The 56,821-nt window shown below is 69.6% G+C and carries 46 protein-coding genes and 2 pseudogenes (1 of these 48 cut by a window edge); 21 read left to right on the top strand and 27 right to left on the bottom strand.

The features are described from left to right. Positions 1–1,065, bottom strand: the 5' portion of a protein-coding gene (locus ACFQPS_RS14990; RefSeq protein ID WP_377360031.1) for a dynamin family protein. Its footprint begins 438 nt before the window's first position; only the first 1,065 of its 1,503 coding nucleotides appear in the window; the start codon lies at positions 1,063–1,065; its stop codon lies off the left edge, out of view. A 212-nt stretch (positions 1,066–1,277) separates the two neighbouring features. Here ACFQPS_RS14990 and ACFQPS_RS14985 point away from each other — a divergent pair, with 212 nt between their 5' ends. Further along, on the top strand, positions 1,278–1,538 hold the full coding sequence (locus tag ACFQPS_RS14985) for a GlsB/YeaQ/YmgE family stress response membrane protein (RefSeq protein WP_377360030.1): 261 nt from the start codon (positions 1,278–1,280) through the stop codon (positions 1,536–1,538). A 45-nt stretch (positions 1,539–1,583) separates the two neighbouring features. Here ACFQPS_RS14985 and ACFQPS_RS14980 read toward each other — a convergent pair whose 3' ends face one another. Both ACFQPS_RS14980 and ACFQPS_RS14975 read right to left on the bottom strand, forming a co-directional pair. Further along, a complete protein-coding gene (locus tag ACFQPS_RS14980) occupies positions 1,584–2,111 on the bottom strand; it encodes a thermonuclease family protein (protein ID WP_377360029.1) in 528 nt (175 codons plus the stop codon). Continuing rightward, on the bottom strand, positions 2,108–2,947 hold the full coding sequence (locus tag ACFQPS_RS14975; protein WP_377360028.1) for an SOS response-associated peptidase: 840 nt from the start codon (positions 2,945–2,947) through the stop codon (positions 2,108–2,110). Before ACFQPS_RS14975 ends, ACFQPS_RS14980 begins: the two co-directional genes overlap by 4 nt. A 159-nt stretch (positions 2,948–3,106) precedes the next feature. Between ACFQPS_RS14975 and cysQ the strand changes: the two genes are divergently transcribed. The 4 genes from cysQ (at position 3,107) to ACFQPS_RS14955 (ending at position 7,188) form a co-directional block, all read left to right on the top strand. Next, the gene (gene cysQ / locus ACFQPS_RS14970; protein ID WP_377360027.1) at positions 3,107–3,928 is read left to right on the top strand and encodes a 3'(2'),5'-bisphosphate nucleotidase CysQ; all 822 of its coding nucleotides are present in this window, start codon (positions 3,107–3,109) and stop codon (positions 3,926–3,928) included. Between the two features lie 150 nt (positions 3,929–4,078). Further along, positions 4,079–4,288 carry a hypothetical protein gene (locus ACFQPS_RS14965; protein ID WP_377360026.1) on the top strand — a complete coding sequence of 70 codons (210 nt, stop codon included), beginning with the start codon at positions 4,079–4,081 and terminating at the stop codon, positions 4,286–4,288. Between the two features lie 80 nt (positions 4,289–4,368). Next, positions 4,369–5,193, top strand: coding sequence for a ferritin-like domain-containing protein (locus tag ACFQPS_RS14960; protein ID WP_377360025.1), 825 nt, complete (start codon positions 4,369–4,371; stop codon positions 5,191–5,193). Between the two features lie 132 nt (positions 5,194–5,325). Continuing rightward, positions 5,326–7,188: a DUF885 domain-containing protein gene (locus tag ACFQPS_RS14955; RefSeq protein WP_377360024.1), complete on the top strand. Its 1,863-nt coding sequence runs from the start codon at positions 5,326–5,328 to the stop codon at positions 7,186–7,188. 111 nt (positions 7,189–7,299) lie between these two features. Here ACFQPS_RS14955 and prfB read toward each other — a convergent pair. From prfB to ACFQPS_RS14935, 4 genes are all read right to left on the bottom strand, one after another. Further along, positions 7,300–8,422 (bottom strand): peptide chain release factor 2 gene (gene prfB / locus ACFQPS_RS14950; RefSeq protein ID WP_377360023.1). Its coding sequence is split into 2 segments (ribosomal slippage): positions 7,300–8,352 and positions 8,354–8,422, totalling 1,122 coding nucleotides; the frame shifts between segments, so codons are not numbered across the junction. A 167-nt stretch (positions 8,423–8,589) separates the two neighbouring features. Then, on the bottom strand, positions 8,590–9,243 hold the full coding sequence (locus ACFQPS_RS14945; protein WP_377360022.1) for an OmpW/AlkL family protein: 654 nt from the start codon (positions 9,241–9,243) through the stop codon (positions 8,590–8,592). Positions 9,244–9,462: 219 nt separating this feature from the next. Then, positions 9,463–12,012, bottom strand: coding sequence for a penicillin-binding protein 1A (locus ACFQPS_RS14940; RefSeq protein WP_377360021.1), 2,550 nt, complete (start codon positions 12,010–12,012; stop codon positions 9,463–9,465). 150 nt (positions 12,013–12,162) lie between these two features. Beyond that, a complete protein-coding gene (locus ACFQPS_RS14935) occupies positions 12,163–13,497 on the bottom strand; it encodes an N-acetylmuramoyl-L-alanine amidase (protein ID WP_377360020.1) in 1,335 nt (444 codons plus the stop codon). 626 nt (positions 13,498–14,123) lie between these two features. Here ACFQPS_RS14935 and ACFQPS_RS14930 point away from each other — a divergent pair. After that, entirely contained in the window at positions 14,124–17,246 is a 3,123-nt protein-coding gene (locus tag ACFQPS_RS14930; protein WP_377360019.1) for a ribonuclease E/G, read from the top strand. 129 nt (positions 17,247–17,375) lie between these two features. On the opposite strand, the gene tenA is transcribed toward ACFQPS_RS14930, so the two are convergent. The 6 genes from tenA to cysE all read right to left on the bottom strand — a co-directional run bounded on the left by tenA (position 17,376) and on the right by cysE (position 21,745). Next, positions 17,376–18,086, bottom strand: a complete 711-nt coding sequence (gene tenA / locus ACFQPS_RS14925) for a thiaminase II (RefSeq protein ID WP_377360018.1) — start codon at positions 18,084–18,086, stop codon at positions 17,376–17,378. 6 nt (positions 18,087–18,092) lie between these two features. After that, positions 18,093–18,413: a ferredoxin family 2Fe-2S iron-sulfur cluster binding protein gene (locus ACFQPS_RS14920; RefSeq protein WP_377360017.1), complete on the bottom strand. Its 321-nt coding sequence runs from the start codon at positions 18,411–18,413 to the stop codon at positions 18,093–18,095. 157 nt (positions 18,414–18,570) lie between these two features. Next, positions 18,571–19,203 carry a molecular chaperone DnaJ gene (locus ACFQPS_RS14915; RefSeq protein WP_377360016.1) on the bottom strand — a complete coding sequence of 211 codons (633 nt, stop codon included), beginning with the start codon at positions 19,201–19,203 and terminating at the stop codon, positions 18,571–18,573. Between the two features lie 147 nt (positions 19,204–19,350). Beyond that, entirely contained in the window at positions 19,351–20,472 is a 1,122-nt protein-coding gene (locus ACFQPS_RS14910) for a cysteine desulfurase family protein (RefSeq protein WP_377360015.1), read from the bottom strand. A gap of 25 nt (positions 20,473–20,497) precedes the next feature. Next, on the bottom strand, positions 20,498–20,968 hold the full coding sequence (locus ACFQPS_RS14905) for an Rrf2 family transcriptional regulator (RefSeq protein ID WP_377360014.1): 471 nt from the start codon (positions 20,966–20,968) through the stop codon (positions 20,498–20,500). 33 nt (positions 20,969–21,001) lie between these two features. Then, entirely contained in the window at positions 21,002–21,745 is a 744-nt protein-coding gene (cysE, locus tag ACFQPS_RS14900) for a serine O-acetyltransferase (RefSeq protein WP_377360013.1), read from the bottom strand. A gap of 229 nt (positions 21,746–21,974) precedes the next feature. On the opposite strand from cysE, the gene ACFQPS_RS14895 reads away from it, so the two are divergent. Then, positions 21,975–22,637, top strand: coding sequence for an alpha/beta hydrolase (locus ACFQPS_RS14895; RefSeq protein ID WP_377360012.1), 663 nt, complete (start codon positions 21,975–21,977; stop codon positions 22,635–22,637). Between the two features lie 33 nt (positions 22,638–22,670). Here ACFQPS_RS14895 and ACFQPS_RS14890 read toward each other — a convergent pair whose 3' ends face one another. Next, positions 22,671–23,759, bottom strand: coding sequence for an anhydro-N-acetylmuramic acid kinase (locus tag ACFQPS_RS14890; RefSeq protein ID WP_377360011.1), 1,089 nt, complete (start codon positions 23,757–23,759; stop codon positions 22,671–22,673). Positions 23,760–23,863: 104 nt separating this feature from the next. On the opposite strand from ACFQPS_RS14890, the gene tyrS reads away from it, so the two are divergent. Continuing rightward, positions 23,864–25,126 (top strand): tyrosine--tRNA ligase, encoded by a 1,263-nt coding sequence (tyrS, locus tag ACFQPS_RS14885; protein ID WP_377360010.1) that lies wholly within the window; start codon positions 23,864–23,866, stop codon positions 25,124–25,126. 13 nt (positions 25,127–25,139) lie between these two features. Here the strand turns inward: tyrS and ACFQPS_RS14880 are convergent, their stop codons facing one another. Continuing rightward, on the bottom strand, positions 25,140–28,340 hold the full coding sequence (locus ACFQPS_RS14880) for a YhdP family protein (RefSeq protein WP_377360009.1): 3,201 nt from the start codon (positions 28,338–28,340) through the stop codon (positions 25,140–25,142). A gap of 105 nt (positions 28,341–28,445) precedes the next feature. Here ACFQPS_RS14880 and ACFQPS_RS14875 point away from each other — a divergent pair, with 105 nt between their 5' ends. Both ACFQPS_RS14875 and ACFQPS_RS14870 read left to right on the top strand, forming a co-directional pair. Then, on the top strand, positions 28,446–31,505 hold the full coding sequence (locus tag ACFQPS_RS14875; protein ID WP_377360008.1) for a bifunctional [glutamine synthetase] adenylyltransferase/[glutamine synthetase]-adenylyl-L-tyrosine phosphorylase: 3,060 nt from the start codon (positions 28,446–28,448) through the stop codon (positions 31,503–31,505). Then, the gene (locus tag ACFQPS_RS14870) at positions 31,502–31,981 is read left to right on the top strand and encodes a peroxiredoxin (RefSeq protein ID WP_377360007.1); all 480 of its coding nucleotides are present in this window, start codon (positions 31,502–31,504) and stop codon (positions 31,979–31,981) included. The genes ACFQPS_RS14875 and ACFQPS_RS14870 overlap by 4 nt, the downstream gene beginning before the upstream one ends. 56 nt (positions 31,982–32,037) lie before the next feature. On the opposite strand, the gene ACFQPS_RS14865 is transcribed toward ACFQPS_RS14870, so the two are convergent. The 3 genes from ACFQPS_RS14865 to parA form a co-directional block, all read right to left on the bottom strand. Continuing rightward, positions 32,038–33,360, bottom strand: coding sequence for a hypothetical protein (locus ACFQPS_RS14865; RefSeq protein WP_377360006.1), 1,323 nt, complete (start codon positions 33,358–33,360; stop codon positions 32,038–32,040). Positions 33,361–33,478: 118 nt separating this feature from the next. Then, a complete protein-coding gene (locus ACFQPS_RS14860; RefSeq protein ID WP_012566814.1) occupies positions 33,479–33,778 on the bottom strand; it encodes a hypothetical protein in 300 nt (99 codons plus the stop codon). 153 nt (positions 33,779–33,931) lie between these two features. After that, on the bottom strand, positions 33,932–34,570 hold the full coding sequence (gene parA / locus ACFQPS_RS14855; RefSeq protein ID WP_377360005.1) for a ParA family partition ATPase: 639 nt from the start codon (positions 34,568–34,570) through the stop codon (positions 33,932–33,934). A gap of 200 nt (positions 34,571–34,770) precedes the next feature. Between parA and ACFQPS_RS14850 the strand changes: the two genes are divergently transcribed. Further along, the gene (locus tag ACFQPS_RS14850) at positions 34,771–35,751 is read left to right on the top strand and encodes an L-threonylcarbamoyladenylate synthase (protein WP_377360004.1); all 981 of its coding nucleotides are present in this window, start codon (positions 34,771–34,773) and stop codon (positions 35,749–35,751) included. Positions 35,752–35,789: 38 nt separating this feature from the next. Next, on the top strand, positions 35,790–37,211 hold the full coding sequence (locus tag ACFQPS_RS14845; protein WP_377360003.1) for an FAD-binding oxidoreductase: 1,422 nt from the start codon (positions 35,790–35,792) through the stop codon (positions 37,209–37,211). A 35-nt stretch (positions 37,212–37,246) separates the two neighbouring features. Here the strand turns inward: ACFQPS_RS14845 and ACFQPS_RS14840 are convergent, their stop codons facing one another. Beyond that, positions 37,247–38,167: a hypothetical protein gene (locus ACFQPS_RS14840; RefSeq protein WP_377360002.1), complete on the bottom strand. Its 921-nt coding sequence runs from the start codon at positions 38,165–38,167 to the stop codon at positions 37,247–37,249. 225 nt (positions 38,168–38,392) lie between these two features. Between ACFQPS_RS14840 and ACFQPS_RS14835 the strand changes: the two genes are divergently transcribed. Beyond that, the gene (locus tag ACFQPS_RS14835; RefSeq protein ID WP_377360001.1) at positions 38,393–40,189 is read left to right on the top strand and encodes an acyl-CoA dehydrogenase; all 1,797 of its coding nucleotides are present in this window, start codon (positions 38,393–38,395) and stop codon (positions 40,187–40,189) included. A 129-nt stretch (positions 40,190–40,318) separates the two neighbouring features. Then, positions 40,319–42,037, top strand: coding sequence for a YjbH domain-containing protein (locus ACFQPS_RS14830; RefSeq protein WP_377360000.1), 1,719 nt, complete (start codon positions 40,319–40,321; stop codon positions 42,035–42,037). A 16-nt stretch (positions 42,038–42,053) separates the two neighbouring features. Here the strand turns inward: ACFQPS_RS14830 and ACFQPS_RS14825 are convergent, their stop codons facing one another. Further along, positions 42,054–42,548, bottom strand: a complete 495-nt coding sequence (locus tag ACFQPS_RS14825) for a hypothetical protein (RefSeq protein ID WP_377359999.1) — start codon at positions 42,546–42,548, stop codon at positions 42,054–42,056. 196 nt (positions 42,549–42,744) lie between these two features. On the opposite strand from ACFQPS_RS14825, the gene ACFQPS_RS14820 reads away from it, so the two are divergent. Next, positions 42,745–42,948, top strand: coding sequence for a hypothetical protein (locus tag ACFQPS_RS14820; RefSeq protein ID WP_377359998.1), 204 nt, complete (start codon positions 42,745–42,747; stop codon positions 42,946–42,948). Positions 42,949–43,189: 241 nt separating this feature from the next. After that, entirely contained in the window at positions 43,190–43,354 is a 165-nt protein-coding gene (locus ACFQPS_RS14815; RefSeq protein ID WP_012566823.1) for a DUF1328 domain-containing protein, read from the top strand. Positions 43,355–43,508: 154 nt separating this feature from the next. Here ACFQPS_RS14815 and ACFQPS_RS14810 read toward each other — a convergent pair whose 3' ends face one another. Together ACFQPS_RS14810 and ACFQPS_RS14805 are read right to left on the bottom strand one after the other, a co-directional pair. Continuing rightward, entirely contained in the window at positions 43,509–43,910 is a 402-nt protein-coding gene (locus ACFQPS_RS14810) for an anti-sigma factor (RefSeq protein WP_377359997.1), read from the bottom strand. Positions 43,911–43,971: 61 nt separating this feature from the next. Next, positions 43,972–44,604 carry a sigma-70 family RNA polymerase sigma factor gene (locus ACFQPS_RS14805; protein ID WP_377359996.1) on the bottom strand — a complete coding sequence of 211 codons (633 nt, stop codon included), beginning with the start codon at positions 44,602–44,604 and terminating at the stop codon, positions 43,972–43,974. Positions 44,605–45,082: 478 nt separating this feature from the next. On the opposite strand from ACFQPS_RS14805, the gene ACFQPS_RS14800 reads away from it, so the two are divergent. Next, the gene (locus ACFQPS_RS14800; RefSeq protein ID WP_377359995.1) at positions 45,083–45,964 is read left to right on the top strand and encodes a transglycosylase SLT domain-containing protein; all 882 of its coding nucleotides are present in this window, start codon (positions 45,083–45,085) and stop codon (positions 45,962–45,964) included. 33 nt (positions 45,965–45,997) lie between these two features. Here ACFQPS_RS14800 and ACFQPS_RS14795 read toward each other — a convergent pair whose 3' ends face one another. From ACFQPS_RS14795 to ACFQPS_RS14785, 3 genes are read right to left on the bottom strand one after another with little or no spacing between them, the layout of a single operon-like run. After that, on the bottom strand, positions 45,998–47,221 hold the full coding sequence (locus tag ACFQPS_RS14795; RefSeq protein ID WP_377359994.1) for an ABC transporter permease: 1,224 nt from the start codon (positions 47,219–47,221) through the stop codon (positions 45,998–46,000). Then, a complete protein-coding gene (locus ACFQPS_RS14790; protein ID WP_377359993.1) occupies positions 47,218–47,976 on the bottom strand; it encodes an ABC transporter ATP-binding protein in 759 nt (252 codons plus the stop codon). The genes ACFQPS_RS14795 and ACFQPS_RS14790 overlap by 4 nt, the downstream gene beginning before the upstream one ends. Before the next feature lie 2 nt (positions 47,977–47,978). Then, complete coding sequence (locus tag ACFQPS_RS14785; protein WP_377359992.1) at positions 47,979–49,256, bottom strand: efflux RND transporter periplasmic adaptor subunit; 1,278 nt, start codon at positions 49,254–49,256, stop codon at positions 47,979–47,981. A gap of 426 nt (positions 49,257–49,682) precedes the next feature. On the opposite strand from ACFQPS_RS14785, the pseudogene ACFQPS_RS14780 reads away from it, so the two are divergent. The 4 genes and pseudogenes from ACFQPS_RS14780 (at position 49,683) to ACFQPS_RS14765 (ending at position 54,986) form a co-directional block, all read left to right on the top strand. Further along, a pseudogene (locus tag ACFQPS_RS14780) lies at positions 49,683–50,905 on the top strand (IS3 family transposase). A 272-nt stretch (positions 50,906–51,177) separates the two neighbouring features. After that, the gene (locus ACFQPS_RS14775) at positions 51,178–53,184 is read left to right on the top strand and encodes an AAA family ATPase (protein WP_377359991.1); all 2,007 of its coding nucleotides are present in this window, start codon (positions 51,178–51,180) and stop codon (positions 53,182–53,184) included. 7 nt (positions 53,185–53,191) lie between these two features. Then, a complete protein-coding gene (locus ACFQPS_RS14770) occupies positions 53,192–53,824 on the top strand; it encodes a hypothetical protein (RefSeq protein WP_377359990.1) in 633 nt (210 codons plus the stop codon). Beyond that, complete coding sequence (locus ACFQPS_RS14765) at positions 53,817–54,986, top strand: hypothetical protein (RefSeq protein WP_377359989.1); 1,170 nt, start codon at positions 53,817–53,819, stop codon at positions 54,984–54,986. The genes ACFQPS_RS14770 and ACFQPS_RS14765 overlap by 8 nt, the downstream gene beginning before the upstream one ends. On the opposite strand, the gene ACFQPS_RS14760 is transcribed toward ACFQPS_RS14765, so the two are convergent. Together ACFQPS_RS14760 and ACFQPS_RS14755 are read right to left on the bottom strand one after the other, a co-directional pair. Beyond that, the gene (locus ACFQPS_RS14760) at positions 54,972–56,249 is read right to left on the bottom strand and encodes a hypothetical protein (protein WP_377359988.1); all 1,278 of its coding nucleotides are present in this window, start codon (positions 56,247–56,249) and stop codon (positions 54,972–54,974) included. The two genes, ACFQPS_RS14765 and ACFQPS_RS14760, sit on opposite strands and share 15 nt — an antisense overlap. A gap of 466 nt (positions 56,250–56,715) precedes the next feature. Next, positions 56,716–56,821 (bottom strand): annotated as a pseudogene (locus ACFQPS_RS14755) (IS5/IS1182 family transposase); the annotation flags it as partial.

The raw sequence follows: 56,821 nt of genomic DNA, 5'->3' as shown, positions 1-56,821 counted from the left end.
GATGCCCCCCGCCCCGATGGCTGCGGCGATGACGGCGACGATGCCGACGACCAGGGCCGCCAGCGTGGCGGTGCCGGTGGCCTGGCGCCAGCGGCGCAGGGCATCGGTGATGCGCGGCACGGCCTCCTCCCGCACGTCCTTGGCGACCGCCTCAAGCCCGCTGGCGATGCGGTAGCCGCGGACGGAGGGGATCTGCTGGATGCGCAGCCGGATCTCCGCCATGTCGCGGCGGCTGATCTCCTGAAGGCGGGGATGCACCTCGGCGCTGCCGGCGGCGCGGTCGCTGTAGATCGCGTAGAAGCGGCCGCCGGTGATGCCGACCCCGGCCAGCGCCCGCTGCCAGGCGCCCACCACCTCTTCCAGATTGTCCTCGCGCGCCGTGGCGTCGATCTGGTTCAGCACGAACAGGAACTTGTTCGCATCCGGCCGGTCCCTGATGCGCGCCACCAGCTTGTCCAGCGTGTCGCGCATCACCCCCGGCTCGGGCTTGCGCGCGTCGAAGACGACCAGCGCGAGGTCGGAGAGGTCGAGGATATGGTCGATCAGGCGCAGGGTGGAGGCGCGGTACTCGTCGCTGTCGAAGCCCGGGCTGTCCACCAGGATCAGGCCCCGGATCTCCTCCGCCGGCACGGTCTTCAGGGCCAGGAAGCGGTCCACCATCTTGCCCTCGCCGGGCACCACCTTCTCGATCTCCGCCCCCATCTGGTGGAAGGGGAAGCGCGGGTCCACGTCCAGCGCCGTGCCCGGCAATTCGCGCAGCTCGTTGCCGTGGCAGATCACGGTGAACTTGTCGTCCACCGCCTGATTGCCCGTCCGCTGCACCGGCTGGCCCAGGAAGTCGTTGAGGATCGTGGATTTGCCGGCGGAATAGAGGCCGACGGCCGAAATCACCGGCCACCAGCCGATGCGGTTCGTCAGCGTCTCCTCCGGGCCGATCAGGCGCAGGCGCCGCAGCACGGCATCCATACGGCTGTAGGTTTCGACCAGGGGCACCAGGTCCGGATTCTCGGCCTTCAGATGATCCCGAAGGCTGTCGATGCGCGCGTCCGCGGCGGTGCGTGCCATCAGTTCGGTTCCCCCATCAGTTCGGTTCCGGTCGTATCGGTTTCCACCCGCTGCTTGAACGCCCGGGGCGCGGGTTCGTGCCGTGGACCGGATGAGCAAAACGCGCAGGCCGGGAGAGGCCCCGCGAAGGCAAGGGGCCGGAACCGCCCGACCCGTGCGGGTGTTGCTGCCCCGTGTCGGCGTTGCGCCGTAACCCGAAGGGGGAGACCCAGATGGAAATCCTGTGGACCCTGATCATCGGCCTGCTGGCCGGGATCGTCGCCAAGTTCCTGATGCCCGGCCGCGATCCCGGCGGGTTCATCATCACCACGCTGCTGGGGATCGCCGGCGCCTTCGCCGCCACCTATCTGGGACAGGCGATCGGCTGGTACAGGGCCGGCGAAGGGGCCGGCTTCATCGGCGCCGTGGTCGGCGCCATCATCCTGCTGGCCGTCTACCGCATGGTCGCCGGACGGCGCAGCACGACAGTCTGAGCCGGTCCGACCCGATACGGCATCCTGCGTGCCAGTTCCTGCGTTTCAGCCGCCGTCCGGGGTTTCCGGCCTGGCGCCGATCTGGCGTGACCGCCACTGCCAGGGCGGTTCCACCCGGCCGGCCCACATGCCCCGGCGGCGGCTGATCGCCTGGGCCTCGATCGCGGCATAGTCCTGGGCGATGCGGCGGTAGGACAGGGCCCAGCCGGCATTCACCATCATGCCCGCCAGATCGCGCCCCTCCACCTTGCAGACGCCCAGCTTGCCGGTGCCAACGCTGGGTTTGATCTCGCAGGTCACGTCGCGCCCGCCGATCAGGCGCTCCAGCGCGACCGACGACAGCGCGAAACAGTCATAGCTCTGGCTGCGGACATTCTCGCAGGTCTGGCCACGGTCGGGGGCGTCGATCCCGAACAGCCGGATCTCCGTGCCGTTGACGTTGATGGTATCGCCCTCGACCACCTTCGCCGGACCGGCCACCGTCTCGGCCCGCGCCAGCCCGGAGGCCAGCACTCCGCCCAGCAGCGCCCCGCCCAGCAGCGCCAGCACCGCCCTTGTGCGCCGTCCTGTCATAGCAGCCGCGGCTCCCGTTCTCCGTCACCACCCCCGTCAGGCCCGTCTCTGCCCGCCCCTTCTGCGCCCGCCCCGTCTTCCGACAAGGGGCGGATGCAGGCCGCATCGTCGTTGCGCACGGCATTGACCCGCGGGGACACCGGCATGGCCCGCAACAGATCGTCCGCCGCCGGGCGCAGCAAGGCCAGCGCCTGCGCGACCGGCGTCACCGGGTCCAGCCAACGGTCGCGGTCCCCCTCGGCCAGGATCACGGGCATGCGCCCGTGCAGCGGCCGCAGGGTGGCGTTCGCCTCCGTCGTGATGATCGTCGCCGTCAGCAGCGGCGGGTCCAGCGGCGGCTCCCCCTTCGGACCGCGCCAGCTCTCCCACAGGCCCGCGAAGGCCAGGACCCCGCCGTCGCGCCGGTGGATGTAGTGCGGCTGCTTCCGCCCGCCCACGGACGACCATTCATAGAAGCCGTCCGCCGGGATCAGGCAGCGCCGATGCTTCAGCGCCTCACGGAAGGCGGGCTTTTCCGCCAGCGTGTCGGCGCGGGCATTGATCAGGCGGGCGCCGATGCCGGCCTCCTTCGCCCAGAAGGGCACCAGCCCCCAGCGCATGGGGACGAGCTGGGCCGCGGGCCGCGGCTCCGCTCCCGCGCCGGCAGCCCCATCGCCGCTCATACCGTCGCCGTTCACCCCGTCGCCGTCCTCCGCCGCGGGCGGGCGGGCGCGGATGACGGCGATCTCCTGTGTCGGCGCCACGTTCCAGCGCGGCGCGAGGTTGGGGCGGTCGGGCACGCCGAACAGCCGGGCCAGCTCGGCCACCGGGGTGGCCATGACGAAGCGTCCGCACATGGCCGCGATCCTACCAGCCCGCCTGCCGCCCGGCCAGCCGCGGTGGGCCCCGTCAAATCTCTGGACATGCCGGCGGCGCTGGTGATGCTCGGGGGTCTGCCCGCCGCCGCCCGGCAGCGGGAGCCGTTGCAGGCCGTTCCTTGACAGGCTGACCCGATCGTGACGACAGACGTTTCCTCCGTTGCCCCGCTGCTCGGCCCCGTCCGCGCCCTCGCCGAGGAGGCCGGCCGGGCCATCCTGGAGGTCTACCGGCGCCGGACGGGCGCAGAGGCCGGGGCGGGCACCGGGGACGCGGGAGCCTGGGCCACCGCCACCTGGAAGGCCGACGGCAGCCCGGTCACGGCCGCCGACAAGGCGGCGGAAGCGGCGATCCTGCCGGCGCTGCGGCGGCTCACGCCCGGCATCCCCGTGGTCTCGGAAGAGGCGTTCGCCGCCGGCGACATCCCCGCCGTGGCCGGCAGCTTCTGGCTGGTCGATCCGCTGGACGGCACGAAGGAGTTCCTGCGCGGCAACGGGGAGTTCACGGTCAACATCGCCCTGGTGCGGGACGGCGCGCCCGTGCTGGGCGTCGTGCATGCCCCGGTCGGAGGCGCGACCTATGCCGCGGCCGGGCCGGGCACGGCCGTGCGCAGCCTGCCCGGGCAGCCGGATACCCCGCTCGCCGTCCGGCCGCCCCCGGCAGAGGGGCTGACGGTGCTGCATTCCCGTTCCCATGCCGATCTGGCGGCCCTGGCCCGCTGCCTGGACCGCCATGCCGTGCGGGAGAAGCTGGTCCTGGGCAGTTCGCTGAAGTTCTGCCGCATCGCGGAAGGGGTAGCCGACCTGTACCCCCGGCTGGGCGGGACGATGGAATGGGACACCGCCGCCGGCCATGCCGTGCTGGCGGCGGCCGGCGGCCGGGTGGAGACCCTGGACGGGAAGCCCCTGGCCTACGGCAAGACGGGCTTCGCCAACCCGCATTTCCTGGCCCGCGGCGGCTGACCCGGAAATGTCGCGGACACAATTGCAACATTCTGTGACGGGACGGACATTCATTTACCGCTTTTGATACAGGACTTGGACACACTCTCGAAACCTTGGCTTAAGACATTACGGCTACTGTCCTCACAGGGACGAACAATGGTGGCCGTCATGCAGACCGCTCAGCTCGACAAGGATCTTCCGACGCCGTTCGGCCGGGTGACCACCGCGCTGATCTGGGTCGTTCTGCTCGCCCTCGCCTGGTCGCTGCCGGTGCTGGACTATGTCCGCACGACGCAGGAGCGGCAGAAGGTCGAGTCCGGCTTCTACTACACGCCGAAGATGCCGGCCGAATGGTACGTGCAGCGCAGCGAGCCCTGACCCGGCACGGCCGCGCCCGCCAGTGGAACGGAAACGGCCGGGCCGCTTGACGCGACCGGCGCGGCGCCCATCTCCCCCGGATGACGGACGACCTTCCTGAGACCCTCTGTGATGCCGCCCTGCGGGTGCTGACCGTGTCCGCCCCGGCGGAGAAGGTGCGGCTGACCCGCCGTTTCGCCGCCGCCTGGCGGGAGGGGCGGATCGGGACGCTCGGGTCTGCGCCCCCGCCCGCGCGCCCGGCCCGGCCGGAGCGCCCGGTCCTGCTGCCCCCGCGGGAGATGCCGCCGCGGCGCAAGGCGCAGAGCGTGGCCGGGCGGATCGCCCTGCTGCACGCCCTGGCCCACATCGAGCTGAACGCCATCGACCTCGCCTGGGACATCGTCGCCCGCTTCCATGCGCTGCCGGACGGCAGCCCCCTGCCCCGTTCCTTCCGTGACGACTGGGTGGGCGTGGCCGACGACGAGGCGAAGCACCATGCCCTGCTGGCGGAGCGGCTGGCCGCCCTGGGCGCCGCCTATGGCGATCTGCCGGCCCATGACGGGCTGTGGCAGGCGGCGGAGGCGACGGCGGGCGACCTGCCCGCCCGGCTCGCCATCGTGCCGATGGTGCTGGAGGCGCGCGGCCTGGACGTCACCCCCGCCATGGTGGAGAGCCTGCGCCGCGCTGGCGACGATGCCTCCGCCGACGTGCTGCGGATCATCCATGACGAGGAGATCGGCCATGTCGCCGCCGGGCGGCGCTGGTTCGGGGCCTGCGCCGCCGCCCTGGGGCGCGACCCGCAGGCGTTCTGGCAGGAGCTGGTGCGGCGGCAGTTCGGCGCCGGACTGAAGCGGCCCTTCAACAAGCCGAGCCGGACCCGCGCCGACTTCCCCGCCGACTGGTACGAGCCCCTGGCGGCGGACTGAGCGGTCCCCGGTTCCGGCCGGCTGATACCGAACAGAAACATTACGGGTATTGGGGCATCGGCGCACGTTCGTTACCATCCCTGCGCCGCGCGGTCCGCGGGCCCCCGTTCCAACAGAAGACCAAGGTATCAGATGGCCATCCGCTCCTCCGCCCGTGCCCTGCTGGCCGGCGCCGCCCTGTCCGTCCTGTTCGCCTTCTCGCCGGGCCTGCCCGCCTACGCCGGGACCGGGGACACGCCCGCGGCAACGGCCGGCGTGCAGAAGACCGCCGAGGACGCGAAGCTGGACGCCTTCCTGGAGGATGCCTGGAACCGGGTGCTGGCGCGCAACCCCGACCTGCGGGTGCAGCTCGGCATGAAGGACACGGAGGGGCGCTGGACCCCGGTGTCCGATGCCTTCAGCGAGGAGAACGAGAAGATCGCCCGGGGCGATCTGGAGCGGCTGCGCAAGGAGATCGACCGCGACGCGCTCTCCCGCCAGGGCCGGCTGAACTACGACCTGTTCACCTATGTCATGGAGGACGGGCTGTCCTATGCGCCCTTCCGCTATGACAGCTACGCCTTCACCCGGCTCGACGGCGGCCACATCGCCATGCCGTCCTTCCTCATCAGCACGCTCCAGGTGCAGGACAAGGCGGACGCCGAGTCCTACATCCGCCGCCTGCGCGGCATCGGGCAGGTCCTCGCCGACATGGAGGCGGCGGCGCGTGTCCGGCTTGAGCGGGGCATCGCCCCGCCGGCCTTCAACTTCCCCTCCATCGTCTCGGCCTCGCGCGCCGTGGCGGCCGGCAAGCCCTTCGACGACGGCCCGAACGAGAGCCCGCTGTGGCTGGACATCCGGGCCAAGGTCGGCGCGCTCTCCATCGACGAGGCCGAGAAGACCCGCCTGATCGCGGAAGCCGAGAAGGCCCTGCGCGAGGATGTCGGACCCGCCTACCGCCGGTTCGCCGACGCGATCGAGGCGATGGGCGCCAAGGTCAAGGAGAACAACGGCATCTGGGCCCTGCCCAAGGGGGCGGAGCTGTACCGCGTCGCCGTCCGCTCCAGCACGACGGTGGACATGGACCCGGCCGCCATCCACGAGCTGGGCCTGAAGGAGGTCGCCCGCATCCAGGACGAGATGCGCGCGATCATGCGCAAGGTGGCCTTCAAGGGCGATCTGAAGGCCTTCTTCGAGTATCTGAAGACGGACCCGCAGTTCTTCTATCCCGACACCGAGGAAGGCCAGAAGGCCTACATGGCCCGCGCCACCGAGGTGATCGGCCGGATGGAGGCGCAGCTCGGCCGCTATTTCGGGGTGCTGCCGAAGGCCCGGATGGAGGTGCGCGCGGTCGAGAAGTTCCGCGAGGAATCCTCGCCCGGCGCCTTCTACCAGCAGCCCTCCCTGGACGGCAGCCGGCCCGGCATCTTCTACGCCAACATGGCGGACATGAAGGCGCTGCCGAAGTGGGACCTGGAAACCCTCGCCTATCACGAGGGCATCCCCGGCCATCACATGCAGATCGCCATCGCGCAGGAGCTTGAGGGCGTGCCCGCCTTCCGGCGCATCTGGAACACCTCCGCCTATGCCGAGGGCTGGGCGCTCTATGCCGAGCACCTGGGCAAGGAGATGGGCTTCTTCGAGGACCCCTATTCGGACGCCGGCCGCCTGGGGGCGGAGCTGTTCCGCGCCGTGCGCCTGGTCGTCGATACCGGCCTGCACACCAAGAAGTGGACCCGCGAGCAGGCCATCGCCTACATGAACGAGAACACCCCCAACGCGGAGATCGACAATACCCGCGAGGTGGAGCGTTACATGAACTGGCCGGGCCAGGCGCTCAGCTACAAGATCGGCATGCTGGAGATCCAGCGGCTGCGGGCCAAGGCGGAAGCCGCGCTGGGCGACCGTTTCGACATCCGCGGCTTCCACGACACCGTGCTGGCCAACGGCGCCGTGCCGCTGCCGCTGCTCCAGCAGCTCGTGGATGCCTGGGTCGCCAGCCGGGCCAAGGGCTGACCGGCGGGTCCGGCCTGGGGGACACGCCTGGGGCGGACATGAAAAAGGCGGCGGTCCCGCGGGGGGCCGCCGCCTTTCTTCGTCTGGAGCCCGGAGGGTCAGTGCGGGAGGTCAGCCCTCCTCGCCGTCCGCGTGGCCCTTGATGCGCTGGGCCAGGGCGGCCTGGAGGAAGCGGTCCAGGTCGCCGTCCAGCACGCCGCCGGAGTCGCTGGTCTCCACCCCGGTGCGCAGGTCCTTGACCATCTGGTAGGGTTGCAGGACGTAGGAGCGGATCTGGTGACCCCAGCCGATCTCCGTCTTGGTCGCCTCCAGGGCCGCGGCCGCTTCCTCGCGCTTGCGCAGTTCCATCTCGTAGATGCGGGCCCGCAGCATGTCCCAGGCCTTGGCCCGGTTCTTGTGCTGGCTGCGCTCCTGCTGGCAGGCCACGACGATGCCGGTCGGCAGGTGGGTCAGGCGCACCGCCGAGTCGGTCTTGTTGACGTGCTGCCCGCCGGCGCCGGACGAGCGGTAGGTGTCCACCTTCACGTCCTTCTCGTTGATCTCGACGACGATCTTGTCGTCGATCACAGGCGTGACCGAGACGGAGGCGAAGCTGGTGTGCCGACGCGCCTGGCTGTCGAACGGGCTGATGCGGACCAGGCGGTGGACGCCGGACTCCGTCTTCAGCCAGCCATAGCCGTTGTGGCCCTTGATCTGGATGGTGGCGGACTTGATGCCGGCCTCTTCGCCCGGCGTCTCGTCCAGCTCATCGACCTTGTAGCCGTGCTGCTCGGCCCAGCGGGTGTACATGCGCAGCAGCATGAGCGCCCAGTCCTGGGACTCCGTGCCGCCGGCGCCGGAGTTCACCTCCAGGAAGCAGTCGTTGGCGTCGGCCTCGCCGGAGAGCAGGCTCTCCAGCTCCATCTTGGCCGCCCGGTCCTTCAGCGCGGCGATCGTCTTCTCGGCCTCGGCGACCATCTCGGCATCGCCTTCGGCCTCGGCCATCTCGATCAGCTCCAGGCTGTCACGCAGGTCGCGCTCCAGTTCCTTGGTGCCGGTCAGCGCGTTTTCGAGCTGGGTCTTCTCCCGCATCAGCTTCTGGGCACGATCGGGATCGTTCCAGAGGTTCGGGTCTTCGGTCAGTGCGGTCAGTTCGTCGAGGCGGAAAAGGGATTTATCCCAGTCAAAGATGCCTCCTCAGCAGCGCCAAGGACTGGTTCACAGCCTCGGCGACCGCTTGGATCTCGGCCCGCATGGGGGTCTCCTGTCACCAATGGTCCAATCAGGGGGCCTTAGATAGCGTGCCCCGCCCGGGATTTGAACCCCCGGCACCCGCGGCGGCCGGAAAAAGGGAGCCGGAAAAGAGAAGAGCGCGGCGCCACGACGGCGCCACGCCCTCCCCCGTCCGCCTGAAACCAGGGATCAGAAGCGGTAGCCGAAGCCCACGCCGATGATCCACGGATCGAGATCGACATCCGCCTTGATGCGGCTGGGCAGGCCGGCGTCGATGGAGACGTCGGTGCTCAGCCACAGCTTCTTGACGTCCAGGTTCAGCACCCAGCGCTCGGTCAGCGCGAAGTCCACGCCGGCCTGAAGCGCGAAGCCGAAGCTGTTGTCATAGTCGATGTCGCGCGCAGCGCCCTCATCGACATTGTAGAAGATGGTGTAGTTGACGCCCAGGCCGATATAGGGGCTGACCTGACCCTTGGGATTGAAGTGGTACTGCGCGGTCAGGGTCGGCGGCAGCAGCCAGACATCGCCCAGATCGACCTTGGCGCCCAGCGGCGTGCCGGTGGCGTTGACGTTGTGCGGGGTCGTGCCGAGGATCAGCTCGATACCGACATTGTCATTGAGGAAATAGGTGAAATCGAGTTCGGGGACGAAGTGGTTGCCGACATTCGCCTTGCCGGGGATGCCGGTGCCGGCGAGGGACAGCGAGCTGGACTCGTCCGGCACGACGTAGATCCCGCGGGCACGCACCAGCAGGTCACCGGCCTGCTTGGCCGAAGCGGCGGGCACACCGGCGAGCAACGCGACGGCCGCGCAGGACGCCGCGGTAATGGCCAATCCTCTCATACTCAGCTCTCCTTTGCCGGGGGGCCGCCGGACGACGCAGCGCGCCCCTCTCCCTTGGTTATCTTTTACAAGGAAAGCGTTAGGCCGCCCCCCCTGGGGCGGCCCTGACCTGGATCAATTCCAAGATATACCCAAGCGTATAGGTCGGTCACCGCCAGCCCCCCGCGGAAGCCCGGGCGGACCGGGCGGAGGGGGCCCCGAAACGGGACGCGGCGGGCGTCAGTAGACGCCGCCGGTCCCGGTGCCGACATTGGCAGGGGGCTGCTGCGGCCGCTGCGCGTCGGGCCGGCCGATCTGGCTGGCCGGCAGGAACCCCGCCCCCTGGTCGCCGCCGTCCAGCACGGTCTGGTCGCCGGTCGGCTCGGTTCCGGGGACGAAGGCCTCCCAGATCGCCTTGCGGTTGCCGGTAGCGGCGGGCCGTCCGGTCTCCGGATCGACCCGGACCAGCCTGAGACCGGGCGGCACCCGGAAAGGCGTGGCCGGCGCGTTCTTCAGGGCGACCTGCATGAAGTCGCGGAAGATCGGCACCGCGACGGAGGAGCCCGTCTCCCGGTCGCCGAGGGACCGCGGCTGGTCGTACCCGACGAAGACGCCGACGACGAGATCGGGCGAGAAGCCGACGAACCAGGCGTCCATGCTGTCGTTGGTGGTGCCGGTCTTGCCCGCCAGCGGCTTGCCCAGCTCGCGCAGGCGGACGGCGGTGCCGCGCTGCACCACCCCCTCCAGCATGGAGACGACCTGATAGACCGTGCGGGGATCGGCGATCTGCTCCCGCGTGTCGGGCACGACGGGCACCGGCATGGCGACCGGGGACGCCACCTCCGCCGCGCCGCTGGTCGGTGCCGAAGTGCGGGCAGCCTGGAGGCGCTGCGCGGCGAAGGTATCGCCGGTCGGTTCGGCATCCATCCAGGGCAGACCGGCACAACCGTCGCAGGGGCGGTCGTCGTGGCGGAACACGGTCCGGCCGGTATGATCCTGCACCCGGTCGATGATGCTGGGAGTGATCCGGCGGCCGCCGTTGACCAGCATGGCGTAGGCGGCGGTCAGCCGCATCACCGTCGTCTCCCCCGCCCCCAGCGCCATGGAGAGCTGCGGCGGCAGGTTGTCGGTGATGCCGAAGCGGCGGGCCACGTCCACGACCGCATCCATGCCGATGTACTGGGCCAGCCGCACCGTCATGACGTTGCGGGACTTCTCGATGCCGACGCGCAACGGTGTCGGGCCGTAGAAGCGGTCGGTGTAGTTGGAGGGGCGCCACTTGCCCAGCCCCGGCCCCTGGTCCAGGGAGAAGGGCGCATCCAGCACCAGCGTGCTGGGCGTGAAGCCGTGGTCCAGCGCCGCCAGATAGACGAAGGGCTTGAACGCCGACCCCGGCTGCCGCTGCGCCTGGGTGGCGCGGTTGAACACGCTGATGTCGGAGCTGAAGCCGCCGACCATGGCCAGCACGCGGCCGGTGTGCGGATCGATCGCCACCAGCGCCCCCTGCACCTCGGGGATCTGGCGCAGGGCATAGGCGTCCTTCTTCTCCGACAGGCGCTCGACCATCACGACGTCGCCGGGGGCCAGGGCGTCCTTCGCCGATTTGACGGCGGGACCGACGTTCTCCCCCTTCTCGGCCCGACGGGCCCAGCGCAGTTCGTCCAGCGGAATGCTGCCGCGGCTGCCGTCGGCGAAGCCGATGCGCGCTTCCGCGTCCACCACCTCCAGGACCGCGGCCAGCGGCCAGTCCTCGGCACCGGCCGGCGGTCTGACCGCGGCCAGCCGGTCGCGCCAGCCCTCGAACCCGTCCAGCCGGGCGACCGGACCGCGCCAGCCGCTGCGGCGGTCCAGCGACTTCAGGCCATCGCGCAGGGCCTTGCGGGCGGCGCCCTGCAACTCGGGCTCCAGCGTCGTGCGCACGGACAGACCGCCCTTGTAGAGCGTCTCCTCCCCGTACATCCGGGCCAGTTCGCGCCGCACCTCCTCGACGAAATAGTCCGCCTTCACGAACTCCGCATCGCGTCCGGTGCGGAAGGTCAGCGGCTCGGCCACGGCGGCCTGCGCCTCTTCCGGCGTGATGTAGCCGTCCTCCTGCATGCGCCCGATGACATAGTTGCGCCGGGCGATGGCATCGTCGCGGAAGCGTTCGCGGAAATAGCGGTCCGGCGCCTTCGGCAGCGAGGCGAGGAAGGCGGCCTCGGCGATGGTCAGCTCGTCCAGCGGCTTGTCGAAGTAGTTCAGCGCCGCGGCGGCAACGCCATAGGCCCGGTTCCCCAGGAAGATCTCGTTCAGGTACAGCTCAAGGATGCGGTCCTTGGACATCGCCTGCTCGATCCGGTAGGCTAGCAGCCATTCCTTGATCTTGCGCTGGTAGCTCAGCTCGTTGGACAGCAGGAAGTGCCGCGTCACCTGCTGCGTGATGGTGGAGGCACCGATCGGGCGGCGGTCCTCGGCCAGCATGCGCACGTTCGTCACCATGGCGCGGGCGACGGCCAGCCAGTCCACCCCCTGGTGCTTGAAGAAATTCTGATCCTCGGCGGAGACGAAGGCACGCACCACGCGCTTCGGGATCGCCTCGATCGGCACGAAGACCCGCTTCTCGCTGGCGAACTCGGCCAGCAGCCGGCCGTCGCCGGCATGCACGCGGGTGGCGACCGCCGGCCGGTAGTCGGCAAGCTGGGAATAATCCGGCAGGTCGCGCCCGAAATAGAGGACGCCCCAGGCGATCAGGCCGGCAGCCGTGACCGCGGCCAGAACGAAGCCGGTGAAGAGAAGTCCCAGAAAGCGCATCGCGTACCACCGCGGAAAAAGGCCTGCGCGGGAAAGCCCGGCAGGAACCGGATCGAAGGATGCCGGCGACCGCCCTGCCCCCCACGGGGGCGGGTCACGGTCGGATCAGCGTAGCAGGATGGGGGGAAATGTGTCGTCCTTAAGACCGGCTCAAGACCGCGCCCGTCCGAAATAGCCATCCACCGCCTGAACGAGCCCGGCGGCAAGACGCTTGCGGTGGCTGGCGCTGGTCAGCAGCTTTGCGTCCTTCGCATGCGACAGGTAGCCCATCTCGATCAGCACGGACGGCACGTCGGGCGCGGTCAGCACCGCGAACCCGGCCGAGCGCAGCGGCGACGGCAGCAGCGTCACCTCCCGGCCGAGCCGGTCCACCACGAGGCCGGCCAGTCGCAGCGACTGGTTGCGGGAGTCGCGCTGGGCCAGATCGATCAGGATGGCCGCCACCTCCGCCGTCTCGGCCGAGAGGTCCAGCCCGACGATGGCGTCGGCCCGGTTCTCGCGCTGGGCCAGCATCTCCGCCTCGCGGTCGGTCGCCTTGTCGGAGAGGGTGTAGACGGACAGGCCGCGGACGCCGGGGCGGCTGATGGAGTCCGCGTGCAGGGAGATGAAGAGATCCGCCCCCAGGGACCGGGCCCGCGCCACCCGGTCACGCAGCTTGATGAAGACGTCGCGGTCGCGCGTCAGCGCCACCCGGTAGCGCCCCGTGGCCAGAAGCTGGCGGCGCATCTCCAGCGCCACGGCCAGGGTGATCTCCTTCTCGTGGACGCCGGTGACGGCGGTCGCCCCGGGGTCCTGGCCGCCATGGCCGGGATCGAGCACGATCAGGGGGAGCTGCGGCAGCGGCGGCTTGCTGCGCGGCACCGGAAAGCTCCGCAGGGCGGCCGGCAACGACTGTCCGGGAAGGACGCCGGGAGCCGGCGGCGGCGGGGCCGGGACCCGCAGCGCCACCGGCTGCACGCCGACGGGGGCGGCGCCGGCAGAGGGGGAAGCGGCCGAAGGGGACGGCGGGGGAACAACGGCGGCCTGTGCCGCGAGATAGCCCAGCGGATCGGTCAGGGCGATGTCCAGCACGAACCGGGGCGGCCTTCCGTCCAGCGGACGCAGCATGTCGGCCCAGACGACTTTCGCCGGCCCCGACGTTTCCAGCTCAAGCCGGATACGCCCGCCCGCCTCGCTGCGGCGGACGCCCCGCACCAGTCCCTTGGCGGGGGGCAGTTCCGGCACCGCCCAGGCGACGCCGTCGAACTCCACCACCACGCGCCAGGGATCGGCGGCCGTGGCGACACGGAACTCCGCCGCCCGGCTGAGATCGACGACGAAACGGGTCTTGTCGGGATGCAGGCCCAGACGGGCGTCGGTGGCCAGGGCCGCCGCCCCGGTAGCCGGCATGGCGGCGGTCTGCGTCCGCTCCGCCGCGCTGACGGGCGCTCCCTGGGACACGACCAGAAGCAATGCCGTCACGACGGCGGCAGCCCATCCGGACAAGCGTCTTCCCCAAGCGGCCACGTCCCATCCCTTTCCAGGTCACCCTGTCCGTTGTCGTTCCGTCGGCTGCCGTCACATGTCCGGATGCCCGCTGGCCCCGGCCGCGCCTGGCCGACTCCGGTTATAACGTCGGCGAATCAAGGCATTCAAGACCGATCATCAGATGCCGTCCGATGTTCGCCGGGGTGTGCCCGCAGGGCATCAGACGCCGACAGGCGGCCACAGACGGATGCATCGCCCCGAAATGTTGCAGTCGGGCATCTGTCGAATTCTTTCATTGTGGAATGGGGTAGGGACGTTTATCTTCCCACCTGCGACGAACCGTACCCTGCTTCGCCCCTCCCCGGGGCGCCGGCGTCGCCCCCGGATACGCGCGGCTGCTGCCAGACTGCCGCCCCGCGCCCGCGGGCGTGGCGCTTTCAGGATTGCGGTGCAGTGAAACCTCGAAGCTGGTTGCGACCTCCGGGTCGTAGCCCGGCGTCGGTCGCCCGACCCGTCCTGGCTGCTTTAAGAGAGCGCCGTTCGACGGCTTTCGGGTCCGATCCGCGTGCTTCGCACGAAACGATGGTGCGCCCATCCATCCGTCTGTCGCGCGGACCGGGCGGGGGCGCCATGGGGAAGGCGGAATGGCCAAGCGCATGCTTGTGGACGCCACACACCCGGAGGAAACCCGGGTCGTCGTGGTCAGCGGCAACAGGCTGGAGGAGCTCGATTTCGAGATCGCCAGCCGGAAGCAACTCAAGGGCAACATCTATCTGGCGAAGGTCATCCGGGTGGAGCCGTCGCTCCAGGCGGCCTTCGTGGAATATGGCGGGAACCGGCACGGCTTCCTGGCCTTTTCGGAAATCCACCCGGACTACTACCGCATCCCGGTGGCCGACCGTGAAGCGCTGCTGCGCGAGCAGGAGCGTGAGTACGAGGCCGGCGACCGTGAGCCCGCCTCGGTCGATCAGATCGAGGAGGCAGCCGCCGGCATCGAGGAGACCTCGGCCGGTACGGTCCCGGTGGACGAGATCGGCGGCGCCGCTCCGTCCCTGATGGATGAGGGGTCCGCGGGCGGCGACAGCGCCGACGAGGGACCCGAGGGCGAAAGCCCCCTGTCCGCCGGCGATCCGGAGGACGGCAACGGCTTCTCCGGCGAAAGCGGCGAGGGTGCGGAAGACGGGCCTGAAGGCCGCGCGGCGGAGCTGCGCCACTCCAACGGCCGGGAGGGCCGGCGTGACCGCCGCGCGACCGCCGCGGCCGAGGGCGGCGAGACCGTCGAGGAGGACACGGAGGAGGAGCGCCGCCGGCGTCCCCGCCCGCTGAAGTCCTACAAGATCCAGGAGGTGATCAAGCGCCGGCAGATCCTGCTGGTGCAGGTCACCAAGGAGGAGCGCGGCAACAAGGGTGCGGCGCTGACCACCTACCTGTCGCTGCCCGGCCGCTACTGCGTGCTGATGCCGAACACGCCGCGCGGCGGCGGCATCTCGCGCAAGATCACCAACCCGGCCGACCGCAAGCGCATGAAGGAGCTGCTGGAGGGCCTGGACGTGCCGCACGGCATGTCGGTCATCCTGCGCACCGCCGGCATCGAACGCTCCAAGCCGGAGATCAAGCGCGACCTGGAATACCTGATGCGCCTGTGGGACAGCATCCGGGAGCTGACCTTGCAGTCGGTTGCTCCGGCGCTGATCTACGAGGAAGCGAACCTCATCAAGCGTTCCATCCGCGACCTCTACGCCTCGGATCTCGACGAGGTGATCGTGGAAGGCGAGCAGGGCTACCGCACCGCCAAGGACTTCATGCGGATGCTGATGCCCAGCCACGCCAAGAAGGTGCAGCCCTACAAGGACGACATCCCCCTGTTCCACCGCTTCCAGGTGGAAGGCGCGATCGAGACCATGTTCGACCCGGTCGTGCAGTTGCGCTCGGGCGGTTACATCGTCATCAACCAGACCGAGGCGCTGGTCGCCATCGACGTCAACTCGGGCCGCTCCACCAAGGAGCGCAACATCGAGGAAACGGCGCTACGCACCAATCTGGAGGCAGCGGAGGAGATCGCCCGCCAGCTCCGGCTGCGCGACCTGGCCGGTCTGATCGTCATCGACTTCATCGACATGGAGGAGGCGCGCAACAACGCCTCCGTCGAGAAGCGGCTGAAGGAGGCGATGAAGGCGGACCGCGCCCGCATCCAGCTCGGCCGCATCTCGCCCTTCGGCCTGCTGGAGCTGTCGCGCCAGCGCCTGCGCCCGTCGTTGCAGGAGATCAACTTCGAGCGCTGCCCGCACTGCGCCGGCACCGGCCTCGTCCGCTCGGTGGAGAGCGCCGCCCTGGCGGTGCTCCGCGCCATCGAGGAGGAGGGTATCCGCCGCCGCTCTGCCGAGATCACGGTGACCGCGGCGGCCTCGCTGGTGCTCTACATCCTGAACCAGAAGCGCGAGAGCCTGACCGCCATCGAGCGGCGCTACGGCCTGCGCGTCTACCTCGCCGCCGATGACAGCCTGACCCCGCCGGCCCACCGGCTGGAGCGGCTGCGCGCCCGCCAGCCCGGCGACGACGTGCCGGTGGCGCAGACGACGGTCAGCGCCGAGAAGGTCTATGCCGAGACCGACCGGGCGCTGGAGGTCGAGGAGGCCGAAGAAGCCGAGGAACTGGAGGAGGAAGCGGAGGAAAGCGCCGCGACCGCCCCGCAGACCGCCGAGGAGCGGTCGCAGGGTGACCGCGACAGCCGCCGCCGGCGCCGCCGCCGCCGCCGCCGTCCGGGCGAGTCCCGCTTCGGCGATACCGAGACGTCCTCCCTTCCCGCCGACGCGGAGACGGTCGAGCGGGCCGAGGATGCCGGGGCCGAGGGTGCCGGCGCAGAGGGTGACGAGGACGAGGACGCCGACGACGAGGCGGGCGAGGAGTCCGGGGCCGAGGGCTCCGTCTCCGCGACCGGCGACGACGCCCAGTCCCTGCGCAAGAAGCGCCGCCGCGGCAAGCGGGGCGGTCGCCGCCGGGCGCGCCAGCGGATCGACGGCCTGCCGGAGATCCCGGGCGAGGCCCTGGCCGAAGGCGAGGACGCCGAGGGCGACGACGCCGAGGAGGGCGAGGCCGGAGAAGCGGCCGAACCGTCCGAGGGGCTGACCGCCGCCGGCGAGGCTCCCGCCCTGACCGGGGGGGAGACGACCGTCAGCGGACCCGTCGAGCCGTCACAGGGCGATACGGCCCCGGGCCCTGCGGTTCCGGACGAGGTCATCGCGGTGACGACTGGAACCGTCGTCACGGCCGCCGAACCGGCGACCGTCAGCACGGAACCGGCGGCGAAGCCCAAGCGCAGCCGCAGCCGCAAGAAGGCGGAGACGCCGGCCGAGGCTCCGGTGGAGGCCGCGGAGGCCGCACCGGCGGCCACGGTGACCGTCGCCCCCGCCGACGAGGCGGAGGAGAAGCCGAAGGCCAAGCGCACCCGCGCCCCGCGCAAGAAGGCCGCGGAGACGCCGGCAGCGGTGGCCGAGGCGGCTCCCGTGGCGGAAGCGGCTCCGACCGAAGCCGCCGAGGCGGCGCCGAAGGCGAAGCGCACCCGCGCCCCGCGCAAGAAGGCGGCCGCCGCGGAGACGCCGGCAGCGGACACGGTGACGGAAGCGGTCATGGAAGTGGCCACGGCGTCTCCGCCGGCCCCGGAGACCCCGGCGGAGACGCCGGCGGCTCCCGTCCCGGTAGAGGCCGCGCCGCAGGCCGTGGTCAACCCGCCGGTCGAGGCGCCGAAGAAGGGCTGGTGGCGCCGCTGAGGCGCCACCCACCCGCACGGACAGCCGTCCGGGAAAAGCAGTACGGAAACGGGGAGGCTCACGCCTCCCCGTTTCGCATTCGGGCACGGGTTCTGAAAGGGCTGCGACGGCAGCGACGGGTCGGGAGGATCAGTCGCGGAGCGACCAGCCCATCTCCCAGAAACCGGCTTCCAGCCGGCAGGCGGCATCGAAGCCGCGGACGAGCGAGGCGAAGCGCGCCTCCGCCCCCCGTTCGGCGCCGAGCCGGTCGAGCAGCGCGACGGAGGCCGCGGCCACCGCGCGGTATTCCGGATCGGCGTACATGCGGACCCAGTCGGCGTAGGGATTGCCGTCCAGCACGGTCGCCGGATCGGCCATCAGCGCGGCGGCGATCTCGGCATAGCCGATGATGCAGGGGGCAAGGGCGACGTGCAGGTCCAGCAGGTCGCCGCTCATGCCCCGTTCCAGCACGAAGCGGGTGTAGGCCAGCGTCGCCGTCGCCTCGGGCGTCGCGGCCATGGCCGCCTCGTCCAGGCCCCAGCCGGCGCAGTAGCGGACGTGCAGCCCCATCTCCAGGTCCAGGATGGCGGCCATGGAGCGCGACGCGGCCCGCATGTCCTCCAGCCGGTCGGCCTTGTAGGCGGCCAGGGCATAGGCCCGGGCGAAGTGGATCAGGAACAGGTAGTCCTGCACCAGGTAATGGCGGAAGCTGGCCTCCGGCAGGGTGCCGTCCCCCAGCCCGCGCACGAAGGGATGGCGGACATAGCTCTCCCAGGACGGCCGGCAGGCCGCGCGCAGGCGGTCGAACAGACCGCCCGGCGTGGCGAGATCGGGCAGGGGCGCGGGCGTGGCGTCCGCCATGCCGGGTCAGCCCTGGTTGCCGCCGGGCAGGCGCACGACCAGACCGTCCAGTTCCTCGGTAATGCGGATCTGGCAGCCCAGACGCGAGGTCTTGGTCAGGCCGAAGGCGAGGTCGAGCATGTCCTCCTCGTCCTCGCTGGCGTCGGGCAGCAGGTCGTACCACTGCGGATCGACGATCACATGGCAGGTCGAGCAGGCGAGCGAGCCCTCGCAGGCGCCTTCGAGGTCGATGTCGTGGCGGCGGGCAACTTCCAGGATCGACAGACCAAGCGGGGCATCGACCTCGCGGCGGGTACCATCGGTTTCGACGAAGACCATCTTCGGCATCGCGCCAAGACTCCCATGACTTGAACGGGCAGGACTTACGTTAGGCGGCGGCGCCGGCCGCGAGCCGCCGATGTTGTTACGTAGGCGCAGGCGTCAAGTCCAGTCCTGCGTGCTGCGGCGGACGCACCTCGACCACCCTCCGGTGGCGGTGTTTCCATCAGCCGCCCTCCGGCGGCGGGGCCAGATCGCGGCGGCGACGGCGGGCCGCCTCGGCCGCGGCCTGCAAGCGGCGCAGCCGGCCCAGCAGCACGGCGGCCTCCTCCCCCTCCTCCCGGCGGAAGGCGGCGGACAGGGCCCGCAGCACCGTCTCCCGCTCCCGGCCGATCTCCGCCGCTGTCCGGTCCAACGCGGCGGCGTCGCCGGCCGCCGCTACGGCCTGCGCCCAAGGGTCCGACAGCGGTTCCGCCGCGGCGGGCACGCCGGCCAGCTTCAGCAGCAGCGCAGCCCGCCGCATCGGGTCGCGCAGTTCGGCCAGGGCATCGTCCAGCGCGTCGCGGTGGGCCTGCGCCATCGCCTTCTCCCGCGGGCCGCGGCCCTCGAAGCGGGCGGGATCGAGCACGCGGTGGAAGCCCGCATGCTGGCGCTCCAGCTCCGCCGGTTCCAGGTCGAAGCGCCGCGGCAGGGTCAGCCGGGCGAAGGCGTCCAGCGCCGCGGGCGGCTGGATCGTGCCGCACTGGTGGCAGAACAGGGCACGGGGCGACACCGCCCGGCCGCACAGCCAGCAGGAGCCGAGATCACCGTCGATGGGGGCGGCGCGGCGGGGTCCGCTGCCGGGGGGCGCCTGGGTCATGGAGGATGCCGGTCAGAAGGGCGCCGGCGGCCTTCGCCGACGGGTCGTGCGGGTGATACAGGAGCGGGAGGCGGCGATGCAACGACGCGAATCGGCGATGGGCGAGCCCCCTCCCCCCGCCCGGCCGTCCCGGGCGGGGGCGGCGTGTCAGACCGTGCGCGCCAGGACCGGCTGCCGCTGCCGGGCGAGAAGCAGCCACGCCTCCGCGAAGCGGTCCAGCTCCGCCTCGGTCGTCAGCCAGCCGGCACTGACCCGGATGGCACCGGCGGCCAGATCGTCCGCCACGCCCATGGCGCGCAGCACATGGGAGGCATGGACCTTGCCGCTGGAGCAGGCGGCCCCCGAACTGACGGCGATGCCAGCCAGATCGAGCGCCATGAGCTGTGTCTCCGCCGGCACGCCGGGCAGCGCGAGGCAGAGCGTGTTGCCGAGACGGGGAACCCCGCTCCCGAAGCTCCGCGCCTGCGGCACCGAAGCGAGCAGCCGGGTCTCCAGCGCATCGCGCCGGCGGGCCAGAGTATCGTAGAAGCCGAGGTCCTGCCCCGCCGCCTGGGCCGCGGCACCGAAGCCGGCGATGCCGGCCACGTTCTCCGTTCCCGCCCGCCGCCGCCGCTCCTGCCCGCCGCCGCGCAGCAGCGGTTCCAGCGGCACGCCATCGGCCACGACCAGGGCGCCGACGCCCTGCGGGCCGCCGAGCTTGTGCGCGGACAGCGTCAGCAGATGCGCGCCCAGCGTCCGCAGATCGAGCGGCAGGCGTCCCGCCGCCTGGGCCGCGTCCACATGCAGGAAGCCGCCGCGGGCGCGGACCAGGGTGGCGATCTCCGCCACCGGCTGGATCACGCCGGTTTCGTTGTTCGCGGCCTGGACGGAAACCAGCACGGGACCGGGAGCGGCCTCCAGCAGCACCGCCAGCGCCGCGGGATCGACACGCCCATCCGCGTTCACCGGAATGCGCCCGGCGTCGGGCGCGGCGTCGAGGACCGAGACATGCTCCACAGCCGAGACGAGACGGCAGGCGGCAGGCGTGCGCAGGGCCAGGGCATTGGCCTCCGTCCCACCGCCGGTGAAGACGACCTGCTCCGGCGAGGCACCGACCAGGGCGGCGACGCAGAGCCGCCCCTCCTCCACCCGACGGCGGGCCCGCCGGCCGAAGCCGTGGACGGAGGACGGATTGCCGACCTCCTCCAGCGCCGCGAGCATGGCCGCCCGCGCCTCCGGCCGCAGCGGGGCCGTCGCGTTCCAGTCGAGATAGACCCCGGCCGCCATCATCCGCCCGCGGTTTCCGCCACCCGGCCTATTCCGCCGCGACCGGCGCCGGCCGGGCGTCCTGGATCAGCATCTGGCCCGTGCTCAGGACGCGCCGCTCGACCACGTCGGCCAGCGACACGGAGCTGAGATAGAGGTGGATCTGGTTGCCCAGTTCCTCCCACAGGTCATGGGTCAGGCAGCGGGTCTTGTTGGCCCGGCAGCCGGCCGGCGAGTGGGCGGCGCAGCGGGTGGCGCGGATCGGTTCGTCCACCGCCAGGATGATGTCGGAGATGCGCATCGCCTCCGCCGGGCTGGCCAGCAGATAGCCGCCGCCGGGCCCGCGCACGCTCTTGACCAGCCCGCCCTTGCGCAGCTTGGCGAAGAGCTGTTCCAGGTAGGAGAGCGAGATCTCCTGCCGGTCGGCGATCTCCGCCAGGGCCACGGGATGGCCCTTGCTGCTCTTGGCGAGGTCGACCATCGCCATGACCGCGTAGCGGCCCTTCGTACTCAGTCTCATCTTGTCCCTCCGTAACCGTGACGGGTCCCGCCGTCAGGCCGGCCCCGTACCTTCGCGGTAATTCCGGCGGTCTTCGCCGCCGTTGGTCGGAACGGGACCGGGGGCGGAACCGTCGTCCGCCAGCCGGTCCCGCTCCAGTTCCTCCACCCGCTGGCGCAGGCCGTGGACCTGATCCAGCAATCCGTTGAGCGCCCGGGCGACCGGGTCGGGAATGTCGCCGCAGGGGGTGCCGTAGGCCAGGAAGTCCTGCGCCACGGCCTTCGCCCGCGGCATCACCTGACGCGCGGGAATGCCGACGACCGTCACCCCCGCCGGAACATCGGCGACGACCACGGCGTTGGAACCGATGCGCGCACCGGCGCCGACGGTGATGTTGCCCAGGACCTTGGCGCCCGCGCCGATGATAACCCCGTCCTGGATCGTGGGATGGCGCTTGCCCTTCTCCAGCGACGTGCCGCCCAGGGTCACGGCATGGTAGAGATGAACATTGTCGCCCACCACCGCCGTCTCACCGATGACCACGCCCATGCCGTGGTCGATGAAGAAATGCCGGCCGATGCGGGCCCCGGGATGGATTTCGATCCCCGTCAGGAAGCGTGCCAGATGCGAGATGAAACGCCCGAGCAGACGCCACTCCGCCGTCCAGACCCGATGGGCGATGCGATGCAGGAGGATGGCGTGCAGGCCGGGATAGCACAAAGCGACTTCGAGCCGGGACCGCGCAGCGGGATCACGGGCGATGACGGCATCGATTTCTTCTCGAAGACGCTTGAACACTGATGCTCCCGCTGTGGTATATTCCGCGCCCTGACCGGCTCGCCCCAGCGTGCCGCGGATCTGCGGATAGTACGCCTCCGGGCGCCCATGGGCAGCGATATATGATGACCTACCAGTATGGTCAAGTATTCCCCCGTGAGAATCTCGCCGCCGCCGCCCGTCCGGAGAATGGAATTTCGGCATTCCGCCGTGCGAGCATTGGAAAAGCACTGAACCGGGACCGGTAACAATGCCTGACGTCATCATCAACGGGCCGGCCGGCCGGCTTGAGGGTCGCTACACGCACGGCAAGACGCCCAATGCGCCGATCGCCCTGCTGCTGCATCCGCACCCGCAGCACGGCGGGACGATGAACAACCGCGTCGTCTACACGCTCTTCCATGCCTTCGCGAAGCGGGGCTTTTCGTCCCTGCGCTTCAACTTCCGCGGGGTGGGCCGCAGCCAGGGCAGCTACGACCGCGGCGAGGGCGAGCTGTCGGACGCCGCGTCGGCGCTGGACTGGTTGCAGACCTACAACGCCAACGCCAGCGCCTGCTGGATCGGCGGTTTTTCCTTCGGCGCCTGGATCGGCATGCAGCTTCTGATGCGCCGGCCGGAGATCGACGGCTTCATCTCCGTCGCCCCGCCCGCCAACATGTTCGACTTCAGCTTCCTGGCCCCCTGCCCCGCCTCGGGCCTGATCATCCATGGCGAGCGGGACGAGCTGGTGCCGGAAGCCTCGGTGGCGCGGCTGGTCACCAAGCTGTCGCACCAGCGCGACATCCGGATCGACTACCGCAAGGTCCAGGCGGCCAACCACTTCTTCGCCAACCAGGCCGAGGAGCTGACCCGGCTGGTGGACGACTATCTGGACACGACCCTGGACCGCCGGATGCCGGCGGTCGCGGAGTAAGGCACCGCCGGATGCCGGCGGTCGCCGAGTAGGTCAGTCCCGGTCCGGGGCGGGATGGAACCGGCCGCCGGACAGCGGCCGGGGCACCCCGGTCGTTCCCGGCAGCGACAGCGCGAGCCCCAGGCCCGCCCGCACGGCCAGATAGGCGAAGGCTTCCGCCTCCAGCGCGTCGCCGTTCCAGCCCACGGCCTCCACCGGCTCCACCGGAACGCGCAGGCGCGCGGCCAGCATCGCCATCAGGGTGGCGTTGTGCCGCCCGCCCCCCGTCACCAGCCAGCGCGCCGGCGGCTCCGGCAGGTGCGCCAGGGCGGCTTCCACCGCCGCGGCGGTGAAGGCGGTCAGGGTCGCCGCACCATCGGCGGGCGACAGCCCCTCCAGCGCCGCGGTATCCCAGGCGTCGCGGTCCAGCGACTTCGGCGCCGGTCGGGAGAAGTAGGGGTTCCCCATCAGCCGCGACAGGACCGCATCGGCCACCTGCCCGGTCGCCGCGACGGCGCCGCCGGCATCCAGCGCGCAGCCGGTCCGGGCCAGCATCCAGTCGTCCAGCAGGGCGTTGCCCGGCCCGGTGTCGAAGGCCAGCACCTCCTCCTCCCCCCGGCCCAGCCAGGTGACGTTCGCCACGCCGCCCAGGTTCAGCACGGCCAGCGGCCGCTCCAGCCCCGCCGCCCGCGCCCGGTGGTAGAGCGGCGCCAGCGGCGCCCCCTGCCCGCCGGCCGCCACGTCGGCGCCGCGGAAGTCGTTCACGACGGGGATGCCGGTCAGCGCCGCCAGCCGGGCGCCGTCGCCGATCTGCCAGGTGACCCGCTGCTCCGGCGCGTGCAGGATCGTCTGGCCGTGGAAGCCGATCAGATCGACCTGCCCGGGCAGCAGCCCCGCCTCGTCCAGCAGGGCCTGGACCGCCGCGGCATGCAGGTCGGTCAGCTCCCGCTCCACCGCCTCCACGTCGCCGCGGCCGCCCAGGGTGCCGCGCAGGCGCTCCCGGAAGCCGGGTTCGTAGGGCAGGCTCAGGAACAGGCCGGGGCGCACCCGGTCCTCCCCGTCCGTGGAGAGCAGGGCGGCATCGATGCCGTCGAGGGAGGTGCCGCTCATCAGGCCGATGGCGGTGGCGCTGGGACCGGGCATGGCTGCCTGACGCTGTGACGGTACGAGCGATGTTGGTCGCCCTTTCGTACCTGTGCTAACACGCGGCTTCCATCCCTTCCATTGAACAAATCCAGGTCAAGGCCATGAACACGCCCGTCCCGGCTTCGGTGAAGTCCGACTTCCTCCGGATCATGCTGGAGCGGGGCTATTACCATCAGGCGACGGATCTTGAGGCGCTGGACAAGGCGCTGCTGGCGGGCGGGCTGGTCGCCTACAACGGCTACGACGCCACCGCCGACAGCCTGCATGTCGGCCATCTGCTGCCGACCATGATCCAGCGCTGGCTCCAGAAGACCGGCGGCCGGCCGATCCTGCTGATGGGTGGCGGCACGACCCGGATCGGCGACCCCTCCGGCCGCGACGAGACCCGCCAGCTCCTGACCGACGAGGTGATCGCGGCCAACATCGCCGGCATCCGGACCGTCTTCGACCGGCTGTTCGACTTCGGCCCGTCCGGCGCCAGGCTGGTGAACAATGCCGAGTGGCTGGACCGGCTGGAGTACATCCCCTTCCTGCGCGACATCGGCCGGCATTTCACGATCAACCGCATGCTGACCTTCGACAGCGTGCGGCTGCGGCTGGACCGCGAGCAGCCGCTGACCTTCCTGGAGTTCAACTACATGATCCTCCAGGCCTATGACTTCGTGGAGCTGAGCCGGCGCTACGGCTGCGTGTTGCAGACCGGCGGTTCAGACCAGTGGGGCAACATCGTCAACGGCGTCGATCTGGGCCGCCGCATCGCCAACCGCGACCTGTTCGGCCTGACCTGCCCGCTGCTGACCACGGCCAGCGGCGCCAAGATGGGCAAGACGGCCGCGGGTGCCGTCTGGCTGAACCGCGAGCGGCTGTCCGACTGGGACTTCTGGCAGTACTGGCGCAACACGGAGGATGCGGACGTGGGCCGCTTCCTCCGGCTGTTCACCGAACTGCCGCTGGACGAGATCGCCCGGCTGGAGGCGCTCCAGGGCGCCGAGATCAACGAGGCGAAGAAGATCCTGGCGACCGAGGTGACGCGGCTGGTGCGCGGCGGCGAGGCCGCCGACGCCGCGGCAGAGACGGCGCGGCGCACCTTCGAGCAGGGTGCCCTGGCCGAGGGGCTGCCGACGGTCGAGCTGCCGGCCGACGAACTGGCGGCAGGGGTCGCGGTCTATGTGCTGCTGGCGAAGGCCGGTCTCGTCGCCTCCAACGGCGAGGCGCGGCGCCAGATCAAGCAGGCGGCCGTGCGCGTCAACGACCAGCCGGTGACGGACGAGTTCGCCAAGGTCGGCAGCGGCGACCTGACGGCCGACGGCGTCATAAAGCTGTCCGTCGGCAGGAAGCGCCATGCGCTGGTGAAGCCGGCCTGACCGCAGGCGGCGGTCACTTCGGCGGGGTGGCCGGGCTGCCGGCCGCCCCGCTCCTGGCTTCCCCGCCGGCCTTGCCGTCCGCGGGAGGCGTCGGCGACGGTTCCGCGTTCTCCCCGGCCGGTTCGGGCATGAAGAACAGGTTGCGCAGGAAGCCCGGCGCCAGCACGGCCAGCGGGTTGACTCCGATCTGCGGATCACCCAGCGGACCCTTGACCGAATAGGTGGCGGCGAACAGCCCCTGCCCCTCGCCGCCGACCAGCAGGCCGCCGACCAGCGGGATCGCCCCGATCAGCCGGTTGACGGTGGAGAAGGGCACGATCGTGCCCTGCAACGCGGCGACCCCGTCCTTGATGTCGATGTCACCTTCCAGGGTCAGCCCCACGGCAGAGCCCGAGGTCCGCACCTCACGGAAGCTGATCCCGCGGCGGTGCCAGCGGAAATCCCCGACCAGCCGGCTGAAGGAGATCGGCTGGCCGCCCAGGAAGTCGGCGAAGCCGCGCGGCGAGGCGGCGGAGAGCAGCCGGGCCAGCACCGGGGCGTCCTTCACCTCGTAGTCGCGCAGGTCGATCCGGCCGGCCACCGTCTCCCGCGCGTCGCCCGGCGTGCTGTGCCCGGTCACGCTCAGGGTGCCGCCGCGGATCTGGGAGAGGATGCCCAGCTCCCGCAGGGCGGCGCCGGCATCGTCGCTCTCCATCGCCAGAGCCAGCCTGTCGCCCTCCGGCGAGTAGCGGACCTTCAGCGATCCGGTGTCGCCGACCCGGGCGTCCAGCACGGCGCTGCGCCAGCCCGCCTCCGTCCGGCTGGCGCTGCCCTTCGCGGCGCGCAGGGCCTGCCCCTCGTCGCCCATGACGATGCGGTCCAGGTCGAACGTGATCTCCAGGGGACGGACCGGCTCCGCCCCGTCGTCGCCGGCCGCACCGTCCTTGTCATCCTCCCGCAGCGGTCGGGCGTCGAAGCTGCGGCCGCGCAGGTCGATGGCGAGACCGTCCTTCGGCCGGCCCTCCAGCACCATCCGGGCATCGGTCTCGCCCAGCCGGAAGGTATCGAGCACCAGCCGCGCGATGCCGTAATCCTGCGGCCGCAGGTCCAGCCGGCCGGCGGCGGCCAGCTCCGCCGTCTGCACCGTCAGGCGCGGCAGGTGGACCGGCTTGCCGCCCACGAACTCCACCCGCAGGGCGCCGCGCCCCGGCAGCCCGGCGGGCTTGCGCCAGTGCAGCGGGTCGATGCGCAGGACGGACTCCGTCAGATCCAGGTCCGCCACGATGGATTCGGCGCCCCGGTCCGTCTTCTCATAGGTCATGTCCACGGCAGCCGGGCCGTTCAGCCATTCCGGGAAGTCGAGCCCGAGGGCGGCGCGGCCGCCATCGTCGGGAGCCGCCTTGATGCGGACGCGGGTGCCGACCGGCGCCGCCTTCGGAAAGAACTCCTGCCATTCGATGGCGGAAGGCACGCCGTTCAGCAGCGCCGTCCCGGCGAGGCGGAGGTCCTTGGGCGTGACGACGATGTCGAACCGCCCCTCGGTCCCGGTGATGTCCGGCACGATTCCGGCGACCTTGACGCCGGCCAGGGTGCCGGAGGTCTGCATGGTCACCTCCTCCCACTCCAGGTCACCCAGCAGCGGGAAGTCGAAGCGCAGGCGCAGGTCGGCCGTGCCGCCCACGGAGCGGGGATCAAGGTTCACCTTCTGCGCGTAGCGGAGCGGTTCGTGGTCCAGCACCTCCAGCGCCGACGACACCGGGCCCGAGACGGCCACGTCGATGTCGATGAACTCCGGATCGCCCTCCAGATTGTAGATCTGGACGGTCGAGGAGGGGCCGAGCGTCATGTCCTTCAGCCGGCCGGCCCCGAGCCGGATGTCGAAGGCCCTGCCGTCGAACACCGCCGTGCCGGAGACGCCCGTGACCGGCGGCAGCGTCTCCATGTAGCGCACGTCGAAGCCGGAGAAGGCGAAGCGGCCCTGCATCCGGGTCGGCTCCAGCGCCGCCGGATCGTCGGCGGGGGCCGTGGCCTCCAGCTCGAACTCCGTGCGGTCGTAGCTGCCGCGGGTCAGGTTCTCCACCATCCAGGTCCGCGCCTTCGGCTTCAGCGACGGCGGCCAGTAGCGGGCCAGATCCTCGGCGGTGAGCTTCACCAGCTCCGTCCGCAGCGTCAGGGTCAGCGCCTCGTCGCCGCGGCGGACGCTGCCGGCAGCCGTCAGCTTCGGGCGGCCGAGGTCCAGCTCGAAGCGGTCCACGTCGAGCCGCCGGCCGCCTTCCAGCAGGCGGCCGAGAAGCTGCACATGGTCGAAGGCGACCGGGGCCGGAAGCTGGTCGGGCAGGATCAGCCGCCCGGCCCCGCCGGTGAGGGCGAGGCTGACATGCAGCGGCTTGAGATCGGCGGAGAAGGCGGCCGCGGCCGTGCCGGAGAAGCTGACGTCGAGCGCCTGCAAGGGCTCCAGCACCGGCGCGATCTGCGAGAAGTCGGCCGGCCGCACGGCGTCGAACCGGCTCTGCATCTCCAGATGGCCGTCGGCGAAGGTGTAGGCGATGGAGACCTGAAGGTGGTTCGTGCGCCCCGACAGCTCCAGGTCCAGGCCGGCTTCGCCCGTGATCCCGCCGGCATCGCGCAGCAGCGAGAGGTCCAGCCGCGGCGCCGACCAGGTGAGGTTGCGGCGCTGGTCCTCCACCTGGAGCCGCGCCTCGCTGATGCGCAGCTCGGTGATGGCCCCCAGCGGGTCGAGCAGGTCGGGCGGGCGGCGCAGGCTCTCCAGCAGTTCCGCCGCGATCGCCTCACCCGCCCCCTCCTCGGCCGCCAGATCCTCGTTCCGGATATCCAGCGTGAAACTCCCGTCCTCGGTCCGCAGCACCTTCAGCCAGGGCCGCACCAGTTCGAACCGGGTCAGGGCTGCGCGGCCGCGCAGGGCGGCCGGCAGAGAGAACTGGAGCTTCAGCTCCGGCAGGCTGGCGACGGCGCTGCCCGAGCGGCCGTAGGCGACGACATCGACGGCCTTCACCTCCAGCGGCGCGCCGAATCCGGCCCAGCTCAGCACGGTGCTGCCGATCTCGGCGCGGACGGGGGCGTTCTCGTTCAACGCCTGTTCGAGGTACGGGGTCAGGGCCGCGACCTCCAGCGGCCCCTGGGTCAGGCGCCAGCCGACCAGCCCGACCCCCAGCATCAGGACCAGCAGGAGTCCGGCCGCGATCTCCAGGACGACGAGCGAGAAGTGGCGGATCATCCGGTGGAACCCGTCAGTCCGGAGGGAGGGCCGGACTTGACCTCTGCGGCGGCAGGGGCGCACCCTCCCGCGGCCCCATCGCTGGCATAGCCCGGTCCGCCGCCCATGTTCAATGCCGATTCCTTCCCCAGGCCCGCCGATCCGCAGCTTGCCGCCCTCGGCCTCGAACGCTGGTTCGAGGCGGCGGAGTCCGCCGGGCCCGAGGCGGCGGCCTTTGCACGCGGGCTGGCGGAGACGCCTGACGGGGCCGCGCTGCTGGCCGCCGTGCTGGGCAACAGCCCCTATCTGGCCCAGGCGCTGGTGCGGGAGCAGGCGTTCCTGAAGGAGCTTCTGGAGAGCGGCTGCGATGCCGCGTTCGCCGGGCTGCTGCGCGATCTGTGGGACGGATACGGGGACGGGACGGACACCGACCGGCTGATGCGCGGCCTGCGCATCGCCAAGCGGCGGGCGGCACTGCTGATCGGCATCGCGGACATCGCCGGGCTGTGGCCGCTGGAGCGGGTCACCGGCGCCCTGAGCGATCTGGCGGAGACGTCCCTGCACCTCGCCTGCCGGCTGCTGCTGCGGCAGGCGGCGGCGTCGGGCCGGATGACCCTGCCCCACCCGGACGACCCGGAGCGCGGGTCCGGCCTGATCGTCCTGGCCATGGGCAAGTTCGGGGCGAAGGAGCTGAACTACTCCAGCGACATCGACCTGATCGTCCTCTACGACGACGGGGTGACGCCCGTGCCCGAGGCCGAGATGACCCGCACCTTCGTCCGGCTGGCGCGCGAGCTGGTGCGGATCATGGAGGAGCGCACGGCGGACGGCTACGTCTTCCGCACCGACCTGCGGCTGCGCCCCGATCCCGGGGCGACGCCGCTGGCGGTCAGCGTCTCCGCGGCGGAGAGCTACTACGGCAGCCTGGGCCAGAACTGGGAGCGGGCGGCGATGATCAAGGCGCGGCCCGTGGCGGGCGACGCCGAGGCCGCCGAAGGCTTCATGCAGATCATCCGGCACTTCGTCTGGCGCCGCAGCCTGGACTTCGCCGCCATCCAGGACATCCACTCGATCAAGCGCCAGATCGGCAGTCACAAGGGCCACCGCCAGAAGACGGTCAACGGCCACAACATCAAGATCGGCCGCGGCGGCATCCGCGAGATCGAGTTCTTCGCCCAGACCCAGCAGCTCATCTTCGGCGGGCGCGACCCGTCGCTGCGGGTGCCGGCCACGGTGGCCGCACTGCATGCGCTGGTCGCCGCCGGCCGCGCCGGGCCGCGCGTCGCCGAGGAGCTGGAGGAGGCCTACCGCTTCCTGCGCCGGGTCGAGCACCGGGTGCAGATGCTGGAGGACCAGCAGACCCACGAGCTGCCGAAGACCGACGAGGCGGTGGCCCGGCTGGCGGTCTTCCTGGGCTATGACGAGCCGCAGCGGTTCCGCACCGACCTCTTGGACACGCTGAGCCGGGTTGAAGACCACTATGCCCGGCTGTTCGAGGAGGCGCCGCCGCTCTCCGGCCCCGGCAATCTGGTCTTCACCGGCACCGAGGACGATCCCGAGACGATCCAGACCCTGCGGAACCTGGGCTACCAGAACCCGTCCGCCGTGGCGGCGCAGGTGCGGGCCTGGCACCACGGCCGCTACCGCGCCACCCGCAGCACCCGGGCGCGCGAGCTGCTGACGGAGCTGATCCCCACCCTGCTGGCCGCCTTCGGCACCACGCCCCATCCCGATCAGGCGTTCCTGAGCTTCGACGAGTTCCTGGCGAAGCTGCCGGCGGGGGTGCAGCTCTTCACCCTGTTCTACGCCAACCCGCGGCTGCTGGAGCTGACGGCGGAGATCATGGGCACCGCCCCGCGGCTGGCGGAGCAGCTCGCCCGCCGGCCGGTGGTGCTGGACGCCGTGCTGACCCCCGGTTTCTTCGATCCCCTGCCCGGCCGGGAGGAGCTGGAGGCATCGGCCGCGGCGACGCTGGCAGAGGCGCGCGACTTCGAGGACGTGCTGACCCTGACCCGCTGCTGGACGAACGACCAGCGCTTCCGCGCCGGTGTCCACATCCTGCGCAACATCAGCGATGCCGACCGCTGCGGTCCGTTCCTGACGGCCGTGGCGGAGATCGGGCTGGCCCGCATCCAGGCGGCGGTGGAGGAGGATTTCGCCCGCCGCTACGGCCGCTTCCCCGGGGCGGGCTTCTGTCTGGTCGCCATGGGCCGGCTGGGATCGGGAACCCTGTCGCTGCGCTCGGACCTGGACATCATCACCGTCTTCGACGTGCCGCCCGCCGCCGACGACAGCCCGCCCCTGTCGGACGGGCCGAAGCCGCTCACGCCCACCGACTACTTCATCAAGCTGACGCAGCGGCTGGTCAGCGCCATCACCGCGCCGACGGGCGAGGGCCAGCTCTACGACGTGGACATGCGGCTGCGGCCGAGCGGCAATTCGGGGCCGCTGGCGGTGAGTTTCGAGGCCTTCGGCCGCTACCAGCGCGAGAGCGCCTGGACCTGGGAGCACATGGCCCTGACCCGCGCCCGCGTGCTGACCGGCCCGGCGGAGCTGCGCGGCCGGCTGGAGGGCACCGTGCGCGCGGTGCTGACGGCGCCGCGCGACCCCGACCGGCTGCTGGCCGACGTGGCGGACATGCGCGCCCGCATCGACCAGCAGCACCATACGGACGACATCTGGGACGTGAAATATGTCCGCGGCGGCATGATCGACATCCAGTTCATCGCCCAGTACCTGGCCCTGCGCCATGCCGCGGAACATCCCGAGGTGCCGCATCCGAACACGACGGAACTGCTCGGCCGGCTGGCCGAGTGCGGCCGCCTGGACCGGCCGACGGCGGACGCGCTGATCCGCACCATGCGGCTGTGGCGCCGGGTGCAGGGCTTCCTGCGGCTGACGACGGAGGGACGCTTCCGCGCGGCGGAGGCGCCGGCGGGCCTGCGGGCGGCGCTGGCGCGGGCGATCCTGAACGACCGCGGCGGCGACCTGACCACGGGCGGCTCCGGGGACGCGGGAGCGGCCGGGGAGACGACCGGAGGGGCGGCCGTTGACTTCGCGGCGGTCGAAACCAACCTCAGACGCGCCGCCGAGGAGGTGTACGGACACTTCCGGCGCATCGTCGAAGACCCCGCCGCCGCCCTCTCCCCGGGGGCCGCCCGCAACGAGGAGACAAGCCCGCCATGACCGTGGCCGAGAAGACCGTCGATGTCGGTTCCCCCGCCCCCGACTTCACCCTGCCGACGGACGGGGGCGGCTCGGTGACGCTCTCGCAGCTCCGCGGCCGGCCCGTCGTCGTCTACTTCTACCCGAAGGACGACACGTCGGGCTGCACCAAGGAGGCCTGCGGCTTCGGTGAGGCGATGCCCGACTTCGGCACGGTGGACGCCGTCATCATCGGCATCTCCAAGGATTCCGTCGCCAGCCACGACAAGTTCAAGGCCAAGTACAGCCTGCCCTTCATCCTGGCATCCGACGAGGGCTCGGACGTGACCGAGCGCTACGGCGCCTGGGTCCAGAAGAGCATGTACGGCCGCACCTACATGGGCATCGACCGCTCCACCTTCCTGATCGACAAGGAGGGCGTGGTCCGCGCCGTCTGGCGCAAGGTCAAGGTGCCCGGGCATGTCGAGGCCGTACTGACCGCCGCCAGGGGACTCTGACCCCGCCTTTCAGCAAGCCGGCCCGTCAGCAGCCGGCCCTGTCAGATGCCGCCCCCTCAGGAGGCGGCGTCTGCCGGCGGCGGGGTCGGGGTGTCCTTGGGGCGCGCCTCCGCTGACCGTGTCTCGGTCTCGGTAGCCCGTGTCTCCGCAGCGCGCATCTCCGCAGCCCGCGTCTCCGTGGAACGCGCCTCCGGGGTCTGGTCCGCCCGGTGCCGGTCCAGCGCCACGACGCCGACCGCCGGGGAAACCACACCCTGATCCGCCGCCGGGGCGCCGGAACCGTCATCCGGGCCCCCTTCCGGAGCAGCGCCCGGAGCGCTGTCCGGAGTACCGCCCGGGGAGGCGCCGAGCAGATCGTCGAGCGACAGGTCCTTGTCCACCGGCACCCCGCCGGCCTGCGCCTGCCGCAGCAGGGCGATGGCGTCGAGCAGCGTCTTGCGCCCGAAGACTTGCAGGATGTCGATGGCGAGCGCCACCTTGCGGGCGGTCCCGCCGTTCCCGAGCCGTGCCGCGAGGGCCGATGCCGCCGCCCCCAGACGCGCCGTCTCCGATGACGGCGGCCGGCGCAGGCCGACCAGGGTCACGGCGATGTCCAGCAGTTCGGCCACGTCCGCGTCCGGCATCTGCGCGATGGTGTTGACGATCCGCATCTCCCCCTTGGACGGGCGGGCGAGGTCCGGCTTCAGCGCCTCCACCATCCGGCGCAGCACGTCCTCTCCCAGCAGGCGGAGCAGCAGCAGGCCAAGATTGTAGGTCTTGATCTCCTCCTCCACCTGCTCCTGGGCGAGGGTGGCGATGTCCTTGGCGATCCCCGTCTGCTCCTCAAGGCTGACATTCTGCATGAGCTGGAAGGCGTGCAGCGGCAGCAGCGAGCGCGCATGTTCGAAGCGCACGTCGCGCATGATCTCCATCACCAGGGTGGAGCGGGACGTCGCCAGCAGCCGGTCGCAGGCACGGTCGGCCGCGGACAGCACCGCCTGGAGCAGGGCCGCCGGACCGACCGCCACATCGGTCTCCCCCAGCCGGACGGTGAACAGCGCGCTGCGGAAGAAGGCCATGCTGCCCAGCGCCGCCACCAGCACCTGGGACAGCGCCTGCGGCAGGGTGCCGTCCGCGAACAGGTCGTTCAGCCGGATCAGGCCGAAGGCCGCCGCCGCGGCGGCGCCGTTGACGACGATGTAGACCCAGCCCGGCTTCGTGCGCAGCGGGGCCAGCGGGTTGTCGCGGTAGCGGGAGATCAGCTCGGTCAGGCCGACGAAACTGCCCAGCCCGGCGGAGACGAGATAGAGGGCGGCCGTCGTCCCCTGCGGGTGCAGCACCGACAGGACCAGCGCACCGGCATAGAGGACGCCGACCTGGATCAGCGTGGTCGGGGTCATCGGACGGCCCCCCGCACCGGGCGCGGAAGATGCCGAACCTGCACTGCTCTGTCCGTCGGCCGGCATGCCCCCCTCCCCGGCAGGGCCGGAGCCGCGGACATGGCGGCGGCAGAGCCGGTCAGTCCTCGAAGGCCTCGGCGTAACCCTTGGATGTCAGCCCGACCAGATATTGCCCGTTGGACTGGCGCAGGTCGATGGCTTTCTTCGCGCGAAGGTCGTTGACGGTCTTCACCACGACCTCGGGATCGAGATCCACCCGCCCGGGCAGGTCCACCACCGGCACGAACCCGTCCGTCAGGGCGCCCAGCACCCTGCGCGTCACCGGGTCCTTGCCGGGAGCCGGGGCGCTTTTCTGCATCGCGTCGATCACGAGGGAGAGCCCGCTGAGCGGGCTGCCGGAACCGGGACTGTTCGCCATGGACGATCTCCATCCGCTCTGGGCGGGGATGATACCCCAAGCCGGGAGCGGGCTCCACCGGCATCGGTGGGGCGCGGCCCCCCTCACGCCCTCAGGTGGTGATCGCCGCCCCCGGAGCCAAGAGCCGCCGGGGCCAAGAGCCGCCGGGACCGCTCAGCCGGCGCGGCGCAGAATCTCCGCCGCGAGGTCCTCGATCTCCTCCACGCCCTTGGCGCGGCGGTCCGTCTCCATCAGGGTCAGCCCCTCCATGATCGCGCCGGCGAAGCCGATGCGGTTGCCGATCGAGGTGTCGGCCACCGGCACGCCCAGTTCCTGTGCCCGCGCCGCCACCGCGTCCAGCAGCTTCCCGCGCGACGGCACCCGGTTCAGCACCAGCAAGGCCGGCCGCTTCTCCGCCCGCGCGACCTCCAGCGTCGGCCGGGTGGCCCAGAGATCCATGGGGCTGGGTTGCACCGGCACGACCACCAGCCCGGCGGCGCGGATGGCGATGCGCGCCTCCGTCTCCGCGTGCGGCGGGCTGTCGATCACGACCACGTCGTGCTCCCGCGCCAGTTGCTCCACCTCCTTCTGCACCCGCCAGCCGGAGACCTGCACATGCGTCAGGGCGGGGTCGCCTCCGCCCAGGGTGGCGGCCCGGACCCGCGCCCATTCGGTGAGGCTGCCCTGCGGATCGATGTCCACCGTCACCACCCGCCGGCCGCCAAGGCTCCAGGCGACGGCGAGATGGATCGCCAGCGTCGTCTTGCCGGCGCCGCCCTTCTGCTGTGCGATGGTGACGACCCGCCCCGCCATGCCCCTCTCCCGCGTTCCCCGTGCCGCGCCCTGCCTGCCACTGAGGGGGCGAGTGTGCGCCGGCCCGGCTGCAACGGCAAGTGTGCGGCGCACAAGAGCCCCCGCACCGACCCGATGGCCCGCACCTGTTGGACAGCCCCCGCCCCGGGCGCTAGAACACCGGGGCCGGCCTTCCTGTTCGCTTCCCCGAGGACCCGCCCGTGAGCACCGCCCGCCCGCCCGAGATGTTGCAGCCCACCGCGGCGGCCCATGCCCGGGCCGCGCAGGCGCTGGCCGAGGGCGGGCTGGTCGCCTTCCCCACGGAGACGGTCTACGGGCTGGGGGCGGACGCCGGCAACGACCGCGCCGTCGCCTCCATCTTCGAGGCGAAGGGCCGGCCGCACTTCAATCCGCTGATCGTGCATGTCCCCGACGCCGATGCCGCCGGAAAGCTGGTGGCGGTGGACGACCGCGCGCGCCACGCCATGGAGATGTGGTGGCCCGGCCCCCTGACCCTGGTGCTGCCGCGCCGGCCGGATGCGCCCCTGTCGCTGCTGGTCAGCGCCGGGCTGGACACGGTGGCCGTGCGCTGCCCCGGCCATCCGGTGGCGCGGGCGCTGCTGGCCGCGGCCGGGCGGCCGGTGGCGGCGCCGAGCGCCAACCGCTCCGGCCATGTCAGCCCGACGACGCCGCTGCATGTGGCGGAGGAGTTCCCCGACGGCGCCGGCGGCCGGCTGCGCCTGATCCTGGCCGGCGGCCGCTGCCCCATCGGGCTGGAATCCACGGTGCTGGACCTGACGGGGGAGCGGCCGCTGCTGTTGCGCCCGGGCTCGGTGACGCGGGAGGAGCTGGAGGCCGTGCTGGGGCCGGTGGAGCGGGCCACCGCGGCGGACGGGGTGAAGGCGCCCGGCATGCTGACCAGCCATTACGCCCCCGCCCTGCCCGTCCGCCTGGAGGCGGCGGCGCCGGAGCCGGACGAGGCGTTCCTCGCCTTCGGGCCCGACCAGTTCATCCGCGGCGGGCGGGAGCGGCTGAACCTCTCCCCCACGGGCGACCTGCACGAGGCCGCCGCCAACCTGTTCGCCATGCTGCGGGCGCTGGACCGGCCCGGCGCCCGCGGCATCGCCGTGATGCCGGTCCCGGAGACGGGGCTGGGTGCCGCCATCAACGACCGGCTGCGCCGGGCCGCCGCCCCGCGCTGAGCGTTCCGTTCCCGTCCCGCCACCGCAGGGCTGCCGCCATGACCGACACCGCCTCCGCCCTCGCCCGACTGACCGACCGGCTGGGGCCGGCGGCCGTGCTGACCGGGGCGGAGGCGATGGCGCCCTATGCCTTCGACTGGCGCGGCATCGAGGAGAGCCACCCGCTCGCCGTGCTGCGCCCGGCCGCGACGGAGCAGGTGGCGGACTGCGTCGCGCTGTGCGCGCAGGCCGGGCTGGCGCTGATCCCGCAGGGCGGCAACACGGGTCTGGTGGGGGGCACCGTCGCCCGCCGCGGGCAACCGGCCGTGCTGCTGAATCTGGGCCGCATGGACCGCATCCGCGACGTGGACGCGCTGGACTTCACCCTTGTGGCGGAGGCCGGCTGCACCCTGGCGGCCGTGCAGGCGGCGGCGGAGGCGGTGGACCGGCTGTTCCCCCTGAGCCTGGGCTCGGAAGGGACCTGCACCCTGGGCGGGGTGCTGTCCACCAACGCCGGCGGCATCCTGACCATCCGCTACGGCAACGCCCGCGATCTGGTGCTGGGGCTGGAGGTGGTGCTGGCCGACGGCCGAGTCTGGAACGGCCTGCGCCGGCTGCGCAAGGACAATACCGGCTACGACCTGAAGCACCTGTTCCTGGGGGCGGAGGGGACGCTGGGCGTCGTCACGGCGGCGAGCGTGAAGCTGTTCCCCCGTCCGCGGCAGGTGGAGACGGCCTTCGCCGCCGTGCCGGACCCGGACGCCGCCATCGACCTGCTGGCGCGGCTGCGCGCCGCCGCGGGCGAGGCGGTAACGGCGTTCGAGCTGCTGCCGCGCTTCGCCATCGACGGCGCCGCCGCCTTTCTGGACCGGCGCTTCGACCCGCTGGCCGCCCCCGCCCCCTGGTACGTGCTGCTGGAACTGGGCGGGGGCATGCCCGGCAGCGCCCTGCGCGAGGCCGCGGAGGAGGCGCTGGCCGAGGCCGCGGCGGCCGGCACGGTGCTGGACGCCACCTTCGCCGAGACAGGGGAGCGGCGGCGCCAGCTCTGGGCCATCCGCGAGGGGCTGCCGGAGATCGGGCGGACGCTGGGCGGCGTCGTCCACCACGACGTCTCCGTCCCGGTCAGCCGCATCCCCGCCCTGATCGCGCGCGGCACGGCAGCACTGGAGGCCCTGATCCCCGGCGTCCGCCCCTACCCGTTCGGCCATGCCGGGGACGGCAACATCCATTTCAACGTCGGCCGTCCGGAGACGATGCCCGGCAAGGATTTCCTGGCCCGCGCCGGGGAGGTGACGGCACTGGTCCACGGCATCGTGCGGGAGCTGGGCGGATCGTTCAGCGCCGAGCACGGCATCGGCGGCCGCAAGGCGGCGGAGCTGGCCGCGCACAAGGACCCGGTGGAACTGGATCTGATGCGCCGGATCAAGCGGACGCTGGACCCGGACGGGCTGATGAACCCCGGCAAGGTGCTGCCACCCTGAAGGTATCGCCGCCCTGAGCGGGGCCGGCGCCGCCGTCAGCTCGGCACCGCACCGGCCAGCAGATTGGGTGTCCGCCGGTTCTCCTCGTCCTCGCGTCCGTCACCGTCGCGCCCGGCGCCGGCTCTCGTGCCCTTCTCCCCGTCCGTCGTCGGCGGCAGCAGGGCGCTGAGCTGCATCACCGTGAAGGTCGAGATCGGTTCCCGGGCCGAGCCGGTGGAGCGGGAGGAGAGCCAGGGCTGGGAGGTCGTGTCCTCCGCCAGCCGGGTGCCGAACACGCTGTCGGAGGCCACCTGCGTGCCACCGCCGAAGCGCCGGTCGAAACGGTCGTAGATCTGCTGCAACGAGCGCGCCTGACCGTTCTCGTCGTAGAAGACGCTGCGGTTGGCCCGCGCCGCCTCCGGCAGCAGCTTCGCCGCCGGCTGGGACGGGTCCTTCTCCATCGCGGACAGGAACTTGCCGGCACCGCCGGCCCCCAGGAAGTGGGCGAGGTAGAGGTCGGTGTTGTCCACCGGCCGGTCGAGATCCGCCTCCAGCGAGCGGCGGTTGTCGTTCGCCAGCTCGCCCGCCAGCAGGGCCGAGAGCCTGGGGTCCTTGCGCAGCTCCAGGATCTCCTTCTTCAGCGCGGGATCGGCGACATAGGGATCGCCCGAGGCGTCGCGCCGGACGGCACTGGCATAGCGCCCCAGCCCGTGCTTGGCGCCGTGCTGCTCCACCATGTCGAGCCAGGTCCTGTCCACGAACTGGTAGAGGCCGGTGGCGCTGCTGGTGGATGCCTTGACGTCGGTGCGGTAGCCGCTCTCCACGGCAGCTTTTTCCATGAGGTAGGAAAAATCGACCCCCGTCCGGGCGCTGGCCTGCTGCACGGCCGCCAGGACCCGGGCCGACGCGCCGGACTGCGCCGGACGGCTGCTGGACTGGAGTTCGCCAGGGCGGGCGATGGAAAGGGTGCTGGTCACGGTCTGCCTCGTTGGCATCGGTCTGCCCGGAAGGGAAGCAACCGGCGTGCCAACCGCGCCTGCGCGGGCCGACCACGCCCCCTTGCCCGGCGGCGGGCTTCCGGCCATGTTAGCCGGCGACAGGGCGGGCCCGTCCCCGCCCGACGAGAATGTGCCGTGTACCGGCCGGTCACCGCCGGGCCCCTTGCAGTCGGCCCGGCCATCCTTGGGAGGACGCCTGCAACCATGATCCCGTACAACGCACCGATCCAGGACATCCGCTTCACCCTCAACCATGTGGTGGACCTGCCCGCCGTGGCCGCCCTGCCGGGCTACGAGGCGGCGTCGCCCGACCTGGTGGACGCGGTGCTGGAGGAGGCCGGGAAGCTGGCCCGCGACGTGCTGGCGCCGATCAACTGGCAGGGCGACCAGGAAGGGGCCGTGCTGGACAACGGCGTCGTCCGCACCCCGACCGGGTTCAAGGAGGCGTACAGGGCCTATGCCGAGGGTGGCTGGAACAGCGTGCCCTTCGATCCGGACCATGGCGGCCAGGGCCTGCCCTGGACGCTGGCCATGCCGATCCAGGAGATGTGGAACGCCGCCAACATGAGCTTCGCCCTCTGCCCCATGCTGAACCAGGGGGCGGTGGAGCTGCTGACCGAGCACGGCAGCGAGGAGCAGAAGCGGCTCTATCTGGAGAAGATGATCTCCGGCGAGTGGACCGGCACCATGAACCTGACCGAGCCGCAGGCCGGTTCGGACGTGGGCGCCGTGCGCACCCGGGCCGTGCCGGCCGGCGACGGCAGCTACCGCATCACCGGGCAGAAGATCTTCATCACCTACGGCGAGCACGACTTCACGCCGAACATCATCCACATGGTGCTGGCGCGCACGCCGGACGCACCGCCGGGCGTGAAGGGCATCAGCCTGTTCATCGTGCCGAAGGTCATGGTGAACCCGGACGGCTCGCTGGGCGCGCGCAACGACCTGCGCTGCGCCGGGCTGGAGCACAAGCTGGGCATCCACGCCTCCCCCACCGCGGTGATGGCGTTCGGTGACAATGGCGGCGCCACGGGCTTCCTGATCGGGGAGGAGAACCGCGGCATCGAGTACATGTTCACGATGATGAACAACGCCCGCCTGGGCGTGGGCGTGCAGGGCGTCGGCATCGCCGAGCGCGCCTACCAGCAGGCCCGCGACTATGCGAGAACGCGCGTGCAGTCGCGCGCGCTGACCGGCCGCGATCCCGCCCCCGTTGCCATCATCAACCACCCCGACGTGCGCCGCATGCTGCTGACCGCCAAGTCGCAGATCGAGGCGGCGCGGGCGCTCTGTTACCTCACCGCGGCGGCCTTCGACCGGGCCAAGCGCCACCCCGACGCCGAGGAGCGGCGCCGGGCCAAGGCGCTGAACGACCTGCTGACCCCGATCACCAAGGCGTGGTGCACCGACCTGGGCGTGGAGTCCGCGTCGCTGGGCGTGCAGGTCCATGGCGGCATGGGCTTCATCGAGGAGACGGGGGCGGCACAGCACCTGCGCGACGCCCGCATCGCCCCGATCTATGAGGGCACCAACGGCATCCAGGCGAACGACCTGGTCTTCCGCAAGGTGGCGCGCGACGGGGGCGAAACGGCCCTGCGCCTGCTGGCGGGGATCAGGGACACGGCCGCCGCCGCCAAGGACCGGCCGGGCGACGACATGGCGGTGATCGGCGGCAATCTGGCGGACGCCGCGGCCGCGCTGGAGCAGGCGACGACCTGGCTGGTGGAGGCGGCGAAGAGCGATCCCGCCGCGGCCGCCGCCGGGGCCGTGCCCTACCTGCGGATGTCCGGCATCGTCATCGGCGGCTGGCTGTCGGCCAAGGCGGCGATCGCGGCGCAGGCCCTGATGGCGGCGCCGGGCGAGGACCGGCGCTTCCTGGACGGCAAGCTGATCACCACCCGCTTCTACGCCGACCAGATCCTGCCGCAGGTCCACGGCCTGCTGAAGCCCGTCGTCGAGGGCCACCGGGCCGTGATGGCGCTGGACGCCGAGCAGTTCTGAGAACGCCGGACCGGGTCCCGCCGACACGCGGGACCCGGAGCCCTGGCTCTGCACCGTGCCTGAACGCGCCGGGGTTGCGTTTCCGCATCCATGCGGCATCATCGGCGGCCCCGCCTGGGGTCAACGCCTGTGACCGGACGCACGTCCGCCCTCCTTCTCCTCCTCTGCCTGCTGCTGCCCGGCACCGTCCGGGCCTCACCGCCCCCGCCCCTGCCGACGGGACGGCCCGACGCCGTGCTGCCTGCGGACGGCAGCGGCTGGCTGGCGCTTGAAACGGGCCGCGACGGCGCGGCCGTGGCCGCGGGCCTGCGCCCCCTGCCCGGCCTGCTGCTGGGTCTGCGGCAGGCGCCCGGCGGGGACGCCGGGGCCGATCTTTCGTGGCAGGTTCTGCCGGCCGGGCACACCACGCCGTCGCTGCTGGCCGGGATGCGCGGGCTGGGCGGCGGCGGCCCGGACCGCACCGGATTCCTGGCGGCGGGAACCTGGATCGGCCCGCTGGACCTGACCCTCGGCGCCGCCTGGACCGACAGCGCCGTGCGGCCCTACGGCACCCTGCGCTGGGCGCCGTCCGGGGGCGATCTCGCCCTGTCGGCCGAGGCGGGGCGGGTGGGGCGGCTGGAGCGGCCCCGCCTCGCGGCGCAGTGGCAGGCCCTGCCCTGGCTGACGCTGGGCGCCGGCGTGGAAGCCGGTACCGGCCCCTTCCTGACCCTGCGCCTGACGGCGACGGATGCGACCCTGCCCCGCCCGCCGGCGCGGGCGGCACGCCTTGCGGTCACGGCCCCGGGCCGGGCCGTGGCAGAGGTTCCGGAGGAGGCGGAGACGGCCGCGGTGGCCGGCCGCGCGGCACGGGCTGCGGGCGCCGGTGCCGACGGCCGGGTGCGCGTGGACCTGACCGCGGGCGACCTGCCCGGCGTCCGGCTGGATCTGCCGGCCGCCGATCTGGAGCGGGCGCTCCGGGGCCGCGGCAGCGTGGACGAGATCGCCCGGCGGACACGGCTGGCCGCGGCGGAAGGGCCGCCGCCCCGCCCCCCGTTGCTGCGCCCCCGCCTGGACCTGCTGCTGGAGCAGGGGCCGCTGCCGGCGGAAGCCGGCTGGGGCCAGCGCCTGAGCGCCGACCTCGGCGCCCTGCTGCGGCCGCTGCCGGGGCTGCGGCTGGAGGGCAGCACACGCCTGACCCTGGCGGCATCGCACGGCGACATGCCGGAGGACGGCGAGGCCCCGGACCGGGGGCGTGCCGATGCGGCGGCCTTCGCGGCGCGGCGGCTGTCGCCATCGCGTCTGATGGCGTCCTGGGTGGCCGGTCCCGCCCCCGGCTGGTCCGTGCTGGCCGAAGCGGGCCTGCTGGAAGAGATGTATGGCGGAGCCGGCGGCGAGGTGATGCTGCGTCCGCCGCTGGCCCGCTGGCGGCTGGGCGCGGAGCTGCATCGGGTCTGGAAGCGCGAGCCGGAAGCCCTGCGCTTCCTGCCCTGGGGGGGCGTCACGACGGGCTTCGCCGTGGCCGGCTACGACCTGCCGGGCGCCGATGCGGAGGTGGAACTGCGGGCCGGCCGGTATCTGGACGGCGGCTGGGGGGCGGCGCTGGCGCTGGAGCGGCGGCTCGGGGACGGGGCAAGCCTGTCCGGGGAGGTCGGGCTCGCCGGCGGGGTCACCGTCGCGCTGGGCCTGACGCTGCCGCTGGGTGCCGTGGCGGAGCCCGTCGAGGGGCGGGCGGCCCTGAGCCTGCACCCGCTGGCCCGCAAGGCCGGACAGCGGCTGGACCGCCGCGGCGGGCTGGCCGCCCTGACCGATCCCGCCGGCGCAGGCCGGCTGACCCGCGGCTGGCCGCACCTGCTGGACGGGGCATCCTGACGGCCGGACCCGGCCGTCAGCGGCGGGCGACGATCGTCCCGCTGGCGGGGTCCAGCACCACGGTCACCTCCTGCCCGTCGCCGTCCACCGCCTCGGCGACGTAGGTCTCCCCCTCCCGGCGGAACTCGCGCACGTCGGAGAAGCCGAGCTGGCTGAAGCGGTTCAGCAAGGTGGTCTGCATCACGGAGAGGCGGCGCTGGGCCGGCCCCAGGCGGGCATCGTCCACCTCGTCGATCTCGACCAGCACCTCCGTGCCGCCAGTGGCGGGAGCCTGTGCCGCATCCAGCCCGGTCCCGGTCCCGGGCGCAGCGGGATCGGACAGGTCCGGCGCCCTGCCCTGCTGCCCCGGCTGATCCTGGCCCTGGGGCGGCTGGCCCTGCGGCTGCTGAACCGAAGGCTCCTGGGCCGGCCAGCCCCCCGGACCGGCGGCGCCACCCGCATCCTGCGCCAGCGCCGGCGCGCTTCTCAGCAGCAGGGCCGCCGCCAGCGCGGTCATGGTGCTCGTCCTCATGGATCGTCCCTCGTCCGTTACGGATGATGCCGGCACAAACACGGGGGCGGGGTGTCGCGTTCCCGCAACTCTCCCCACCCCCTCCCCTTGGCGGACGAAGGACATAGGACCATTTGGGGAGACGTATCACCGCGACCCTCACGCTAGGGTCCGGGGTACAGCGGACCGGTGGTGGGGACGGCCGCAGGAGACGAGCATGAGCGAGACGAAGACCCTAGAACTCCGGGAACTGGCCAGCCGGATCGCCACGTCCTACACGAAGGCGAATCCGACCCCCGTCCAGGCTCTGCCGGAGGTGATCCAGCTTGCCTACCAGGGACTGCTGAGCTGCACCCGTCCTCCCGCCCCGCCGCAGGCGCCGGCGCGCAAGCGCCGTGGCCGGCGCAGCCGCGACACCTGACCCCGCGACCTGACCCGGGCGCCTGAGCCGGTCCTGCCGCACGCCGTCCGGTTCCCCGACGTCCCTCCTGTCGGCCCCCCGCAAGCCCCGGTCCTGCTGCCCGGGGCTTGCGGCCGCACCCGACTGGACGGTCCCGCCGCCCGGACCAGCGGAACTTTTGTGCCTGCGGTCTCGTTATCCGCTCGAACAAGGCCCGACGCCCGAAGGGATCGGCGGGCCTGCGCGAGATTCGGAGGACGCGATGCTCTACTGGGCCCTGATCTTCTTTGTCGTCGCCCTGGTCGCGGGCGTACTCGGCTTCGGCGGAATTTCCTCGGCATCGGCCGGAATCGCCCAGATTCTGTTTTTCATCTTCCTGGTGATCTTCGTCGTGTCCCTGATCATGGGACTGGTCAGGCGCCGCTGACGACGCTGCCGCCCCGGCAGGTCCGTGGGCGGGACAGTCTTCCAGGCGAGGTAGCCTCCACTGCAAGGGCGGCTCCGGTCCGGAGCCGCCCTCTCTTTTGCCCCCGACCTCCCGGCCGGTGCCCGGAAGATGCCAGCCACCGCCCCAGGGCGGATCAGTTCACGAAGACGGCCATGCCGGTGCCGAGCCGGTGCAGCACCAGCATGCCCAGAAGCGCCGTGCCGACCGATGCGGCCAGCGCCGCCGACAACAGGCCGATCCGGCGGGCAGCACCGGCCCGCGCCGGGATCAGGACGGCAGGCACCGGTTGCGCCCGGTGCCGGGCATCGCGCACCCGGGCCAGGAGCATCTCCGGAATCGGTTCGTCCAGCACGGGATCGTAGAGCGCATGCAGCCCGTCGATCTGGGCGCGGTAGGCCGCGGCCCGGGCCGCCATGTCCGGCAGCGCCGCCACCCGGAGACCGAGCCGGGCCGCCGCCAGCGGAGACAGCGCACCGTCGACCCAGGCGTTGAGGTCATCCTGAAGGCTGTCGGCACCGCCAGCGCCGCCTGTCACGAGCGTCAGTCCGGGCCCCAGTCCGGGCCCCCGTCCGGGACGGCGGTCCCCCTCCGCCGTGTCAGGCCGTCTCGCGCTCATGCACCGGCTCGTAGGCGGCGTCCGCACCGCCATCCATCAGGATGCGCAGGGCCCGCCGGCCCCGCGAGAGGCGCGACTTCACCGTCCCGATGGAAACCTGGAGGATGTCCGCCGCCTCGGCGTAGCTGATGCCTTCCAGCCCGATCAGCAGGACCACTTCGCGCTGTTCGGTCGGCAGCCGGTCCAGTGCCCGGCGCAGATCGCGCAGCTCCAGCCGCACGACCTGGGAGCCATGGCTGCCGCCGAGACCCGCCTGCACCTCACCGTCGATGTCGACGAAGGTCTGCTGCCGGCGGATGCCATTGATGTGCAGGTTGCGCAGGATGGTGAACAGCCAAGCGCGGAGGTTCGTGCCCGGCTGCCAGAGGTGCAGACGGCTCAGGGCCCGCTCCAGGCATTCCTGCACCAGATCGTCCGCCAGGGCCGCGTCGCGCACCATGGCGCGGGCGAAGCGGCGCAGGCGGGGGATCTCCTGCTCTATCTGGGCGATGACCTCGGCATCGGAGCTGCTGCTGCGAGGCGGGACCGCGTCCGCCCGTGCGACGGTCGCCGCCGCCGCCGTGCCTTCGGCCGGGTGAGTCCGGTCCGTCCGGACCGGCAGGTCACCTTCCATCACGGTTCTCCCTGGATCGCTCGTGGGTCGCTCTGTCTGTCCCCGGAACATACGGGGCACTGGAAGTATGGGCAGCGCCGACAATGATTGCGCTGTCTAAATCGGTCCGAGCCCCCGTCAAATCGGGTGGCCTTGAATAGCCAAATGCCCCCGGAAGCGTCCCCGGTCAATATTCGTAAAAAGTGTTATGGCATCGGGCCTAGGGCCAGACCTCGGCCGATACGCCTCCTCCACTACTCCTCCGCTACGCCCATCGGGGGGCCGGACCCTTCGGCCTACCGGGCCATCCGGTTCGCGCAGCCTGGATTTGAAGGGGTTTCAGCTAGACCCTTCGGTTATGGCGTCTGGCCCACTTGGTCATGCGGAGTCCGCATGGTAAGCCGGCCCCGGGGCTGACCAGAAGAGAACGGGGACCATGCGACGCTTGCGCCGTTATTTGTCTCTCGCCGCGATTACTTTTGTCACAGCGTCTCCGGCGGTGGCGGGAAACTCACCCGCGCCCGTCCTGCCGCCAGCGACTGCCGCGGGGGGATCGCCCGACGCGCAGTACGGGCTGGCGAAACGCTATGAGCGGGCGGAGGGGGTGGAGAAGGACACCGCGGCCGCCCTGGACCTCTACTGCGCGGCGGCGCGTCAGGGGCATGCCGACGCCGCCTTCGCCGTCGGCTGGATGTACCTGACCGGAACCGAGGTAGCGGCCGACCGTGCCGTCGCCGCGGCCTGGTTCCGCAAGGCCGCCGCCGCCGGCCATGCCAGCGCCCGCCGCATGGCGGACCGCATGGGCGATGTGCGCCGCGCCCCGGCCGCCTGCCACGGCGCGGAGCTGGCAAGGGCGGAGCACCGGGCACCGGCGCACCTGGTCCGGCTGATCGACCGCATGGCGCCGCGCTACGGGCTGGACCCGGCGCTGGTGTTCGCCGTCGTCGCCATCGAATCCGGCTTCCGCACGGACGCCGTCTCGCCGCGCGACGCCATGGGCCTGATGCAGCTCACCCGCGACACCGCCGACCGCTTCGGCGTCGACGATCCCATGGACCCGGCGGAGAACCTGAAGGGCGGCATGCGCTACCTGCGCTGGCTGCTGGGCCATTTCGACGGGGACGTGACGCTGGCGCTGGCCGCCTACAACGCCGGCGAAGGGGCGGTGCTGCGCCACAAGGGCATCCCGCCCTACAAGGAGACCCGGGCCTATGTCGAGAAGGTCCGGCGCTACTACCGGGAGGACCGCCACCCGGTCGGGCCTCTGGACGGTCCGGCGACCGTCTCCCCGCGCCGGCAGAAGCCGGCCGGCATCCTGGTGGTGGATGCCGGCGCCGCGGCCGTGACAACGGACCAGCAGGTGGCGCAGCAGGCGGATTGAGCCGCCAAGGCCCTGCCCGCACAGCCCCACACGCTATTCGAAGCGCAGCGCCTCGATCGGGTCCATGCGGGCGGCGCGCCGCGCCGGCCAGAAGCCGAAGAAGATGCCGATGGCGGCGGAGATGCCGACGCTGAGCAGGATCACGTCCGGCTGGATCAGGACGGGGAAGTGGATCAGCCTGGCGATGGCGATGGACAGGCCGATGCCCAGCGCGATGCCGATCGCCCCGCCGATCAGGCAGAGGGTCACCGCCTCCACCAGGAACTGCAACAGGATGTCCCGCGGCCGCGCGCCGACGGCGAGGCGCAGCCCGATCTCCCGCGTCCGCTCCGTCACCGACACCAGCATGATGTTCATGATGCCGATGCCGCCCACCAGCAGCGAGATGGAGGCGACGGCCGCCACCAGCAGGCTCATGGTCCGCGCCGTCTCCGCGAAGGTGGAGAGGAACTCCGTCATGTTCCGCACCTCGAAGGACTCGCGCGAATCGGCCGGGACCCGCATGCGCTGACGCAGCAGCGCCGTGATCTCCGCCCGCGCCGGCTCCAGCCGCTCGGCCGTGTCGGTCTTCACCATGATGAGGTCCACCCGGCGCGGCTGCGCGCGGCTGTTGCCCAGGACCTTGCGGGCGGTGGAGAGCGGGATCATGACGATGCGGTCCTGATCCTGGCCGAAGGTGGTCTGGCCCTTGGACCGGAGCGTGCCGATGACCGTGACGGGCATCCGGTTGACCCGGATCGACTGCCCGACCGGATCGGAATCGCCGAACAGCTCCGTCGCCACCGTCCGGCCGATCAGGGCCACCTGCCCCGCCGTGCGCACCTCCGACGGGGAGAAGCTGCGGCCCGCCTCGATCTCCCACTCGCGGACCGCCAGATAGTCGATCGTCACCCCTTCCAGCCGTCCGTAGGAGTTGAAGCGGCCGGCGATGTACTGGCCGCTGCCGGTGCGCGACGGGGCGACATACATCACCCCCGGCACCTCCCGCGCGATGGCCTCGGCATCGTCCTCCGACAGGCTCTCGGAGCCCTGCATCATGACGCCGCCCGCGCGCCGCGCGCCGGGCGTCACCATCAGCAGGTTGGCGCCGATGGAGGAGACCTGCTGCTGCACCTGCTCGCTGGCGCCGGAGCCGACCGCCACCATGGTGATGACGGCGGAGACGCCGATCACGATGCCCAGCACCGTCAGAAGGCTGCGCAGGGTGTTGGCCCGGATGGCGGACAGGGCGATGACGATCCCGTCGCGGAGTCTCATGGCGCGGCGTCCTCTTCCTCGGCGGGCGGCAGGGCGGCAAGCTCGGCGGCGAGGTCGCGCGGCCGCTCGTTGCGGCGGTCGGAGACGATGCGGCCGTCGCGGAAGGTCAGCACCCGTCCGGCCGCCGCCGCCACCTCCGGGTCGTGCGTCACCACCATCAGGGTGATGCCCTGGCGGTTCAGGCGCTGGAACAGCTCCAGCACCTCCATCCCGGTGCGGGTGTCGAGCGCCCCCGTCGGCTCGTCCGCCAGCAGGATGGCGGGATCGTTCACCAGCGCGCGGGCGATGGCGACGCGCTGCTGCTGGCCGCCGGAAAGCTGCGAAGGCTGATGGTCCATGCGGCTGGCCAGCCCGACCAGTTCCAGGCAGCGCCGGGCGCGGTCGGAGCGGTCGGCCACCGGAACCGGCGCGTACATCAGCGGCATTATCACGTTGGCCAGGGCCGAGGTGCGGCGCAGCAGGTTGAACTGCTGGAAGACGAAACCGATGCGGCGCGAGCGGATCTCCGACAGCCGGTCCGCGGAGAGGTGAGAGACATCCTCGCCGTCGATCTCGATGCTGCCGGCGCTGGGCGTGTCCAGGCAGCCGACCATGTTCATCAGGGTGGACTTGCCGGACCCCGACGGCCCCATGACGGCGACGAACTCCCCCCGCTGCACCTCCAGCGTCACGTCGCGCAGGGCATGCACGATGCCGCCGCCGAGCGCGTAGTCCTTGGCGAGTCCGCGGCAGCTGATGATCGGGCGGGCCTGCATGCTCAGAACCTCAGCCCGGCGGGACGCTGGTCCGCGCCCTGCCGGTCGGCCCGGACGATCACCCGGTCGCCGGGCTTCAGCGCCCCTTCCAGCACCTCTGCCCAGTCCGCGTTGCCGAGGCCGAGCCTGACCCGCACCGGCTGCGGCTGACCGCTGTCGCCCAGGGTCCAGACCGTGGCCGCCTGGGGATCGGTCTCGGCCAGCCGTCCCATGGCCCCGCCGGTGGCCCCGCCGCTGGGGCCGCCGACGGACGCACCGGCGGGGCGGGCCGCCGCTCCGTCCTCCGCCCGCGGGCGGAATCGCAGCGCCTGGGCCGGGATCCGCACCGCCCGCTCCTTCTCCCCGACGACGATGTCCAGCTTGGCCGTGAGGCCCGGCAGCAGGCGTTCGTCCGGGTTCGGGGCGGAGACGAGGACCGTGTAGGTGATGACGTTCTGGACCTCCTTGGGCGACTTCTGGATCTGGGTCACCGTGCCCTGGAAGGTACGGCCGGGGAAGGCATCGACGCTGAAGCGCGCCGTCTGGCCGACGGCGACGCGACCGATGTCCGCCTCGTCCACCCGCGCCTGTACCTCCATCTCCGTCAGGTTCGTCACCAGCTCGAACAGGGTCGGTGCCTGGAGGCTGGCGGCGACGGTCTGGCCCGGCTCCACCTCGCGCTTGATGACGACGCCGGTGATCGGCGCCCGGATGTAGGTGCGCTCCAGGTCGATCTCCGCCTGGTTCAGGGTCGCCTCCTGCTGCAACACCGCGGCCCGCGCGTTCAGGAGCTGGGCCCGGGCAAGGTCCAGGCCGACATCGGCCGTGTCGAGCCGCGCCTGGGCGATGTCGTAGTCCCGTTCCGAGAGGTTGCCGCCCTTGCGCAGCGCCTCGCGCCGGCGGTAGTCGCGGCGGGCGTCCGCCAGTTCCACCTCGGCGCGGCGCACCTGCGCCTCGGCCTCCGTGACCCGGGCCCGGGTGACGGCCAGCAGCGCCTGGTTCTGGCGCACCCGCGCCTCATAGGTCTTGGGGTCGAGCCGGGCCAGCACGTCGCCCTCCCGGACGACGCTGTTGAAGTCGACCAGAACCTCGCTGATCTGGCCGGAGAGCTGGGAGCCGACGATGACGCTGGCCGCCGGCTGCACCGTGCCGGAGGTGGACACGGCCGAGACGATCGGTCCCTCCGCCACCTCGGCGAAGCTGTAGACGGTGCCTGGCGCCGCCCCGGGCGCGAAGGCGAACCACAGGGCGACCGCCCCGGCAAGGCCGGCGGCGACAAGGACAAGTCTGGACCGCTGCACGCGACATCCCCCGGCATAGGACGATCGGCACCCCGCCGGGGCCGCTCCGGCCCGAAGGTGTAGCAGGGACTGATGCCGAAATCACGCCACCCCGGCCGGGATGACATGCTGGAAGATGGTACGCGGGAAATCCGGACACCCTGCGCTGTGTCCGCCTGGAGAGTTATCTCCGGGATCGCTGGCAGCGGTGCTGTTGAAGAAGGTCAGAAAGGGTGACTGTCTGATGGAACTGTAGATGGAGAACATTCTGATGTTACATCATATTGATATGGCTCATGAACGGACGAAAACGAGACGCAATGGTGAGAGCAAGCCGCGCACTCGGCCTTATACGTGAGAAGAAACGTTGTCCTTGTTGGCCGTGACCTGCCGTGGGAAATCTCCTCCAGTTTGAAGTAGAATCCGGCCCCTCAGAGGACGGACGACATGAAGCGCAGCAGGTCTTCAGAGGAACAGATCATCGGCATCCTGAAGGAGCAGGAGGCCGGGGCTGCGACGGCGGATGTGTGCCGCCGGCACGGTATATCGAGCGCCACCTTCTACAAATGGAAGGCCAAATATGGCGGCCTGGACGTGTCGGAGGCCCGACGGCTGAAGGCGCTTGAGGATGAAAACGCCCGGCTGAAGAAGCTGCTGGCGGAATCCATGCTCAACGAGGCCGCGCTCCGCGATCTTCTGGGAAAAAAATGGTAGGGCCTGCCGCCAAGCGGGAAGCTGTCGCCCATCTGCGGAGTACTTTCGAGATGAGCGAGCGTCGGGCCTGCACGGTCATCGCGGTGGATTGCACGATGATCCGCTACCGCTCCATCCGGCCCGACGATAGCACCCTGCGCGACCGCCTGCGCGGGCTTGCTCAGGAGCGCCGCCGGTTCGGCTATCGGCGGCTGTTCATCCTACTGCGGCGCGACGGCGAGCCGTCGGGGATCACCCGGATCTACCGGCTTTACCGCGAGGAAGGCTTGGCTGTGCGCAAGCGTCGCACCCGTCGCAAGGCCATCGGCAGCCGCGCACCGATCCTGGTGGAGGCCAAGCCCAATGCCCGCTGGTCGCTGGATTTCGTCCACCACCAACTGGACAACGGGCGGCGGTTCCGCGTGCTCAACATCGTCGATGACGTGACGCGGGAATGTCTGGCCTCGGTGCCCGACACCTCGATCTCGGGCGTGCGGGTGGTCCGCGAGCTGACGGCGCTGGTGGCCCGATGCGGCAAGCCGGAGATGATCGTGTCCGACAACGGCACCGAGTTGACCAGCAACGCCGTGCTGAAATAGACGCAGGACCACTGCATGCAATGGCACTACATCGCCCCCGGCAGGCCCATGCAGAACGGCTTCGTCGAGAGCTTCAACGGCCGCATGCGCGACGAACTGCTCAACGAGACGGTGTTCACCAGCATGGCCCAGGCCCGCGCGGTCATCGCCGCCTGGGTGGCCGATTACAACACCGCCAGGCCGTACTCGGCCCTGGGCTACCAGACACCGGCGGCCCATGCCGCCAAACTCAAAACAATGGGGCCGGTCTCTCCGCCCCTCCGGGGCTCCGAGCCCGGCCCCATTGCTCAGACCGCGCCACACGGCGTAACTTCGCCGGAGGCTCTACTTCAAACTGGAGGAGATTTCCCGCGGCAGGTCACCAGTGCAGTCCACTGATCATCCCAGCGCTATCAGCTCCCGCAAGGCGGCCGAGACCGGACGGTTACCAACGCAATCTAACGAGTGCAACAGCACTGCGCGTCCTGGGAGCGATCAAACTTCCGTTATCCGCGTCAATGGCATAGCAGCGGTGCCAGGCGCTTCCCGACGACAGCAGCATCCAAACACATCAGCGTACCATCAGGATTCTTGTTGCAAATCCGCTCATCCGATCAACAAAGTTTGCACCTCAGCCGTTCAAGCACCCGAAGCGCATTCTGGACAGCCATATGATCAACTTCCCCGTCATCCAGTCGATCACATTCCAGGGATATCTGCTGTACCCGTGCTCAATGCAGAGCCCTTTCCATATACCCTTCCTGCCAGGGCCGAGCCTTATCGCAGGAGTGAATGGAAGTGGGAAGTCGACGTTAATTGGCGCCGCCCTTCGTTTGCTGACGGGACCTTACGATCTTCCCTCATCGACGACGGAAAGCGAACTCGGCCAAGTCCGACATAAGCCTGTTGCCCTAAGCCGTTACGATCGCCAAACGTTTGCCCGTCGGGTGGCTGACGGAGCTGTGGACGCCGTTGCGACCATTGAGATAATTCTCGGCGATAAGCATCTATCTATAAAACGGACTCTCTCGGACCTATCCTTGCTCTCAGTTCTCGTCGATGGCGAAGAAATTCTATTTAGCCGACGCTCCGACGAACACGAGGACGCCACTTATCACAGGGTCATTTGCGAGAACGTAGGGATCGGATCATTCTTCGATTTCCTGATAATTCTCCAGTACATTACGTTTATGTTGGAGGACAGAAGGGCTTTGGTCTGGGACTCAACTGTGCAACGCCAGATTTACAGAATTCTTTTGCTGTCTAAAGAGAGGGCTGGCACATTTGCCAGTGTCCAGCAAGAACTTATTTCCGCAGACAGTGCTCTACGAAACGCTCAAAGTCTGATCTCGCGCCAGCAAAAAAACAAGGCCAAGGCAACACGCAGAGCCGGATTGGTCCCCAAGGCTGAAGCTGAAATGCGCGTCAAATCAGCTCAAGTTTCGGCTCTCAGGGAACGACTTGAGTCGCTTGCCGCTGTCCGCGTTGAAGCGGATGCTGAGCGAAGGAGGGGGCGCCTTGATAAACTCAAAGCGATCGAAGTGCGCGACTCCTACGCTCGCGAACTGGAGCGATTAAAGCTGAACGCGGTGAGCCATTGGCTCTCTCCAGATAAGGATACTGCTCGATATATCATAGGACAGTTGCTCTCCGAAGATCTCTGTCTCGTCTGCGGAACACACCCGGCACCGGTCAAAGAGACTGTCGAGAAGCGGATCAAGGATGCCGCCTGCCCATTCTGCGGCACGGTTCACGCGATCGAACAAAATATCGTGCACACAGCTGAAGTGGATGCTGCGCGCATTCAACAATTGGAGGGAAACATTACTTTGGCCAACGCGCAAATTGAGGAAGCACAAGAAAGGCTATTTGATGCGCAGGAGCGACTGATATCTGCAGATGACGCATATCGGGACGTAGAATCCGAGGTGTTCGACCTAGAGAAGCAGATAATCGCACTTCTGAAAGAGATTCCCTCCGAACGATCTGCTATAAGATCCGTGGATTCTGAAGTTGCTACTCTTGAGCGGATCGTTGAGACCGAACGTGATCGTCGCACTAAAACAGAAAAGCAGTTTAGAGATCTTGTGACTGAAATGGCCGGAAGAGTTGCTTCGGCGCAGAAAACTGTCAACGATTCATTTGTTCACTATACATCCTTGTTCTTGAAAGAAGAGGCAAGACTAGTGTATCAGACGGTCGAAGTTAGAGTAGGACAGGGCGGATCGCTATTTGCTTTTCCAATGCTAAAGCTTGATATGAGTAGCGGCGCAAAAGCCGGCACATCAATTCGGAACCATCCCAACGAAGTTTCTCAGTCCCAAGCCGAGTTCGTCGACCTTGCTTTCAGAATGGCACTGATGACAACGCTAGCAAGCGATCAATGCGGCACGCTGGTAGTCGATGCACCAGAAGCTTCACTCGATTTTCTGTTTGCAGAGAGGGCCGGCACACAACTTTCAAGCTTTTCCTACGCCGGACCGCGAAATCGCGTGATCGCCACATCCTACTTACCGAGCAAACACTTCGTTTCGTCTTTCCTGGTGCGCGTCAAGGAGGTGGATGAGCGCAAAAAGCGTGTAGTCGATCTGATACGTTATGCCGCTGAGAACGCAGCGTTACGCGCCAACAAGCCGCAGTATGAACAGTTCCTTGACGAATTGATTTCAGGAGAGTGAGGAAAGGATGGCGCATCAAACTGCACTGTTAGACCGAATCCGCGTGTTGCTGCTGCTTGACGCACTGGAAGCAGCTGACATGGGACCAGTACCTGTGATGCGCCTACATGCGTTTGCGCTCTTGGCAGATTTGCTTGGCCCGATTTGGGGCGTAGATAGTCATGACGGTAAAATCCTAAAGCGGCAAGGAGGGGCCTACTATCCACGTTTGCAGCGGCAACTGGATATGTTGGTAGGGTTGGGGTTCGTTGAGGTAACGAATGTATCATACGCGTTTGAAAATGGGCTGTCGCGGTTGGAAGGCTGTTTCCAGATTGCCTCAGGGCGAGCTGAAGAGGTCATTGCCTCTGTCAGAATGTTCTCTGAAGAAGAAAGGGCGGTCTCATTCCTTCGTCGCTTGGCATTCTCACTTCAACGCGTGTCTCTGCCCATTGAGAAGCTCATTAGAGTAGATGCCACATGGGCAGATCAACGTACCGGAACCGGTGATGTGATCGATTTCTCTGAGTGGAAATCTGCTAATTATTCTGCTTATTCAGCACAGCTTTTCGCTAGGCTGGTGGATCCTGACCTGAAAATTGGCTGTGGCGAGAGGACCCAGTTGTACGTTCGGCTGTTGGAGCATCGAGCTCATGGTTAAAAGTAACGTGCCTGCGCAGAAGTCCACCGGCATTGTGAGATCGGACGGGATTGCTGATTCTAGACTGGTTGATCCGGGCGATCCAAATCCACTGGGCGCATGCAATGAAGCTCAATTGGAGACGGTTCTCATTGAGAAACTGGGTGAAGACCCCGCTCTGGATGACAGTGAACTCTTCATCGCTGCGCAAGCGCTTGCGGAGGCATTATACATCCGAATGAAACATCCTGACGCCACTTCGGATCCTGAGGCGCCTATTATCGTACTTGTATCTTCGCGTGCAAAAGAACTTGCTAAGGGGATTGGCGCAGTCGTAGAACCCGTTTTGAACGATGGTAGTTGCTGCCTTTCGGGTTACCTATGGATTACCACTCCGGCTCTCGCTTCAGGCTATAAATTATCGTTGACTGGATCAACTCCAAATCAGCTCTTCGCCCAGATTTCGACGCTTAATCTTGGTTATCTGCCGGCTTTGTATGTTCATCCGAGCGCAACCGTTCCGGAGATTCGTTGCTATCCCAATGGCATGGAATCGCCTGATACTGTAATCAGGATCAGATTGTTGCTCGACGAACTTTCAATTGGCTATTTGGACCAGATCCTTTCCGACTGGCATTCCAGTTTCCGAACTCCTGACGCAGGATGCGGTGGGCATACACCGTGGAAGGAGTCAAGGAAATACGTTCCGCGCCCTAAGACAGAGGAGTTTCTTCAAGGATCGCTACAGCAGACATTGCGCGTTGCTCTCTTGCAAAAGAAGAAATACCGGATTCAATTCGAAGTACCTGGAGATGAGGGACGGTGTGACCTATTGATAAAATCCAAGCATCCGACGGTGAATAACTGCTGGGTATACGACGCGGTCTTCGAGCTAAAGGTACTGCGTTCATTGGATGCGGGAGAAAATCCCGTATCGAAGAGCTCAAACAAAGATGCGATTGATAAGGGCGTTAATCAGGCAATCTCGTACAAAGACGAGAACGATGCTCGGATGGGCTTGCTGTGTTGCTTTGATCTCCGTAAACCCGATCATTGCGACGGGGAAATATGCCTTGATGCTGTTCGTCCCCTGGCTCAGAGACATTCAATAGAGCTACGCATTTTTCGGGTTTACGGTTCCGCCGATGACTTCCGTCGGGAAAGATCTCTATCGCCGGCTTAAGATGACGAGCGTCTCTGCGAGGGATGGATCTCCGCCTTGCTGGGCTGAGGACCTCATTGACCTGCACGGTTCGACATTGATCACATCAAGGTCTGCATCGTATGCGAGTTCAGCCATTACTGCCGCAACCGGGATGTCGACGCCGGCGTATCGGCTGTCTCCCACTACCATCCATATTTGACCATTCCTCGGTAGCTTACTAGCGACAGAGCGGACTGTGCGATCAAGGTCCGAGAAGTACCCCGCCACCATCTCCGGGATACGGACGTTCCACAGCTCTCGGCGCTTTGCCTCAAGCATCAGGACCGTCTCATTGAGGATCTCCGATCCAGTTGGCCGTGCGCCGAAGCTCCTGCTTACCTGGACGTGTGAGCAAAGTGTCTCTCGCCGTAGAAACTGGTTCTCCTCGAAATTTCTGAGATATCCGAGCATCCATAACTCTAGATTGTACACGTCAGTATAGTCAAACGAGTTCGGATACGGAGGAGAAAAAATTGATATATCTACGGCCTCCACATTGTCGATATGTGCTAGGCAGCTTCCCCGGTAAATGCTGTACGACATCTCAGATCGTGCCCGGAAGCGGGCAATGTCAGCTGCTGCTGCTTCAACCGCCTCACAGATGTACTCGTCGATTTGCTCGGTAGTAATTTTCCGGTCTTGCCAGTTCCCCCTGTAGCGCCGCCCCTTCCCACTGATCACTACATTACTCACATCAGTGAGAATTCCACCAATGAGCACCTTGAATAGCCTACGATTCTTTGGGCAACTGACCTGCTCCAGTGCGTTGATATATGCAGCTAATCGCGCAGCGACATCATAGTTGAATATCCAGCGGTCGTTCTTTCCTGGCTCCACAAAGGTAGGAGGAAGCCCGGCGAAAAATTCATTCGGATTTACATGATCACTTGCACTGAAATTTATCCATGACCCGAACTCTGAGGCAAGAGAATGCAAGTCATAGCTGCATAATTTCGCCTCTATCAGATCTGCAAGAAATGGATTTACCTCAATAGTAGCTGGTCGCACCCCTAAGAATTGCGAACAGAGCGCAGTGGTTCCTGATCCCCCAAACGGATCCAGACTTTTGGATACTGGCACTGGGCTGCTTGAGATTGCGCGGCGCACTATTTCAGGTGTGAACGCCTCTTTGAAGTGCCTCCAACCTTGGAACGGAATCTCTTGCGTACCCGCATTCGTCCCGTAGGACGCAACTGTGCGGGCGCGGGTCCACTCCTCAAAGGATGATGTCGTCGGCTTCATCTCAGTGCTTGCCCTTTGATTTCGGAATCGCTAATTTCGAAATATGCCGCGACCTGGTGAAGAAGACAAGCTTTCAGCGAATGAGATCGCACGCCTAAGGGAATGCGTTGCACGTGGGGTCGAAACCTACGGCTCTGCAAAGGCCTTTGGCGCTGCGATTAACGTGCGTCCGCCCGTGATCAGTCTTGCTCGGCATGGGAGATTGGTTGCGCGGACAGATAGTGCTCTGGCGATCCTGAATTTCGAAATCGGAAGCGGTCGGGACGTACAGACACCGAAGCCAAGTTCCGGAATGGCGTCGGACCCTGAAGTCTTGCTGCTGATCGGAAGGCTGACGCAAGGGACAGATGAGGGTAAGCGTCGGCTAGTTAGGATGCTTCGAGCCACGTTGGCCCTGAAGAGCACCGATCTGCCCAATTCCACTACTGAGGGGCCGTTTACGAGGGAATCAGACTAGGGCCGGGACTCATAACCAGTAACTGACGATGGCGGCGATCTGGACGGCGGCCAGGAAGTTGACGGCCAGCCGGTCGTAGCGGGTGGCGATGCGCCGGAAGTCCTTGAGCCGGTTG

This window comes from Rhodocista pekingensis (assembly GCF_042665545.1).
Taxonomy (GTDB): domain Bacteria; phylum Pseudomonadota; class Alphaproteobacteria; order Azospirillales; family Azospirillaceae; genus Rhodocista; species Rhodocista pekingensis.
The sequence above is the reverse complement of the archived record's forward strand: the minus strand, read 5'-3'. Positions and strand labels throughout refer to the sequence as shown.

Coding starts and splice junctions, on each gene's coding strand:
- ACFQPS_RS14985 (WP_377360030.1), top strand. CDS start 1,278: ATGGAAATCCTGTGGACCCTGATCATCGGCCTGCTGGCCGGGATCGTC.
- ACFQPS_RS14980 (WP_377360029.1), bottom strand. CDS start 2,111: ATGACAGGACGGCGCACAAGGGCGGTGCTGGCGCTGCTGGGCGGGGCG.
- ACFQPS_RS14975 (WP_377360028.1), bottom strand. CDS start 2,947: ATGTGCGGACGCTTCGTCATGGCCACCCCGGTGGCCGAGCTGGCCCGG.
- ACFQPS_RS14965 (WP_377360026.1), top strand. CDS start 4,079: ATGCAGACCGCTCAGCTCGACAAGGATCTTCCGACGCCGTTCGGCCGG.
- ACFQPS_RS14960 (WP_377360025.1), top strand. CDS start 4,369: ATGACGGACGACCTTCCTGAGACCCTCTGTGATGCCGCCCTGCGGGTG.
- ACFQPS_RS14955 (WP_377360024.1), top strand. CDS start 5,326: ATGGCCATCCGCTCCTCCGCCCGTGCCCTGCTGGCCGGCGCCGCCCTG.
- ACFQPS_RS14945 (WP_377360022.1), bottom strand. CDS start 9,243: ATGAGAGGATTGGCCATTACCGCGGCGTCCTGCGCGGCCGTCGCGTTG.
- ACFQPS_RS14940 (WP_377360021.1), bottom strand. CDS start 12,012: ATGCGCTTTCTGGGACTTCTCTTCACCGGCTTCGTTCTGGCCGCGGTC.
- ACFQPS_RS14930 (WP_377360019.1), top strand. CDS start 14,124: ATGGCCAAGCGCATGCTTGTGGACGCCACACACCCGGAGGAAACCCGG.
- tenA (WP_377360018.1), bottom strand. CDS start 18,086: ATGGCGGACGCCACGCCCGCGCCCCTGCCCGATCTCGCCACGCCGGGC.
- ACFQPS_RS14920 (WP_377360017.1), bottom strand. CDS start 18,413: ATGCCGAAGATGGTCTTCGTCGAAACCGATGGTACCCGCCGCGAGGTC.
- ACFQPS_RS14915 (WP_377360016.1), bottom strand. CDS start 19,203: ATGACCCAGGCGCCCCCCGGCAGCGGACCCCGCCGCGCCGCCCCCATC.
- ACFQPS_RS14910 (WP_377360015.1), bottom strand. CDS start 20,472: ATGATGGCGGCCGGGGTCTATCTCGACTGGAACGCGACGGCCCCGCTG.
- ACFQPS_RS14905 (WP_377360014.1), bottom strand. CDS start 20,968: ATGAGACTGAGTACGAAGGGCCGCTACGCGGTCATGGCGATGGTCGAC.
- ACFQPS_RS14895 (WP_377360012.1), top strand. CDS start 21,975: ATGCCTGACGTCATCATCAACGGGCCGGCCGGCCGGCTTGAGGGTCGC.
- ACFQPS_RS14890 (WP_377360011.1), bottom strand. CDS start 23,759: ATGCCCGGTCCCAGCGCCACCGCCATCGGCCTGATGAGCGGCACCTCC.
- tyrS (WP_377360010.1), top strand. CDS start 23,864: ATGAACACGCCCGTCCCGGCTTCGGTGAAGTCCGACTTCCTCCGGATC.
- ACFQPS_RS14880 (WP_377360009.1), bottom strand. CDS start 28,340: ATGATCCGCCACTTCTCGCTCGTCGTCCTGGAGATCGCGGCCGGACTC.
- ACFQPS_RS14875 (WP_377360008.1), top strand. CDS start 28,446: ATGTTCAATGCCGATTCCTTCCCCAGGCCCGCCGATCCGCAGCTTGCC.
- ACFQPS_RS14870 (WP_377360007.1), top strand. CDS start 31,502: ATGACCGTGGCCGAGAAGACCGTCGATGTCGGTTCCCCCGCCCCCGAC.
- ACFQPS_RS14865 (WP_377360006.1), bottom strand. CDS start 33,360: ATGACCCCGACCACGCTGATCCAGGTCGGCGTCCTCTATGCCGGTGCG.
- ACFQPS_RS14860 (WP_012566814.1), bottom strand. CDS start 33,778: ATGGCGAACAGTCCCGGTTCCGGCAGCCCGCTCAGCGGGCTCTCCCTC.
- parA (WP_377360005.1), bottom strand. CDS start 34,570: ATGGCGGGGCGGGTCGTCACCATCGCACAGCAGAAGGGCGGCGCCGGC.
- ACFQPS_RS14845 (WP_377360003.1), top strand. CDS start 35,790: ATGACCGACACCGCCTCCGCCCTCGCCCGACTGACCGACCGGCTGGGG.
- ACFQPS_RS14835 (WP_377360001.1), top strand. CDS start 38,393: ATGATCCCGTACAACGCACCGATCCAGGACATCCGCTTCACCCTCAAC.
- ACFQPS_RS14825 (WP_377359999.1), bottom strand. CDS start 42,548: ATGAGGACGAGCACCATGACCGCGCTGGCGGCGGCCCTGCTGCTGAGA.
- ACFQPS_RS14820 (WP_377359998.1), top strand. CDS start 42,745: ATGAGCGAGACGAAGACCCTAGAACTCCGGGAACTGGCCAGCCGGATC.
- ACFQPS_RS14815 (WP_012566823.1), top strand. CDS start 43,190: ATGCTCTACTGGGCCCTGATCTTCTTTGTCGTCGCCCTGGTCGCGGGC.
- ACFQPS_RS14805 (WP_377359996.1), bottom strand. CDS start 44,604: ATGGAAGGTGACCTGCCGGTCCGGACGGACCGGACTCACCCGGCCGAA.
- ACFQPS_RS14795 (WP_377359994.1), bottom strand. CDS start 47,221: ATGAGACTCCGCGACGGGATCGTCATCGCCCTGTCCGCCATCCGGGCC.
- ACFQPS_RS14790 (WP_377359993.1), bottom strand. CDS start 47,976: ATGCAGGCCCGCCCGATCATCAGCTGCCGCGGACTCGCCAAGGACTAC.
- ACFQPS_RS14775 (WP_377359991.1), top strand. CDS start 51,178: ATGATCAACTTCCCCGTCATCCAGTCGATCACATTCCAGGGATATCTG.
- ACFQPS_RS14770 (WP_377359990.1), top strand. CDS start 53,192: ATGGCGCATCAAACTGCACTGTTAGACCGAATCCGCGTGTTGCTGCTG.
- ACFQPS_RS14765 (WP_377359989.1), top strand. CDS start 53,817: ATGGTTAAAAGTAACGTGCCTGCGCAGAAGTCCACCGGCATTGTGAGA.
- ACFQPS_RS14760 (WP_377359988.1), bottom strand. CDS start 56,249: ATGAAGCCGACGACATCATCCTTTGAGGAGTGGACCCGCGCCCGCACA.